The sequence below is a fragment of the Streptomyces sp. SAS_281 genome, assembly GCF_052542855.1.
Map to the genome: position 1 here is coordinate 1 of NZ_JBMNDO010000055.1, position 49,929 is coordinate 49,929.

The window sequence follows — 49,929 nt, forward strand, 5'->3', positions numbered from 1 at the left end:
CGCCGGTTCGGTGAACCGGCGGGCCCAGCCGCGTCTCCTCAGCCCCTGGTGCCGAACCTCAGGACCGTTTTCGACCGGTACTCGTCACCGGGCCGCAGCACGGTGGACGGGTCGCCGGGCCGGTTGGGCGAGTCGGGGAAGTGCTGGGTCTCGAGCGCGATACCGGCACCCGCCCGGTAGCGTGCACCGCCCTTGCCGACGACGGATCCGTCGAGCTGTCCCCCGGTGTAGACCTGGAGGCCGGGTTCGGTGGTCAGCACTTCCAGGGACCGGCCCGTGGCCGGCGCGTACAGGACGGCGGCGGTGCGCGGCGCGTCGTCCCGGCGCGCCGCCAGCACGAAGTTGTGGTCGAACCCGCCTCCCGTGACGGCGAGTTCGTGGCCGGGGTACGCCAGTGCCTCGCCGATCCCGCGCGGTCGGCGCAGGTCGAACGGTGTGCCGGTGACGGGGAGATGGTCGCCGCGCGGGATGAGGTCCTGGCCGACAGGCGTGAAGTGGGTCGCCTCGACGGTCAGTTCGTGGCCGAGGATGTCGCCCGCGCCCTCGCCTCCGAGGTTGAAGTACGCGTGGTTGGTCAGGTTGACCGGGGTGGCGGCGTCGGTGACCGCCGCGTAGGAGAAGGTGAGGTCGCCGTCCCGGTCGATGAGCATGCCGACCGTGACGTCCAGGTTCCCGGGGAAGCCCTGGTCGCCGTCGGGGCTGCGGAGGTGCAGGAGCACCCCGGTCCGCTCGGGGGTGTGCACGCTTTCGGCTTCCCAGACCCGGTGGTCGAACCCGTCCGTCCCGCCGTGCAGGCAGTGGCCGTTCTCCTGGGTCGTCAGCCGGTGGGGCGTGCCGTCCAGGGTGAACCGGCCGTGTGCGATGCGATTGGCGTAGCGGCCTACGGTGGCGCCGAAGTACCGGGCGGCGGTGGCTGTCCGGGCCGGGTCGGCGGGCGCCAGGACGACGTCGGCCATGTCGCCGTTCCGGTCCGGAACCCAGAGGCCGTGGAGGCGGGCACCACGCGTGTGCACCTCCGCCACGAGCCGGCCGGGGAAGCCGAAGGTCCACCGCTGCCCGGAGTACGCGTCGGGGCGGCAGACGGGTGGGCCTCCGGCGAAGAGGGCGGCGGAGGAGGTCGAAGGAGTTCTCTCGGACTGATACACATACGTATTGTGAGCGCTAACTATGTGGGACTCAACCCCCGAATGGCCGCACCTTCGGGACCCCACGCGCGACCCGGCAAACTCATGTGAGCGATAACATTCGATCGTCGGGCCGACATCAGCCCCCAGCCATGCGCCCGTGGCGCACCGGCACGTCGGACGGGGCCGTACGCTCGACGCCTTCGGCGCGGGACGGGCGGCGGTGTTCCTCTGCGACGCGGAGCTGTTTCGGTCGGTGTGCGAACTCGGCGCCCAGGTCGCGCAGTTGGCACCGGTCGCCGGAAGCGTCCGCGAGCCGGCCCCGGTCGGCATCCTGTACGACTGGGAGTCGTGGTGGGCCGCCGGGCAGGACTCCCACCCCGGCTTCCTGCTCGACTACCGGCAGGAGGCCCTGGACTGGTACACCGGCCTCCTCGACGCCGGAATCCGGGCCGACCTGATCACCACCCGCGCCGGCCTGCACCGCCACCGCATGCTGATCGCGCCCGTGCTCCACCTGGTCCCGGCCGGCCCGGGCAGGGCGCTCACGCGCTACGCCGAACAGGGCGGCCATCTCGTCACCACGCACTTCTCCGGCATCGTGGACGAGAACGACCACGTGTGGCTCGGCGGCCACCCGGGCGCCCTGCGCGACCTGCTCGGCATCCGCGTCGAGGAGTTCGGCCCGCTGCTCGCCGGCGAGAGCGCCGAGCTGGACGACGGGACGACCGGGACCCTGTGGACCGACCGGATCACGGTCACCGCCCCGGCGACGGAGGTGCTCGCCGCCTACCGCACCGGTGTGCAGACCGGGCGCCCCGCCGTCACCCGGCACGCGACGGGCGAGGGTTCCGCGGCGTACGTCTCCACCCGGCTCGGCACCACCGGCCTGGCGAAGCTGCTCCCCCGACTGCTGGACGCGGCCGGGGTCGAGGCCGAACTGCCCGCCGCTGTACGTGGGCTGGTCGGGACGACCGTACGCAGGGGCCCGGGCGCCACCTACCGCTTCCTGGTCAACCGGACCGACCGGGCCGTCACCGTCCCCGGCCTCACCGGCGAACTGCTCCTGGGGGACAGCGATGCGGGAGGCGCACTCACGCTGGAGCCGAGAGGGGTCGCCGTGCTGCGCCTACCGGTCGGCTGATCCCCCGTCGCCCGTCGCCCACCAGGTCCGAACCTGCCCGGAATTATGGCCTCCGCCACAGCGTGGATGATCAACTTCTGATGGGATCACCGGATGCTCGGTCTCATCGTCCGCGTTCTGCCCTTCTGGGTGCGCGAACCCCTGTTGATCCTCCTCGGGTCCCTCTTCGGCGCAGGCATGGTGTTCAACGCCGTCACCGAACCCGAGTCCCGGTGGATCATGGCCGGGCTCGGTGCGGCTCTCCTCCTCGTCACCGCGTACCGCGTCCGCACGGTGACCCACGCCTGGCGCGCCCGCGAGAGGGCCGGGCGCGCCCCGGCGCAGCAGCGCCCCGCCGCCGGGCCGGTGGCGCCGAAGCGGAAGGAGCCCAACGCCTGGGCCCAGGTCTTCGTGGCCCTGGCCCTGGTCGGGGCCCTCGCGGGCGCGGTGTGGCTGGCCCCCCGCGTCACGGGGGACGGCACCGCCACCGCCCGGAAGCCCGCCCCCTGCTCGGACAACGAGCCCGGGAAGGAGCTGCCGAAGGCGTACGCCCTGACGCCGGGCGCGGTCACCGGCGACGATCTGTGCAAGGCGCTCAACCGCTCCGACCTGGCGGACCTCCTGGGAACGCCCGGTGAGCAGCCGACGGTGGCGTACGGCAACAGCGGCACCGCGTCCCTGACCGCCGACAAGGTCGCCGAGCCGGAGGCCCGGGTCCAGTTCCCCACGTACACCGTGGAACTCTCCGCCACGTACAACCACCTGACGGTCGCCGACTACGCGAAGGTGCTGGCGCCGCAGACCCTGGACCACATGACGGACAAGGTCCTCGGCCGGCCCGCGGTCTTCACCTCGGACCACCTCATGCAGTTCCGCATCGAGGGCGACGCGTCCGGCGGGCCCGCCACGGAAGGCCCTCTGGCCAGGACTCTGACGGTGGCCCTGGACCGCGAGGACCCCGGCGGCTCCTTCGACTTCACCGTGTGGAGCGCGTCCGGGGCCGTCCTGCCCGACGACGGCGTCATCCTCGGCATCGTGGAGAAGATCCTCCCGACGCTCCCGGGCCAACCCGGCTGAGCTGTACGCCCCAGGGCGCGCGTCCGCCGGCCGGCTGCTGCGGGCCGGTCAGACGGACGGCCCGTCACCCTCCGGCACCGCTTCGAAGTCGCCCGGCCGCCAGCTGCCGTCGAAGGCCGGTTCGGCGGGCCCGTAGATCCGGAAGTAGGCGAACCAGCCCCGGCCCGGGACGGTACGCAGCCGGCGCTCCTCCTGGCCGGCGGGCGGGGTCGGGCCGACGTACAGGTCGACGGTGCCGTCCAGGTCCGGCGCGGGCTTCTCGTACAGGGAGCGCATCGCCGCACGGCCCCGGCCGGTCACCACCTGGGAACGGGTCTCGCTGTCGTAGACGGTCAGGGACCAGAAGAGGCCGGCCGGCACCGGGCCCGGTACGCGCAGCCGGTAGGTACGGGAGCCGTCCAGCCAGGCCCCGTCGGCGTCGCGCGCGGCGAGCCAGTAGAGCGAGCCGGAACCGGCCTTGCGGCGGAACATCGCCGGGGAGGCGACGACGGCCTGGGCGAACCAGCGGTCGCGGGCCTCGGTGTCGAGGTAGTGCTCGTCCTCGAAGTCGCCGTTGGCGGGCTGGAGCCCGACCCACTCCCACCGGCGGTCCTCCCAGACGGAGCGTTCCGGGCGGCGGCCGTCGAACGTGGTGGCGAGGAGCTGGTCGCGGCCGGTGCGGGCGGCCCGGGCCAGGAGCTCGCGCCGCTCGGCGTCCGGGGCGAAGGGCCGTCCCTTGGCGATGCCGAGCTGGGCGAGCAGGCCGTACATCGGGCGGTACTCGTCGCGGGCCGGCTCCGCGTCCACGATCCGGTGCAGCACCTCCCAGTACGCGAGGTTGTCCTCCCACGCGCGGGGCGTGAGGTCGATGTCCTGGTCGCAGACGTCCACGAATCCGTAGGCGTCGGCCCGCTCGGGGTGGTCCAGCGGGTACACCCTCACCTCGCGCAGAGCGGCGAGGGCCGCCTCCGGGCCGTCGACCGGCAGCCGGCGGAGGACCACGTAGACCTTCCAGGTCGGGGCGTGGGCGACCCGGCAGCCCTCGGGCACGTCGCCCTCCCAGCCCGGCGGGCAGATCAGATGGCGCCCGCCGGCGCCCCCGTCCGGACCGGGCAGCCCCATGTCGGCGACCCAGCGGTGGTGGTCGTCCACGAGGGCGACGTACGGGCCCGCCGGTATCTCGATGACCACCGGGCCCCACTCGGCGAGGTCCAGCACCGTTCCGCCGTACGGCGTATCGGAGTTGGGGGTGTAGATGACGTGGCGCGGTGTCGTGTCGAGGACGATGAACGCCTCGTTGTCCCGGGCCCCGGCCGCGCGGGTGCCCTGCATCAGCGCTTCCATCGACACGTCGGGGTAGAAGAACTTGTACGCGACGAGCGCGGCAGCGAAGTCGCCCTCGGCGTAGGCGCGTCGGGTGGTCTCCGGGTCCGGGAATCCGGCGGGAACGGCGGACATGGGGGGGCTCCTGTTCTTGAAGAGGTGTGCCGTGTTTCAGGCCCTGCGGGCGGAGTCGAGGTGGGCGAGAGCCGACTCCGCCGCCTTTGCGCCGCACATGCCGTGGACCCCCGCGCCCGGCGGGGTCGACGCCGAGCAGAGGTACACGCCGGGGACGCCCAGGCTGTACGGGTCGGTGGCGGTCCGGGGGCGCAGCAGGAGCTGGCGGGCGTTGTTGGCGCCGCCCGCGATGTCCCCGCCCACGTAGTTCGGGTTGCAGGCGGTCAGTTGGAGTGCGGTCCGGGAGTGCGTGGCGCGGATGCGGTGGCGGAAGCCCGGGGCGAACCGTTCGATCTGGGCGGTCACCGCCTCGGTGGCGTCTTCGGTGTGGCCGTGCGGGACATGTGCGTACGCGTACAGGGGGTTGAGCCCGTCCTTGGAGCGTGACGGGTCCGCCAGGTACTGCTGGCCGACCAGGGTGAACGGCCGGCGGGGCATGGTGCCGCGTGCGGTGGCGGCTTCGGCGGCCGCGATCTCGGCCGCGCCGCCACCGAGGTGGAGGGTGCCGGCCAGGCGGCAGTCCTCGTTGGTCCAGGGCACGTCCCCCTCGATCGCGTAGTCGACCTTGTGGACGGCGGGCCCGTGGCGGTACCGGGTGAGGGCGCGGCGGACCCGGGCGGGCAGCCGGTCGCCGACGATGCGGGCGGCGGCCCCCGGGGCGGTGTCGAGCAGGACGATGTCCGGGCCGGCGCCCAGCAGTTCGGTCAGGTGGTCGAGGCTCTTGACCGTGACGCCGGTGCGGACGGTGCCGCCCAGGGTGTCCAGCAGCCGGAGCATCGCGGTGGTGATGGCGTAGGTGCCGCCCTCCGCGACGGGCCAGCCGACGGCGTGGCCCGCTGTGGCGAGCAGCATGCCGACGGACCCGCTGAGCGGGGTGTCGAGCCGGCCGAAGGCGTGTGCCGCGACGCCCAGGAACAGGGCTCGGGCCGGTTCGTCCCGCCAGTAGCGGGCCGTCCAGGTCGCCGGCGGCAGCGCACCCGCCCCGAACCGGGCCAGGGCCAGGGGGTGCCGGGGCAGGTGCGGGACCGGCTGGAAGACCTCGTCGGCGATCCGGGGGAAGCGGTCGGTGAGCGGGGCGAAGAGCCGCCGCCACGCCGCTCCGTCGCGGCCGAGGGAGTCCACCGTACGGGCCATGTCGCGGGAGATCACCCCGGCCCGTCCGCTGTCCAGCGGGTGGGCGAGGTCGATCTCGGGCCAGAGCCAGCGCAGCCCGAAGCGCTCCAGCCCGAGCGAGGAGAGGAAGGGTGAGGCCACACCGGTCGGATGGATCGCCGCGCAGTCGTCATGCAGCAGTCCCGGCAGGGTCAGCTCGGAGGTGTGGGTCCCGCCCCCGGGCCGCTCGGCGCCTTCCAGCACCGTGACCGTCAGCCCGGCCCGGGCGAGCCGGATCGCGGCGGCGAGACCGTTGGGGCCGCTGCCCACTACAGCCGCTGTGGCCATGGTGTTCAGACCTCCGTGACCAGGGTGCCGGTGTCCTGCACGGTTCGCACCCATTCCACTTGGACCGGGACGGGGCCGGCGGGCTCGGGCAGCCAGGGCTGGCGCTCGACGCAGTCCGCGACCTTCCAGGTGCCGCGCTCGACCACGCCGAGGGCGGCGTCGATGACCTGGTAGCGCTGGAAGTCCTGGTGGATGGCCTGGGACTCCGCCCAGACGACGGTCAGCTCGCCGGGGGCGAAGTTCACCCGCTTCTGCAAGGCGTTGACGAGGCGGATGTCGTGCAGGTGGCCGTCGCCGAAGTTCCACCCGGTGAGCTGGTTGCAGACGAACTCGGCTTCCCGGACGGTGTAGTGGTCGATGTCCGGCACATGCCGCACGAGGACCGAGAACAGGCCCCGGCCCTGGCTGTGCATCGAGCGCCAGGCCAACGGCATCTGCATGGCGACGGCGGCGGCGTCCTTCTCGTACGCCATCAACATGTTCTGCATCTGCTCGACCTGGATGCGGGCGGGTGCCTTCACCCCGTTCAGGCGCTCCTCGCATCCGGGGGCGAACGCCCAGGTGGCGGAAGCCCAGTTCCCGGCGTACTGGCGCATGGACGGCAGGAACGAGACGAGGTCCGGGCGGAAGTTGCCGAGCACCGGGAAGAACGCGAGGGCGGCGACGATCACCGGGAGCATCCAGCCCTGCGAGAAGTCCAGGACGCCGTACCCGTCCTGGGCCGGGTAGCCGACGAAGAGGAAGACCGCGCCGAAGGCGAACAGCACGTTCCACTCCAGCGGGACCGCCAGCGGGAAGGTGGACAGGATGAAGAGGTGGAAGACCACCATCGCGCCCGCCGCGAGCAAGGTCACCGTGGAGTTCGGCGAGAACAGCAGGACCAGCGGCAGGCCCAGCTCGACGGTGGTGCCGAAGACATGCCCCATGACCCAGGCGAGGCTGGAGGGGCGCAGGTCGCGGGGGAAGTCGCGGTAGTGCAGGCGCCGCAGCCGGACCGACGGGTTGAAGGGCGCGTTGGAGATCATCGGCGGGATGACGTTGGTGAAGTGCTTGCCGAACTTGGAGACACCCGCTCCGAGCCAGACGACGACCATGAGCAGTTTCCAGGCGATGACCATGTCGGTGAAGCCGAGCGACGCCGACAGGACGATCGCGGGCAGGTACTGCTCGCCACGCGAGCCCAGGAATATGAGGCGGTCGCGCAGGCCGCACAGCACCAGCAGGACGGCGACGACGCCGTGGACGAGCGGGGACACCACGCCGCCCGCGCTGCCCGGCACCGCCGCGGTGAGACCGCCGTCGGCCTCGCCCGGCAGGACCAGTCCGACGACGAGGCTCGCCAGCAGGGCCGCGTACAGCAGCACGTCCCCGACGGTCCGCTCGTCCCCGGCGGTGAACGGGACCTTGCCCGGCCACGGGGGCAGCCGGATGGTGCCCGGCCGCAGCCAGTAGCCGACCGGGCCGGTCATCGGCTTGAAGTGCCCGGCCAGCGGACCCCAGGAGCCCGCCAGGCCCAGAGCTTCGAGGAGCACCGTCCACAGGATGAGCTTCTGGTAGAGGACGGGCTCGTCCCACCACGAGGTGAAGTCGGCGAAGGTGCCGACGTCCGAGGTGTAACGGACGACGAGAAGTCCGCCCAGGCAGTAGAGCACCGCCACCTTGAGCACGTAGATCACGGACACGGCACGCGGCGCGCCGAAGCCGTGCTCGACCCAGTGGGCGCTGAGGATCCGGATGCGCTCCAGGAAAGGGCGGGCCAACAGGGCCCTCGGGTCTTCCTGTGGAGGGTCGGGCTTGAGGAATCCCATGGTCAGGCTCCCTTGGGGGACGTGGGGACGGGGGCGGTGAGGAGGGCGCGCAGGGCGGGCTTGTCGATCTTTCCGACAGGGTTCTTCGGGAGGGCGTCCAGGACGTGCAGGGCCACCGGGTTCTTGACCTTCGTCAGGTGGACGGCGCACAGCTCGCGCAGCGCGCCGGTGTCCAGCGGTCTGCCGGGGTACGCGGAGACGTAGGCGACCGGCACCTCTCCGTACACCTCGTGCGGGGCGCCGACGACGGCCGCTTCCCGGACGGCGGGGTGCTGGTGGAGGACGGACTCGATCTCCTTGGGGTACAGGTTCTCGCCGCCCCGGATGATCATGTCCTTGATCCGGTCGACGATCCGGAGGTGGCCCTCCGCATCGAGGACGCCCACGTCACCGGTGTGCAGCCAGCCGCCGCGCAGGGTCTCGGCAGTGGCGTCGGGGCGGCCCAGGTAGCCGCGCATGACGTTCCCGCCCCGGATGACGATCTCGCCGCGCTCCCCGGCGGGCAGCAGCCGGCCGTCCGGTGCCATGACGGCCACCCGCTGTCCGGGGAGGGCGACGCCCACGGTGCCGGGGCGCCGCGGACCGTGCAGCGGGGTGGACGTGGAGGCGCAGCTGCCCTCCGTCAGGCCGTAGCCCTCGACCACCGGGAAGCCGAAGCGGGCCTCGACGGCGGTCAGCAGTTCCTCGGAGGCGGGCGCGGCCCCGCAGACCGCGACCCTCACCGAGGAGGTGTCGGTCTTCGACTCCTCGGGCAGCCCGACGAGATGGGCGTAGATGGTGGGGACGGCGGAGAAGAACGTGGGGCGCAGCCGTTCCACGGCGGCGAGGAAGTCCTTCGGGTGGAACCGGCTGAGGACGGAGAGCCGCCCGCCGGCACGCAGGGTGCTGAGGAAGCTGACGCAGATGGCGTTGACGTGGAAAAGAGGCAGCACCAGCAGGCAGTGGTCGGTCTCGGTGATCTCCAGGGCGGTGGAGATGGACGCGACCATCGCGTCGATGTTGGCGTGGTCGAGGATGACGCCCTTGGGGCGGCCGGTCGAGCCACTGGTGTAGATGAGCAGGGCGACGTCGTCCGGGGCGGTGGCGGGCTCCCGGAGCGTACCGCCCCGGGGAGAGCGGCACAGGTCGTCCACGGCGAGTGCGGGCCTGCCGCCGTCGGGTGAGCCGGGCCCGGAGTTGACGACGAGAGCGGCGCCCGAGTCGGTGATCTGGTAGTCCGCCTCGGCGGCGGTGAACACGGGGTTGACCGGTGTGGCGACGGCACCGAGCCGCCAGGCGGCGGCCAGGCAGACCAGGAGTTCGACGCGATTCGGCAGCATGATCGCGACCACCGTGCCGTGCTCGACGCCGTGGTCGGCGAACTGCTCCGCCACGGCTTCGACGCGGGCGGCGAACTCCGCGTAGCCGAGTTCCTGGTTTTCGTCGCCCACGCACGGTCGCCCGTCGAAGGCGGCCGGCCGGTGCCAGGGCAGGTGGGTCAGGGGCATGGTGCTGAATGCCTTTCGGGACGGGAACACGGGGCCCTGGGCGGGCGGGCCGGTCGTCGGGCGGCGCGTACGGGAAGGATCAGAAGAGCGAGGCGTCCAGGCCGCCGTCGAGGAGGAGGCCCGAGCCGTTGCAGAAGGACGAGCGGTCGCCGGCCAGGAAGAGCACGGCCTCAGCGACCTCCTCGACTGTGCCGAGCCGACCCTGCTTCTGGTCCATGAGCGCGGCGAACCCGCCGGACGGAAGACCGAGTTGCCGCTCGAACGTGTCGACGGATCCGGTCACCAGGCCGGTGCCGACGAAGCCGGGCAGCACCGCGTTGACGCGCACGTTGTGGGCACGCAGTTCGGTGGCGGCGGTCTTGGTGAGGTTGACGACGGCGGCCTTGGACGCGGCGTAGTGGGCGATCAGGGGAGTGCCGGCGGTCGCGGTGACCGAGCCGAGGGTGACGATGCTGCCGCCGCCCGCGGCGATGATCGCGGGGGCCGCGTAGCGGATGGAGAGGAAGACGCCGTCGAGGTTGACCGAGGTGACCTCGCGCCAGGCCGCCAGGTCCATGCCGATGATCGGGGCCGGCGTGGCGACCCCGGCGTTGGGGACCATGACGTGGAGGGCTCCGAACCGTTCCACGGCCGCGTCCACCAGGGCCTTGACCTGCTCCTCCTCGCGTACGTCACAGGCGACGGCCACCGAGCCGGGAATCCGCTCGGACGCCTCCTTGACGGCTGCCTCGTCGATGTCGGAGAGGACGACGTTCGCGCCCGCCTCGGCGAAGCGGCGGGCGATGGCGAAGCCGATGCCGTTGGCGGCGCCGGTGACGACGGCGGTCCGGCCGGCCAGGTCCTGGTGCATGGGAGGGCCCTCCTGCGTGGCGTTCAGTGGTGTGCACCGAAAGCTAGAGGCGGGGATGGGCGAGGTCCCTGTACCGGGAACACAAAGGTTGGCGGGCTCTTCGTGCGCGGGGGTCCGATCGGGGCGCCGGCGTACGGCTCAGGCGGCCTCGGGGGCCAGGACGGCGTCGCCCAGCCACTCGCAGGCGATGAGGGCCAGTTCGAGGTCGAGCCGGTCCTCGCCGAGGGGGCGGCCCCGCTCCTCCAGGGCCCGGTCCACGCGGTACTTCACGGTGTTCTTGTGCAGGTGGGTCCGCTCGGCGGTGGCCACGTAGCTGCCCTTCTCCGTGACGAAGGCCAGCAGCGTGCCCCGCAGCCGGGCCGCCGCCTCCGTGTCGGCGCCCAGCGCCCCGAGGGCGTCGCGGACGAGGCGGCGGGTCGCGCCCAGGTCGGCCGAGAGCATGGCGGCAGCGCGTACACCGGGGTCGGTGTAGGAGGTCACCGCGCGGGCCCGGTCGCCCGCGGCCATGGCCACGCTGCGGGCACGGAGCGCTTCGAGGTGGGACAGCCGGAAGCCGTCGGTGCCCGCCGAGGGCGTGCCGAGCGCGACCCGCAGGCCCGTGCCGGCCGCCGTGACCCGGCGCTGGATCTCGGCCGGGTCGGGGAGTTCGTCGCCGTGCCCGAGCGGGATCCAGCCCCAACTGCCGGCGCCGTCGTTGCGGCCGAGGAGCGGCTGCCCCCTGCTTCCGGCGGCCGTCGCGACCTCCGCGAGCAGGGCCTCGCAGTGGTGCAGCTCCTGGGTGGAGGTCCGCCGGTCGGCTCCCCAGATCACGACACCCAGGTGGCGCCGGCCGAGCGCGTAGCCGAGGGCCGCCTCGGCGGCGGCGGGCTTGACGGGCTCACCGGCGAGCAGCGAGGTGATCATGGCCGCCCGCACGGTGCCCCGGTTGGCGAGATAACGCTCGCGCTCGGCCTCGTAGACGTGGACGACCCGTTCGGAGACGCGGTCGATGTAGCGGAAGGTGATCCGGGTGAACGTCCGGCCGGCGGCGTGGGCGACGGCCGGGTCCGGTTCCTCGGCGGCGATCCAGCCGAAGGCCCGGTCGAGGACGTACTCCTGGGCGAGCCGGTAGGCGCGGATCAGGGCGGTGGACGAGGTGCCGTGCCTGGCGAGCCTGCGGGCGTACTCCTCGGCGGCGGAGGGGGCGGTGAGGTCCTCCTCGGGGATGCCGTACCGCATCACCTCCGTGAGGGTCTCCAGGTTGCTCTCCGTGCTGCCGTAGAGGAGTTCCAGGAGGCGCGGGTCGCTCTGCAGTTCGGTGACCTTGGCGGCCAGTTCGGCCTGGAGCCGCGCGGTCAGCTCGGGCAGGTGCGCCCGCAGGTACTCGGCCAGCGCCACGACGCGTGCCTCGGCGAGCCGCGCGGTCTCGCCGGCGGCTGTGGGGGGCGGGGTCACGGCGTACCTCCGTACGTGCTTGCTTCCCCGCACGGCGCTGCGCGAGGGCGCCCATCCTGACAGAGCGGCCCGCCCGGTCACAATGGCCGAACGGGCTGCACTCGGGGCATCACCGCAGGTGACAGACGTGCGCGGGCCGGTCGGGGCCCTCAGAACAGGCTCGCGGTCAGCCCTCCGTCGATCAGGTAGTGAGCGCCGGTGATGAAGCGGGCGTCGTCCGACGCCAGGAACGCGACCAGTCCGGCGACCTCGTCGGGCGTGCCGGGCCGGCCCTGGCGGGCGTTGATCAGGTCGTGGAAGGGGACCGGCGAGACGGCGTCGATCGGGTCGACCAGGCGGTCGGCCATTTCGGTGGAGACGATCCCGGGGCACACCGCGTTCACGGTGATCCCCGCCTGGCGGAGCTCCATCGCGGCGGACTCGGTGAACCGGAGGACGGCGCCCTTGGAGGCGCAGTACGCGCTGAGCAGAGGACCGCCGGAGACGCCCGCGATGGAGCCGAGGTTGACGATCGCGGCCCTGCCGGAGACGGCCAGAGCCGGGATCGCGGCCTGGGTGACCCGGAAGGTGCCGCCGGCGTTGACGTCCAGGACGCGCATGAACTCCTCGTCCGTCAGCTCCGTGACGGGCTTGGCGATCTCGATGCCCGCGTTGTTCACGAGCAGGTCGAGGCCGCCGAGCGCTGCTACGGCTTCGGCGACGGCGGCCCGGGCGTCGGACGCGGACCGCACGTCGCAGCGGATGCCGATGGTGTCGCCGCCCAGTTCCTTGGCGGTGGTCTTCACCCCCTCCTCGTTCATGTCGGCGAGCGCCACACGGGCCCCGGCCGCGATCAGCCGGGAGGCGATGGCGCGCCCGATCCCCTGTGCTCCGCCGGTGACCAGTGCGCGGCGTCCGGTCAGATCTGTCATGGGGGACCTCCTGGAGGTGGGTGTACAGGTGACGGGTGGCCGCCACGCTAGGGACCGGGAGTCCGGGCCGTCTTGGCGCCCGCGCACGACATTCCGGCGGTCTTTCGTCTCCCCGTACCAGTCCTTGTCCGGGCGCGCCCGGCCTACGTTGCGCCGAGGCGGGCAACGAGGCCCGGCGCCGGGTGTTCCGCACCCCGGTTTCGTCTCCCGGCTGGAGCCGCATCCGTGAACTCACCGATCATCTCGGCATTCCTGCCCGCGGCCGTGGCGCTCGTCATGGTCGGGCTCGGGCTGTCGCTGACCGTCCAGGACTTCGTCAACGTGAAGGCGCACCGGCGGGCGGCCGCGGTCACCATGGCACTGCAACTGGTGGTGCTGCCGGCGCTGTGTTTCGCGCTCGTCGTCGCGCTGCGCGTACCGCCGGTCCTCGCCGCCGGGATGATGCTGTTGTCGGCGTCGCCGGGCGGCACCGTCTCCAGCCTGTTCAGCCATCTCTTCGGCGGGGACGTCGCCCTCAACATCACGCTGACCGCCGTGAATTCGGTGGTCGCGGTCGTCTCGATCCCGGTGGTGACCAACCTGGGCCTGCACTACTTCCACCCGGACCTCGGCGCCGGACAGGTCTCGCTCCAGTTCGGCAAGATGACGGAGGTGTTCGCGATCGTCCTGGTGCCCGTGGCACTGGGCATGGCGCTGCGTCACTTCCGCCCGTCCCTGGCCTCGGTGCTGGACCGCCCGGTACGGATCTGCTCGTCGGCCGTCCTGGTCCTCGCGGTGCTCGGCTCCGCGTGGTCGGAGCGCGCGAACCTCCCCCGCTACATCGCCGACGTCGGCCCGGCCGTGGTGGCGTTCTGCGCGCTGAGCCTCACCCTCGGCTTCGTCGTACCCCGAGCGGTACGGGTGGGGCGCCCGCAGGCCGTCGCCGCGTCCTTCGAGATCGGCGCCCACAACGCGACGCTGGCCATCACCATCGCCGTGAGTGTCCTGGACAGCAGCACCCTGGCCGTGCCGGCGGCGGTGTACGGGCTGCTGATGATCCCGGGTGCGGCCCTCTTCGGGTGGGCGCTGACCCACCGCCGGGAGCCGACACCGGCTCCGGCCGTACAGCGCGGGTGACCGAAAGCCCCACTCGTTCCGATTACTTTGATTTTTTCCGGTATGCCCCGCGCAGTACTGAAGGAGCCCGCCCATGACCTCCTCACCCGAGCACTACGAGCAGCTGGCCGCCCTGCCGTTCAGCGGCGGCAACCCCACCGAGGAGACCGCGCGGACGCTGGCGGACGAACTGTTCTTCCAGCGGGCGGTGCAGACGTACCTGTGGGCGCTGCCGAGCGTCAACGCCTGCGCGATGCGCGACGGACTGGGCGAGACGTTCGGGCGCGGTTACCACGTGATGTCGGTGTTCGAGAAGCGGCTCAAGCCGAGGACCCTCATCACCACCCCGAACTGTGACGTCATCTACGGGATGTGCTTCGCAGACCTCGCGGAGACCGGGCCCCTGGTGGTCGAGGCCCCGCCCGGTATCCAGGGCCTGGTGGACGACTTCTGGCACCGCCCGCTGACCGGCCCGCGCGTCGACGGAGTGCAGTTCCTCGGCGACATCGGGCTGCCGGGTCCCGACCGGGGCAAGGGCGGCCGCTATCTGATCGTCCCCGAGGACCTGGAGCCGGAGGAGCCCGGCGCGTGGGACGACTTCTTCGTCTACCGCAGCCGCACCGACAACATCTACTTCCTGCTGCGCGGCTTCTTCGCCTCGGTGGACGATGTGTCGCCCGGCGTCAGGTCGATCGAGGGCATCCGGCTGCATCCGCTGCGCGGCGAGGCGAAGCCCATGCACTTCGCGCACGCCTCGGACACCCCGGCGGACGCGCTGTACCCGCGCGACTTCGCGTTCTTCGAGACGCTGAACGCGTTCGTGCAGGCGGACCGGACGGACCGGGCCGACCCCTATATGCACGGCGTGCTGGCCGCCCTGGGCATCCGCAAGGGCGAGACGTTCGACCCGGCGCCCCGGCAGCGGGAACTGCTGGACCTGGCGGCGCGGACCGCGTGGAAGACGGCCAAGACGATCGCCACCGGCTTCGACCGGGAGCCCCACGCCCTGTGGTGGGAGGACCGGCAGTGGGTCGCGCACGCCAAGACATCCCAGGACGACTTCTGGCACACCCTCCTTGACGAGGAGTTCCGTACGCGGGCGACCGGCCACACCGATGTGAACGCCAAGGCGCACATGTTCGTCAACCACTACTCGATCAGCACCGGCATGATGAGCTCGGTCGTCGGCTTCGGCGCCAAGTACGCGGCGTCGTACCGCGATCACGCGGGCGATCTCCTCGCCGGTGAACGCACGTACCGCATCGACCTGCCCGCCGATCCGCCCGCCCGGCTCTTCTGGTCGCTCACGCTGTACGACGCCGAGACGGCCGCCGAGGTCGACGCCGAGGGCCAGACGTACTCCTCGCTGAACGGCATGAACGACCTCGCCTTCAACGAGGACGGCTCCCTCACCATCCACGTCGGCCCGGACCGCCCGCAGGAGGCCCGGAACTGGATCAGGACCGTACCCGGCCGCGGCTGGTTCTCCCTGATCCGCTGGTACGGCCCGGAGCAGGCGTTCTTCGACCGGCGCTACAAGCCCGGCGACTTCGTCAGGGCCGAGGGCTGAGCCGGGGCGCCGCCCCTACTCCTCCGGCTCCCAGTCCCGCAGCAGGTCGAGCAGCTTCCCGTCCCCGTCGATGCGCAGGGCCTCCTCCGGAATGCGGTTGTACAGGTAGAGGACCAGGTCACCGGCCGGGCCCCGGGCGGCCACCCCCGCGGTGCCGGCGCCCTCGACGGCGGGCGCGGGGATGCGGGCCGGGCGGGCCCCGTCGCCGTCGACGACGAGGCGCCAGGAGCGGCCCTCGGAGGCGTGGAAGTCGAAGGCGGCCGGCGGATGCGGCCAGGGGCTCGGCGTCGCGACGCAGGTGAACAGGAACTCCTCCACACCGTCGAGCCCCACCTCCTCCGGCAGCGGCTCCGGAACGCCCAGAGCGCTCTGGGCGTCGTACGTGTGCACCGCGCTCTCCTGGACCCGGTGGCGGGCGACTCCCCCGGCGTTCTGCGGCGTGAGGGCCGGCCCCCACCAGGTCCAGCAGCCCCGCTCCGGACCCGCGTCCCGGAGCGTGTCGAGCAGGAGTTCCGTGGACTCGGCGAGCCAGGCCACGAGCGCGTCCGGGTCGCGCGGCGGGACGAGGGCGGCTCGGGCGGCCAGGGCCTCGGCGGGCGGGGCGGCGGCGGGGCCGGCCTTGACGATGTCGGCCCAGTAGCGGTCACCGCCGCCCAGGTGCTGGGCGAGGTCGTACAGATTCCAGCCGGGGCAGCCCGGCACGGGGGCGTCGAAGCCGGGTGCGGAGGCGATCGCGGCGCGGAAGGCCGCCGACCGCTCGTCGACGAGCCGCAGCAGACCGGTGAAGTCATGGGAGGGGGTCACCGGGACTGCCTATCACCGGGATCGACCCACCGGCCACCGGTTTCCGCGCACCCGCCCCCCGCGCGCACACCTGCCCCCACCCCCCGTTTAAAATTTTGCCCAGCCTGCAAAATTGCATAGCATGCATCTTCATGAGCGACGATCCGCCCCTGGGCCTGCGTGAACGCAAGAAGCGCGCCACGCGTGACGCCCTGGCGGGCGTGGCCCTGCGCATGGCCGCCGAACGCGGCTTCGAGCACGTGACCGTGGAAGCGGTCACGGACGCCGTCGGGGTCTCCGTGCGCACGTTCTTCAACTACTTCCCGTGCCTGGAGGACGCGATCACGCGCCCTGTCCAGGAGAACGCCGAGCGGACCCGCCGGGCCGTACTCAACGCCCCCGAGCACCTGACCGCGCTCGAAGCCCTCAGCGAGGCCATCGCCCAGGAGCTCGCCTCCATCGAGGAGGACCACGAGCGCTGGGAGCTCCAGCTGGAGGTGCTGAGGAAGAGCCCTGCCCTCCTCCCCAACTTCCTGGCCGCCCGGGGCGCCGACGAGAACGCCATGGTCGCCGTCGTCGCCGAACGCCTCGGCCAGGACCCCGAGACCGACCTCCACCCCCGGCTCCTCGCGCACGTGGCCCTGGCCGCGGTGCGCGCCGCGGTCGAGGTCTGGGTGGCCACCGGCCGTACACGTACCTTCCAGAGCCTGTACCGCGAGGCGTTCGCCTCACTGGCCGCCGGTCTGAAGGGCTGAGCCGCCCGGCGCTCCCCGCCGGCCCGCTCGTCACCCGCCGCACCACCCACCGCACCACCCTCCGCGCCGCACCACTGGGCGCGGAGCCAGTCACCAGAGAATGAGGAACGTCAGCCGATGACCGCTGCCGTCACACCCGAAACCGGCGCCGCCGGTCCGACCGAGGGGGCCGCGTCAGGCATGACGCGCCGCCAGATACTCCAGGCCATGTCGGGCCTGATGGCCGGCATGTTCGTCGCCATCCTGGCCTCCACGGTCGTCTCCAACGCCCTGCCCCGGATCATCGCCGACCTGCACGGGACCCAGTCCTCGTACACCTGGGTGGTCACGGCCGAGCTCCTCGCCATGACGGCGACCGTGCCGATCTGGGGCAAGCTCTCCGACCTGTACGACAAGAAGCTGCTCATCCAGCTCTCGCTGTCGATGTTCGTCGTCGGCTCGCTCGTCGCGGGCTTCTCGCACAGCGTCGGGCTGCTCATCGTCAGCCGTGTCGTCCAGGGCATCGGCGCGGGCGGTCTCACCGCCCTCGCCCAGGTCGTGATGGCGGCGATCATCCCGCCGCGTGAACTCGGCCGCTACTCCGGCATCTTCGGTGCCGTCTTCGCCGTGGGCACGGTCGCGGGTCCGCTGATCGGCGGGGTCCTCGTGGACACCTCGTGGCTGGGCTGGCGCTGGTGCTTCTTCATCGGGGTGCCGTTCGCGCTGCTCGCGATCGTGCTGCTCCAGCTGACCCTGAAGCTGCCGACGATCCGCCGCGAGGTGAGGATCGACTACGTGGGTGCCGTCCTCATCATGAGCGGTGTCAGCTCGCTGCTGCTGTGGGTGACCCTCGCGGGCAACCGCTTCGACTGGGCGTCCTGGCAGACCGCCGCGCTCGTCTCCGCCGGTGTGATCCTGCTCGCCACCGCGGTGTGGGTCGAGTCCCGGGTCGCGGAACCGATCATCCCGCTGGGCATCTTCCGCAACCGCACCGTGGCACTGACGACGGTGGCGAGCCTGCTTGTCGGTGTCGCCATGTTCGGCGGCACGGTGTTCCTCTCGCAGTACTTCCAGATCTCGCTGGGCAAGTCCCCGACGGCCGCGGGCCTGATGAGCCTGCCGATGATCCTCGGTCTGATGATCTCGACCACCGTGGCAGGGCAGATCATCTCCGCCCGGGGCAAGTGGAAGGGCTTCCTCATCGCGGGCGGCGTCATCATGACCGCGGGCATGGGCCTGCTCTCCACGATCGGCGCCGACTCCTCGTTCGGTCTGCTCAGCGTCTACATGGTGGTCCTCGGCGTCGGCGTCGGCATGCTGATGCAGAACCTCGTGCTGGCCGCCCAGAACGACGTGCCCGCCTCCGAACTCGGCGCGGCCACCTCGGTCCTGTCGTTCTTCCGCAGCCTCGGCGGCGCCATCGGTACGAGCGCGCTGGGCGCGGTCCTCGGCCACCGGGTGACCCAGGAGCTGGAGAAGGGCTTCGGCGGGGCGGGCGGCGGCGCGGCCGGCGGCGGTGTCCCCGAGCTCAGCAAGCTGCCGGAGCCGGCGCGCGTCATCGTGGAGAACGCGTACGGCGTCGCCACCGCCGACGTCTTCCTGATCGGCGCCCCCTTCGCGTTCCTGGCGCTCGTCGCGGTGCTCTTCATCAAGGAGAAGCCACTGCGCACCCAGAGCGGCATGGAGCGCCTGGCGGAGGAGACCGCGGCGGCGTCCCAGCCCGCCGCCCCCGCCGCGCACTGATCGCGGCCGTCCGGGGCCGGACGGCCCCGGACGGCTCGCCGCCGCGCCACCTGTCATGGTGTCGGGATGACGCCCCCCTCCGACAGCCGCGCGGCCGATGCCTTTCCCGAACAGTTCGCCCGCACCGGGCGCTTCTCGCTGGGCGTGCCCCGGCAGTTCACCGTCTCCCCGGGCGGTGAGCGGATCCTGTTCGTCCGGGGCACGTCGGGCGACGACCCGGTGAGCCGGCTCTGGCTGTACGAGGACGGCACGGAGCGGCTGCTCGCCGACCCGCTCGCGCCGGGTTTCGCGGAGGACGCCCCCGGGGAGGTCCCGCCGGAGGAACGGGCCCGGCGGGAACGCGCCCGCGAGACCTCCTCCGGAGTGGTCTCGTACGCCACCGACGCCTCGGTGCGCCTGGCGGCCTTCACCCTCGCGGGCGCCCTGTGGGTCGTCCCCGCCGACGGCTCGGCACCCCGCCGCCTGCCGACGGCCGGGCCCGCCGTCGATCCCCGCCCCTCCCCGGACGGCTCGCTGATCGCGTACGTCTCCGGCGGCGCACTGCGTACGGTGCGGGCGGACGGCACCGGGGACCGCGCGCTCGCCGGACCGGACGGCGCGCACGTCACGTACGGCCTGTCCGACCACGTGTCGCAGGAGTCCATCGGCCGTACGCGCGGCTACTGGTGGTCCCCCCGCGGCGACGCCCTCCTGGTGGCCCGCACCGACACCACCGGCGTCCGGCGCCGCTACCTCACCGACCCCGCGCACCCCGAGCGGCCGCCCCGCGAGCTGGCGTACCCGGCCGCCGGGACCCCCAACGCGAAGGTCTCGCTGCACCTCGTACGACTGTCCGGCGAGCGCACCGCCGTCCGGCTCCCCGGCGCGGCGGGCGACGGGCACCCGGAAGGCGCCTGGACGGACCGGGCGTTCGAGTACGTGGTGGCGGCGGGCTGGGACGACCGGGGTCCCCTGGTCTCCGTGCAGACCCGGGACCAGCGCACCGTGCACGTCCTTGCGGTGGACGAGGCGACCGGCGCCACCAGAACCCTGCACCGCGCCCACGATCCCGCCTGGGTCGCCCTGCGCCCGGGCACTCCGCTGCGCCTGCCGTCCGGCGCGCTCGTCGTACCCGCCCGTCCCGGCGGCGACACCCAGGGCCTGGACATCGGCGGCGCCCCGACGCCGCCGGGCCTGGAGGTGCGCGAGGTGCTCGGCGCGGCGGACGGGCTGGTGTACTTCACGGGCGGCGACGAGCCCACCGAGGTCCACGTCTGGTCGTACGACGCGGCCGAGGGCGGCGGCCCGGCCCGGGTGTCCGGCGCGCCCGGTGTGCACACCGCAGCCGTCGGCGGCCCGGTGGTGGTCCTCGACAGCCGGACGCCGGACGGCCATACGGTGACCGTGCTGCGGGACGGCGCGGCGACGGGCCGGATCGACGTCCTGGCCGAGGAACCGCTCGTCACTCCGCGCCCCCTGGCGCTGAGCCTGGGCGCGCGGGGTCTGCGCAGCCGCCTCTACCTGCCGTCCTGGCACCGGCCCGGCGACGGGCCGCTGCCGGTGCTGCTGAGCCCGTACGCCGGTCACGGCATGCAGGTCGTGCTGAAGGTGCGGGCCTGGTGGACGGCGGTCGCCCAGTGGTTCGCGGAGCAGGGGTTCGCGGTCCTGGTGACGGACGGGCGGGGCACGCCGGGGCGCGGCGAGGCATGGGAGAAGTCGGTGCACGGCGACCGGCTGACGGCCGTGCTGGAGGACCAGATCGACGCCCTGCACGCGGCGGCCGCCGACCGCCCCGAGCTGGACCTGACCCGGGTGGCGATGCGCGGCTGGTCGTTCAGCGGGTACCTCGCGGCAGCGGCGGTGCTCCGGCATCCGGAGGTCTTCCACGCTGCGGTGGCGGGCGCGGCCCCGGCGGACCGGCGGCTCTACGACACCCACTGGGAGGAGCGCTTCCTGGGCCACCCGGACGTGCTGCCGGAGAACTACGACCGCAACTCGCTGTCGGCGGAGGCCGCGTCGCTGACCCGGCCGCTGATGCTGGTGCACGGGCTCGGCGACGACAACGTCACCGTGGCGCACACCCTGCGCCTCTCCTCGGCCCTGCTCGCCGCGGGCCGCCCGCACACGGTGCTGCCGCTGTCCGGGGCCGGTCACCTGGTGAGCCGGGACCGCACGGCGAGCGGGCTGCTGCGGCTGGAACGGGACTTCCTGCGGAACGCGCTGCGGGCCTGACGGCACGCCGTTCATCCCATGGGTTCGTCCAGCTCACCCCATGGGGTCGTCCAGCTCCCGCCCCGCCTCGCGCAGCGCCGCGACCGCCGCGCGAACCGAGGGCCGCCGGTCCGCGTCCGTCCGCCACACGGCGTGGACATGACGGCGCATCCGCTGGCGCACCGGCACCAGCCGTACCCCGTCGGGCACGGGCCCCCGCCCCAGCCGGGGCGCCACGCACACGCCCATCCCGGCGGCGATCAGCGCGAGTTGGGTGTGGTGTTCACCCGCGAGGTGGGCGATGCGCGGTTCGATGCCCTTGGAGCGGAGCGTGAACATCAGCCAGTCGTAGCAGAATTCGCCCTCGGGCCAGGACACCCAGTCGTCGTCCGCGAAGTCCTCCAGGTCCACTTCGGTACGGTCGGCGAGCGGGTGGCTCGCCGGCATCGCGATGTCCGGGGCGTCGTCCAGCAGTTCCGCCCGGGTCAGTCCGCCGGGCACCGGGAGCCGTTTGTTGCTCCAGTCCAGGACCACCGCGAGATCGATGTCGCCCCTGAGTACCGCCCGGATCCCGGCCTCGGGCTCCAGTTCCAGGGTGCGCACCCGCAGTTCGGGGTGGCCGGCGCGAAGGGCGAGCAGCGTCGAGGGGAAGAGGCCGCGCGCGGCCGTGGGGAACGCGCCGAGCCGGATCTCCCCCACGACCTCACCGCGCTGGGCCTCGATGTCGGACTGCGCCAGCTCGACCTGCGAGAGGATGCGGGCCGCGTGGCCGGCGAGCAGCCGGCCCGCGTCGGTGAGCCGCACCCCGCGCCCGTTCCTGGCGAGGAGCTGCTGGCCGACCTCGCGCTCCAGCTTCGCCATCTGCTGCGAGACGGCCGAGGTCGTGACGTGCAGCCCTTCGGCGGCGCCGCTGACCGAACCGAGCCTGGCCAGGGCGTCCAGGGTGCGCAGGCGCTCCAGGTTCAACATGTAAGCGATGCTACGTGAAGCAGCGCACAAAATCTCACTTGTGCTACGAGGTGGTGGCGGCGATCGTTGTCACCATGAGCGCCCCGACCACGCCGAGAGCCACCCCCGAGCCCTCCCCTGCCGTACGCCCCGAACCGCCGGACGCCGACGCCCGGCGGACGGCCCTGGACTGGCGGCTGCGCTTCGCGGCGCTCTCACTGATCTGGGGTTTCAGCTTCCTCCTGATCAAGGTGGGGACCGACGCGTACGCCCCGTTCCAGGTGACCCTGGGACGGCTCCTGTCGGGCACGGCGGTCCTGGCGGTGGTCATGGCGGTGAAGCGGGAGCGGCTGCCGCGGTCCGCCCGGACCTGGGGCCATCTGGCGGTGGCGGCCTTCTTTCTGAACGCCCTGCCGTTCTCCCTGTTCGCCTACGCCGAGCTGTCCATCCCCTCGACTCTGGCGGGCATCTGCAACGCGACCTCACCCCTGTGGGGCATGGCGCTGTCGCTCGTCGCCCTCTCGGAGGACCGGCCGACCCGCCGCCGCGTCGCCGGTCTCGGCCTCGGCTTCCTCGGCGTCCTGACGGTGCTGGGCGCCTGGCAGGGCTTCTCCGGGCTGGACTTCAGCGGCACGGCGATGGCCCTCCTGGCCTCGCTGAGCTACCCGGTCGGCTGGATCTACGTCCGTCGGACGCTGGCCGGCAGCGGCGCGTCGACCCTCGCGCTCACCGGCAGCCAGCTCTTCCTGGGCACGGTGCAACTCGCGGTCGTCACGCCGCTGTTCACCACTGCCCCCGGCGGCTTCCCCGTCCTGCCCACGCTGGCCGTCGTCGCGCTCGGGGCGCTGGGCACGGGGCTGGCGGTGCTGCTCCAGTACGGCTTGGTGAACGAGGTGGGGCCGACCACCGCGCAGATGGTCACCTACTTCATCCCGGTCATCGCCACGGCGGCCGGCGTGGCCGTGCTCGGCGAGCAGCTGAGCTGGAACACCCCCGTCGGCGCGCTCGTCGTCCTGGCCGGAGCCGCGCTCACCCAGAGCCGGCGGCGCACCTGAGGGACCGGCGGCCTCATCCGTGAAGCCGGGGCCGCGCCCATGACGCCGAGGCCTCATCCGTAGCTCAGCGGCCTCGCCGGTCCCGCCGCCCGCGCCACCGCGTCGGCCAGCGCTCCGATGTCGGCGTCGGTGAGCGGGGAGACGGTGATCCGGACCGCCTGGGGCGCGGCGATACGGAACCGGGCCCCGGGCGCCACCGCCCAGCCCGCCTGCAACAGCCGGGCCACCGCGCCCGTCTCGTCGCTCACCGGCACCCAGACGTTCATCCCGCTGCGGCCGTACGCCGGCACACCGCGCTCCGCCAGCGCGCGGACGAGGGCGTCCCGGCGGCGGGCGTAGGACCGGGCCACCGCGCGCGGGTCCACGGCGCCGGCGCTCCAGAGGTGCACCACGGTCCGTTGCAGCAGCCGGCTGACCCAGCCGGGCCCGAGCCGCTGGCGGCCGGCCACGCGGTCGATCGTGACCGCGTCCCCGGTCAGCACCGCTACCCGCAGGTCCGGCCCGTACGCCTTGGCCACCGAGCGGACGAACGCCCACCGGCCCGTGACCCCGGCCAGCGGGTACAGCGGCTGGTCCACGATGGCGTGGCCGTGGTCGTCCTCGATGAGCAGAACGTCCGGGTGCCGGGCGAGGACCGCCCGCAACCGCCCCGCCCGGTCCTCGGAGACCGTGGCCCCGGTCGGGTTCTGCGCCCGGTCCGTGACCACGACGGCCCGCGCACCCGCCTGGAGCGCCGCTTCGAGCGCGTCCGGCAACGGCCCGTCCTCGTCCAGCGCCATCGGCACGGGCCGCATGCCGAGCGCCGGCACCAGGTCCAGGAGTCCGCCCCAGCCGGGGTCCTCGACCGCGACCCGGTCGCCCGGTCTGAGGTGGGCGGAGAGCACCCGCTCGATCGCGTCCAGCGAACCGGAGGCGGCGGCCACCGGTCCGGCGGGCACCCCGTCGGCGTCCATCGCGGCGCGCGCGAGCGCGGCGAGCTCCGGGTCCACGGCCGCCTGCCCGTACAGCCCGGGCTCGCGCGCATACGCCTCGGCGACGGACGCGAACGCCTCGCCCAGGCGCGGGAGCAGCGCCGGATCGGGGCTGCCGTCGCCCAGGTCCCGTACCCCGGGCGGCGCCTCGACCCGCAGCGAACCGCGCGCGGTGCTCGCGGGGCGCGGCCTGATCCGGCTGCCCCGGCGCCCGGCGGTCTCGATCACCCCGCGCTCGCGCAGCGTGCGGTAGGCCGCCGCGACGGTGTTCGGATTCACCTCCAGCCGGGCCGCCAGCTCCCGCATGGGAGGCAGCACATGACCCGGCGGCAGCTCGCCCGAAGCGACCCCGCGTTCGACGCTGGCGGCGATTTCCTGCGCACGCCGCCCACTGATCCGATACTCTCCTAGCACAAACAACAGTATGCACTAGTGCAATGGAGTTCGCAATGCCGGAGACCGCTTCCCAGCAGACCACGTCCCCGGACGCCTCATCCGGCTACGAGCCGACGGGCCGCACCGTCCCCACCCGGTCGCGGGACCGCGCCGCGTACGACCGGGAGACGGTCCACTCGATACTCGACGCCGCCTACCTCTGCCACCTCGGCTTCGTGCGCGACGGCGCACCGGTCGTGCTGCCGACGCTCTTCGGCCGGGTCGGCGAGCGGCTGTACGTGCACGGCTCGACCGGCTCGCGGCCGCTGCGGGCGGCCGGGAGCGGCGAGGGGCTTCCCGTATGCCTGACGGTGACCCATGTCGACGGCCTGGTGCTGGCCCGTTCGGCCTTCCACCACTCGCTCAACTACCGCTCGGTGGTCGTCCACGGGACGGCGTACGAGGTGACCGACCCGGAGGAGCGGCGCGTCGCCCTGGACGCGATCGTGGACCAGGTGGTGCCGGGGCGCTCGAAGGACTCGCGGCCGGCCGACGGCAAGGAGCTGGCCGCCACCGCGGTCATCCGGCTGGACCTGCGCGAGGTCTCCGCCAAGATCCGTACGGGCGGCCCGAACGACGACCCCCGGGACGTCGGCCTGCCGTACTGGGCCGGTGTCGTCCCCGTCGCCCCGGCCTGTGGCATCCCGGTTCCCGCGGACGACCTGAACCCGTCGATCGACGTACCGGCGTACCTGCCCTAGAGACGGGCGTCGGCGCGTTCCCCGGTGACGTCCGGCGCCCCCGAGGCCACCGGCCCGGAGGGCGGCCGGGGCGTGGCCGACTGTGCGATGAGGGCGCCGGCCAGGACGAGCGCGCCGCCGACCAGCTGCGGGGCGGCCAGGTGCTCGCCGAGGAGCACCCAGGCGAGCACGGTCGCGATGACCGCTTCCAGGCAGGCGACGACGCCCGCGACCGCCGGTGACAGCAGGCGTACGGAGATCACCCCGGTGACGTACGCGATGACGGTGGCCAGCAGCACGATCCAGACGAGCAGCAGCCAGGCCGGCACCCGGGCGCCGTCCATGGCCGTGTCGCCGCCGAGCACCGACCACTCCATGCCCCAGGGACGGGCGATGACGGTGAGCACGAGAGCGCCGATGAGCAGTCCGTACGCGATGACGCCGACCGGGTGCGGGGGTTCGGGCCCGCCCGGGGACGCCTCCCCGCCGCCCTGGTCGGAGAGGACGAAGTAGCCGACCTGGCAGCAGGCCGCGCCGAGCGCGAGGAGCAGCCCGACCGCGTCGAAGCCGAGTCCGGCCCACACCTCGACCACGCAGGCGAGGCCACCGACCGCGAGCACGACCCCGAGGGCCGCCGCCCGCGTGACCGGTCGCCGCTGCACGAAGCGCACCCAGCCGAGGACGAGCGCCGGGGCCAGGTACTCCACCAGCAGCGCGACGCCCACCGGGATCCGGGAGATGGCCGCGAAGTAGCAGGCCTGCACGCCCGCGACGGCGAGCAGCCCGAAGCCGAGCAGGAGCACGGGCCGGCCGCGCACCAGCGCCCGGTGGCGCCAGGCCACCGGCAGCATGACGAGCGCGGCGCCCGCCACCCGCAGCCAGACCACGTGGAGCGGGGCGAGCCCCGCCTCGATCAGCGGCTTGGCCGCCACTCCGGAACCGCCGAATGCGAAGGCCGAGGCGAGGGCGAGTCCCAGGCCGGCGCTTCTCCCCTGAGACGCGTGCATCGGCACATCATGACAGCCGCGGTCAGGAGCGTCACTCCGGTGACGCCTGACGCGCACGGCGCTCCGCGGGACGGGGCAACCGACCTCCCGCCCTTGCACGTCCCACAAGGACGGAGCGGTTGTTCGCGGTGCGGCGGGAGGGGGCCGGGTGAGCTGGCTGGTGTCCCTGCCGGCGCTCGACGGGCGCGAGTACGTCTACCGGGTCCACGCGCCGCTGGATGCCCTGCCCGCGGATCTGTTCTGGTGCGCGTTCCACTGCCACGACGACGGACCGCACCCCCGCGCGTCCGACCGCTTCGACGCGGCGCGGATCTGGCCCGTCACGACGGACGCGTAGACGGCGAGGAGCCCGGCGGCCCGGGCCGCCGGGCTCCGTCACACCGGCCCACGGCGGGCTCAGTGCTCGTCGGCGAGGATGAGGTACAGCTTCTTGCGGGCCTCATTGATGACGGCGACCGCCTTGTCGCGCTGGTCGGCCGAGCCGGTCTTCCAGACCTGACCGAACGCCTCCATCAGACCGAACGCGGCCTGCCTGACCTCGTTCATGCTCTCCCAGTCGACGCCGCGTCCGGCCTCTTCCCAGGGCGCCTCGGGCCCGGTCTCGGCCTCGGTGCGGCCGGTGTCGGTGAGCGTGAACAGCTTCTTGCCGCCCTCGCTCGCACTGGTGATCAGCCCCTCGTCCTCCAGCAGCTGGAGGGTCGGGTACACCGAGCCGGGGCTGGGCCGCCAGGCCCCTCCGCTGCGCTCGCCGATCTCCTGGATCATCTCGTACCCGTGCATCGGCCGGTCCTTGAGCAGCGCCAGGATCGAGGCGCGCACATCACCGCGCCGCGCCCTGCCCCTGCCGCCGCCACGGCCCCGTCCGCCCCCGAAGGGCCCACCGCCGAACGGCGGCCCGAACGGCCCGAATGCCGCCCGCTGCCCCTCGAAACCACCACGGCGACCCTCGGGGCCGTGCGGGCCGCGCCCGTGACCATGCCCATGTTCATGTCCATGCTCGAATCCATGTGAACGCATGACGCACTCCTCTACTCACATTGATCTCTTACCTATCGCTGTACTGTCGCGATGCTTCAACGATATATCGGAACAGATCGCATGACAACCCTGGGCCGGTCCTGCCGGCCTGTGCCGGTGAACGTTGATCGATTGCCTGCAGGATGATCGATGGCTGTCTGCGGCGGTGCGGGATGACCACGTGCGGATTCGTGTCAGCCAAGGACAACCGTCAGTGGCTCCGTCGTCTCGCGAGGGCAGGGCTCGTTAGGATCTCCTGATCATGGACGTGATGATGGGGAACGAGATGATCGCCATCCCGCCGGGGCAGGTGACGCTGTCGGACCGGCGGACACAGCGCAGTTGGCCGGTCGAGCTTGCGCCCTACCAGCTCGCGGCATACCCGGTCACCCAGGCGTTGTACGCACAGATCACAGGCCAGCGGCCGAGTACCGCCCCTGGGGACCAGCTGCCCGTCGAGTGCGTCTCCTGGTGGGACGCGGCGCGGTTCTGCAACGCACTGTCCCAGTGCACCGGCCTCACGCCCGCGTACCACTTCCGCGCCGGGGCCGAAGACATCGAGTGGGACGCGTCCGCCGACGGGTATCGACTGCCGACCGAAGCCGAGTGGGAGCACGCCTGCCGTGCCGGGACGACCGGGCCGCACTACGGGGATCTCGACGAGATCGGCTGGTACCGCGGTAACTCGCACGAGCGCATCCACGAGGTGGGCGGCAAACGCCCCAACTCGTGGGGGCTTTACGACATGCTCGGCAACGTCTGGGACTGGTGCTGGGATGTCTACGACGCCGAGGTCTATGGCGCCTACCGGGTGCTCCGTGGCGGTGGTTGGTTCGATGAGCACTGGAGTTGCCGGGCCTCCGCGCGGCGCCGCAGCCACCCGGCTTTCCAGGTCGACGACGTGGGATTCCGGGTCGCGCGTTCCGTCATGAGCTGATCCACGTCGTGTGCAGCCCGGCCCGTGCGGGCTCGCTCGGGCGTTAGCGTGATCCTCATGACGGCTGAGGACGAGGCGCTGACCGGCGGCATCGCGAACGCGGGGGCGATCTTCCGCCGAGGGGAGTTGGTGGAGCGACCGGCACCGCGCAACGCGCGCCCTGCATGCCTGTCTCCTTGCGCTGAAGGAGCACGGCTTCGACGCGGCGCCGGCGCCTGTCGCTCTCACCGCGGATGGCCGTGAGCAGCTGACTTTCATCCGTGGCGATGCGGCTCTGCCGCCGTTCCCGGACTGGGCGATGACGAGTTCTGCCCTCGAATCGGTGGGGAGCCTGCTCCGGCGTCTGCATGAGACCAGCGCGGCTGTCGCGGTCGACACCCGTGCCGAGTGGCCCCCGGACCTCGCCGACCCGGAGGGGGGAACGATGTTGTGCCACAACGATGTGTGCCCAGAAAACGTCGTCTTCCGCGACGGTCGTGCCGCGGCCCTGATCGATTTCGACTTGGCGGCCCCGGGTCGTGCCCTCTGGGATATCGCCATGACCGCCCGCTACTGGGTGCCCATGCTTGATCCCGAGTCCGCAGCCGCTTTCTATCCCCCCGGGCTGGATGCGGCCGCACGGCTGCGGATTCTTGCCGACAGCTATGGCCTCTCGGCGGGGGACCGCGCCGCGTTGCCCGGCGTCATCGAGCAGGCCACGGAGGTCTGCCGGGCCTTCGTCGCCCGTCGCGTGGCCGGCGGAGACCCCGTCCATCTCCAGGCGTTGGCCGAGCGCGGTGGATGGGAACGCTGGGACCGCATGCGGACCTGGCTGGTGGACCACCGTCAGACGTTCGAGGCTGTCCTGCTGAACTGACCGGCCTGGACGTTCGAGGACAGACTCACGAGAGCATCGCCTTGCGTTGGCGGTATGCCTGCCGACGGCAACGCCGCGAGCACGTCCGGCGCTGTGACCTGCTGCGCCCTTCGGGCAGGGGGCCCGAACAGACCGTGCAGGGCGGCCTTCCAGTGACTCGTTGCGGGGCGGGGCGAGGGCGTCAGCCCTCGCAAGGGCAGCCTCTTCGGACACACCGGCAGGTCCCCCACCACGTCCCCCGTTGACTTGTCACGAGTCAGGCCCTCGGTGACGGCGCATAGTGGTGGGCAAGGTGGGTGGCGAGCTCGCTGAGACGAGCCCTGGCTTCGGTGGGGCCGTGCACGGTGATGGCGCTCCCGAACGGCAGCAGTGCTCGCACGTCCTCCAGTTGCAGGAAGCGGATCGTCACCTTGTGGCCGGTGGCGGATTCGTCATGGCCGTCCCGGACGAGTCGTTGGCCGAAGATCCGTTGCGCTCGCTCGATCTGGGTCCGGTCGATGGTGGCGCTGACCTCTATCGCGTGGTTGTGTTCCCACTGAGCAACGAGCGCTGCGGCGACGGCGGCCAGGGTCCGGCTCTCGTGGATCCGTCGTGGCTGGTCGACTTCTTCCCACGTCGTGATCCGTTCGAGTCGGTACATCCGTGGCACTCGGGCACGGTCGGCGACGAGGTACCAGATGCCGGCCTTGGCGAACAGCCCGTAGGGATCCACGACCAGGTCGCGAGGGCACGGCTCGCGTGAGCTGTCGTACTCGATCCGTAGCCGGCGGCCTCGCCGCACTGGGCCGATCAGCGAAGCCGGAGTCGTGCCGGAGGGGTGCGCCTGGGTCCAGGGGCGGCTGTCCACGTGCACTACGTCGGTGAGCGGCAGGAGTTCATGAACTCGACGTGACTGTGCAGCGGCGATCTTGGAGAGCGCCCGCTGGCCTTCGACCGATGCGTCGAGCTCCGCACGTTGCTTCTCGTCCAGTCCGGTGAGCGACAGATGATCACGCTCGCCCGGCGTGAGTCGCGTGAGGTCGAGCCCGGGCAGCATGGTCACGCCTCCGAGGCGACCCCGTTGCGCGGTCACCGGCAGACCGGCGTCGCGGAGCCAGTTCAGGTCCCGGGTGATGGTTCGAAGGGACACCCCGAGCGCCGAGGCAAGTTCCTGTGTGGTCATGGCATCTCTCGATGCGAGGAGCAGCATCAGGGAGAAGAAGCGGTCTGGCGTCACCCACCAATTTTCCCAGGAATTGCGACACGACGCGGCGCATATCCCGCTCAAGCTGATGGGTGCGTACCAACGACCTGCGAGAAGGAACCATGACCACATCCGTCCTGTCCATCGTCTACGTGAACGACGCTGCCGCCGCAGCTCGTTTCTACGGCGACCTCCTCGATTTGAGCCCCTCGTTCGAAACTCCGGGCTACATCACCTTCGACCTCGGGCCCGGCGCTGACCTCGCTCTGTGGTCCGGCCAGTCCGAGGATCTGTCACCGGACATCCCGCGCACCAGTGAGGTGTGCCTGGGCATCCACGGGGGTGGGCCCGGCGAGATCGACGCGATCTTCAAGCAGTGGCAGTCCAAGGGCGTCACGATCCTGCGCGAGCCTCACGATCTGGGGTTCGGGCTGACCTTCCTCGCAGCTGATCCTGACGGGAACCGTATCCGCGTGGCACCGCGGGGCTGAAAGACCGCAATGCGGCAGGCGCGCGACAGATATCGCGCCTGCCGTCGTCCGAGTTCGAGAGGACGACGAGTGCCACGCGAGGCGCCCCTGAGCACCGAGGGCCGTAGGCGGCTCGTGAAGCGGTGCCAGACATCTCCCGCCGCCCACGTCGCCGCTTCTCCGCCAACCGGTAGAGCGTGGCCCTGGACGGCCACGAAGCCACCGCCCGTCCGTCCTCGGCTTCGTCCTCCTCCTCGGCCTGTTCGAGGATCTCCTTCGTCCTCCGGATCAGGCAGGGGCTGTCCGGGTCGGGGTGTGGACCTGCCGCCAGGTCCTCACGCCGCACCGGCAGCCGGCCGCTCCGGCGGGTCGTCTTCCCCGAAGGCCCGGACCGGTACGTTCCGGGCGGGGCTCCCTGGGCTCCGGGGACGTGGGGTACGTCCGGGGCGCCTCCCTCAACCTGCACGAACCCGGCGCCGTCCGCGCCCTGCTCGACGTGGCCACCGCCCGCGGATGGCAGCCGGACGACCGGCGTCGGACAGAGGTGGACGGCCGGCCCCTGCTGGAGCCGGCGGCGGCCCTCCGCGCGACGCGACCCCGCCCTACCGCCCCCGCAGCCCCAGCAGGTACACCGCCGTCACCGCCACGCCCCGGTCCCCGTCCTCCGCCAGTTCCCCGAGCGCCCGGGTCGCCGTCGGGCCCGGGATGTCCGCCAGCGCCTGGGTGAGGCGGCGGCGGGCGGACGCGTCGAGGGCTGTGTCGGCGAGGCGGCCGACGAGCGCGGAGGCGATCCGCTCGGCCGTCTCCGGACCGGCGGCCAGCACACCCAGCGCGTCGGCCGCGTCCACGTCCCGCACCGCGTACGCGACCATGTCGATGAGCGTCGGGACCGCCTCGGCCACCCCGCGCGCACCGAGCGCCGGCGCCGCGTACTGGCGTACCGCGACGTCGGGATGGGCGAGGGCGTCGCGCAGCAGGGCGTTCGCCGCCTCGCCCGGAATCCCGGCGACCGCCCGCACAGCGCGGGCGCGCACCGCCGCGACGGGCGAGTCCAGGCCCTCCGCCAGCAGGTCGAGCCTGTCGCCCGTCCGCGCCAGCGCCCACCGCAGCGCGCCGGCCACGCTCGGATCCCGCTCGCTCAGCACCGCCTCGACCAGGGCCTCCGCCGGCACGGGCGCGTCGCCCGCCGAGGACAGCGCCGCCCGCTGCCGGGCCCCCGGACTGGCGGAGCCCAGCGCCTGGAGAAGGGCGACGGTACGCAGGACACCCTCCCAGTCCCCCGGCTCGGCGGCGCCGATCCGGCTGAGCCGGGTCAGCAGCTCCGTCTCGCTCGCGATCCGTTCCCGGGTCCGCCGAGCAAGGTCGTCCACCAACCCGGCCGGGCTGAACCCGGGGTCGTCCAGAGCGCGCCCCACCTCGCGCAACGAGAGGCCGAGGGACCGCAGGCTCTCGATGTGGAAGATGCGCCGGACGTCCTCGCCGGAGTACTCCCGGTATCCGACGTCGTTGCGCCCCGTGGGCCGCACCAGACCCAGCGACTCGTAGTGCCGGAGCATGCGCGCGCTGACCCCGGACCGCCGCGCCACCTCACCGATCAGCACCGTCCATCACCCCTCCTGACCGTACGCCCCGAGGGCCACCCTCCGCTTCGCCTCCTCGATCGCGGGGTCGAACCCGGCGTCCGGGTCACGCCGCAGCTCCTCGGTGGCGAGCGCGTGCTCGCGGACCCGGGGCTCGGGGTGCGCGGCGGCGGCGTCCAGCGCCGGTGCGGCCGCCGCGCCGAGGGCGATCAGCGCCCGGCTGAGGCTCAGCCGCGTCTCGCGTCCGCCGCGCCCGAGCTGCCCGGCCAGCACGACGGCGAGCGCGGGCGCCTCGTCCTCGGGCACGAGGAGGACCGCGGTGCGCCAGGCGGCGCGCGCCACCTCCTCGTCGGTGTCGGTGAGCAGCGCCCGGGTGATCGCCGGCCAGGCCCGCCGGTCCCCGGTCTTGGACAGCGTGTGCAGGGCCTGGCCGCGGGCCTGCGGGCGCTCCGACCGGAGCTCGCCGACGAGCCGGGGGACCGTCAGGTCCCGCGGGTGCCGGGTGAGCGCCCAGGTCAGCATCTCCCGTACGGAGAACTCCGGTTCGGTCGCGCACCGCTCCACGAGCCGGTCCACCAGCCGCGCGTCCGGCGCCGATCCGACCGCCAGCGCGGTCCGCAACCGCACCGACGCGTCACCGTGCTCCAGCCCGCGCAGCGCGCGTGTGACGGCCGTATCCTCGTTCGCCGTGGTCATCGGACCACCTCCTCGCGGCCGAGTGAACCCCTTGTCACCGTGACAAGGTCAAGCCCGGCGCGGTTTCGGGGCCACTGTTCCGCGATTGGCCTTGGTTCCCGGCCGGGGCGGAGCTCTACGGTCGGCCCATGAGGATTCGCACCGTAGACGCGTTCACCGCCCGCCCCTTCACCGGCAACCCCGCCGGCGTCCTGCTGTTCGGCCCCGAGGGCTTCCCCGGGGACGCGTTCCTCCAGCAGGTCGCCGCCGAGCTGAACCTCTCCGAGACCGCGTTCGCCCATCCACTGCCGCCGGGCGGCGAGGCGGACTGGGCGCTGCGGTGGTTCACGCCGGTCACCGAGGTGGACATGTGCGGCCACGCCACCCTCGCCACGGCCCATGTCCTGCACACCACGGGCGCCGCCACGGGCACGGTCCGCTTCGCCGCCCGGTGCGGCACGCTGACGTCGACCGCCCACCCGGACGGCTCGCTCACGCTCGACTTCCCGACCGCCCCGCTGACCCCCGAGCCGGCCCCGGACGGGCTGGCGGAGGCTCTCGGCGCGGAGCCGCTGTCGGTGCACGACACCGGTGCGCAGGTCGGGGACCTTCTGGTGGAGCTGAGGGACGAGGCGGCGGTACGGGCACTGGCCCCGGACTTCGCGGCGCTGGCCGCCCTCTCGCGGCGCGGCGTCATCGCCACGGCCGCCGCGGCGCCGGTGCGGGCGTACGACTACGTCTCCCGCGGATTCTTCCCGGCCGTGGGCATCGACGAGGACCCGGTGACCGGCAGCGCGCACACCGCCCTGGCCCCGTTCTGGTCGGCCCGGCTCGGCCGCGACCGGCTGACCGGGCTTCAGGTCTCCGCCCGCTCCGGTCTCGTACACACCTCGCTGCGCGGTGCGCGCACCCTGCTGACGGGCCGCGCGGTCACGGTGCTGGACGGCGAACTCCTCGTCGGCCCGTGACACCGGGGCTCACGGCGTGGGCAGCCACCCCACCTTCCCGGCGAGCAGCGCGTAACCGACGAACGCGCCGATGTCCAGCAGCGCGTGGGCCGCGACGAGAGGGCCCACCCGCTGCCAGCGCCGGTAGAGCAGCACGAAGACGACGCCCATCACCATGTTGCCGATGAACCCGCCGATGCCCTGGTAGAGGTGGTACGAGCCGCGCAGCACCGAGCTCGCCAGCAGTGCGGCCATCGGCGTCCAGCCCAGCTGCCCCAGCCGGCGCAGCAGGTATCCGACGACGATCACTTCCTCCAGTACGGCGTTCTGGAGGGCCGACAGGATGAGCACGGGGAACTTCCACCACACGTCGGGCAGTGACTCGGGCACGACGGTGAGGTTGAAGCCGGCCGCCCTGGCCACCAGGTAGAAGGCCAGCCCGGCGCTGCCGATGCCCGCCGCGACGGCCGCGCCCCGTGCCACGTCCTGTCCGGGCCGGGTGCGGTCGAAGCCGAGGACCCGCAGTCCGGTCCCTTCCCGGATGAGCAGATGCGCCACCAGCGCGACGGGCACCAGCGCGGTCGCGACGCCGAAGAGCTGCCAGGCGAGATCCAGCCAAGGGCGGCCCGGGGCGGCCGAGCTGTTGAGGGTTGCCGCCTGGTCCTTCAAACCCCCTGGTTTCGTCAGCGATCCGACAAAGCTGATAAGGGCGGACACGCCGCTCGCCCCCAGCGAGAGCGCCAGCACCAGCACCGTCTCGGACCGGAGAATCCGTTGTGACACGGCCTCCTGGGGAAAAGAATCAGCCACGCGCCCCGCCTCCACCTGTACACCTGCCCTCAGTTGTGCATTCGCGTCCCACGCCCTTCGCCGCCCCGCTAGGGTCTCGAATGCAGGTACGAAGATCATGCGCGACTGGCCGGGGGACGAGCGCCATTGCCGATGGCGTGGTCCCCCTTTTCCTTGTACATCCTCAAGGAGGGGCACCACCGACATGGGACGTCACAGCTTGCCCGATGACCGGCCGGCGGCCGGAGGCGGGGACCGTCCACCGCGCCGCCGCCGGAACGTGGCCATCGCCACCGTGCTCGTCCTCGCCGTGGCGGGGGGAGCGGCGGTCGCCGTGCAGGGCGGTCTGCTCCCGTTCTCCACGTCGTGCGAGGAGAGCGCCGTCCATCTGTCGATGGCGGCCTCCCCGGACATCGCTCCCGCCGTACGTGCCATCGCCGACCGGGCGCGTACGGACGAGGTGCGCTCGGACGGGCGCTGCGTCGACGTGGACGTGGTGGCCCGTGACTCGTACAAGGTCGCGGACGCGCTCGCGAGCGGAGGCCGCCCCGACTACCAGATATGGCTCCCCGACTCGGACCTGTGGCTGACCAGGGCCAAGGGCGCCGGGGACGGCACCCCCATCACCCCCGGCGGCTCCGTCGCCACCTCACCGGTCGCGCTCGCCGCCGTCCCCCGGGCCGCCAAGAGCCTCGGCTGGCCGAAGAAGACCTACACCTGGGCCGAGTTGACGGGCGCGGCCATGGAGTCCGACCGGGTACGTCTCGGCTCCGCCGACCCCGCGCGCTCGGCGACCGGACTGCTGGCCCTCAACAGCATCGGCGTCTCCGCCGGGAAGCAGGGCGGCGACAGCGACACCCGGGTCGCGGCCACCGCGAAGCTGCTCGCCCAGCGGATGTCCGACGGGGACACCCAGGTGGTGGCGACCCTGCCGCAGGACGGCTCGGGCGCCGAGGCGGGCAATCCGGCGCGCAACCAGGCGGTGCTCCTCTCCGAACAGGCCGCCTTCGCCCACAACGCCGAGTCGGCGGCCGACGGCAAGCTGGACCTGTTCTACCCCGAGGACGGCACCCCCCTGCTCAACTACCCGCTCACGATGGTGGACGAGCGCCACCAGTCCACGGACGAGAGCCGGGCGGCGCTGCGGTTCATGATCCTGCTGTCCGAGGAGAGCTCCGTGCGCACCTTTCGCGAGCACGGCTTCCGGACCACGTACGGAACGGCGGACGAGAAGCTGGTCGCGGCGGCGGGCGGCCGGTCGCCGCAGACCTACGACGCCACGCAGCCGCCCGCCCCGACGGACGAGGCGCTCCAGGAGACGCTCGGCATGTGGACGATCACCGTACAGAGTGCGCGGCTCACCACCGTGGTCGACGCCTCCGGCTCCATGGCCGCGACGGTGCCGGGCCGCGACCAGTCCCGGATGGACGTCACCAAGGCATCGCTGGTCCAGGCGCTCGACCAGTTCACCCCGAACGACGAGATCGGGCTCTGGGAGTTCGCGACCACGCTCGACGGGGCCAAGGACTACCGGCAGCTGGTGACGACCGCCAGGCTCGGCGACCCCGTGAAGGGGGGCGGTACCCACCGGGAGAAGCTCGCCGCCGCGTTCGCCGCGCTGCAACCGGTGCCGGACGGCGCCACCGGTCTGTACGACACCGCGCTGGCCGCGTACAAGGAGGCGCAGCGCACGTATGTGAAGGGCAAGTTCAACGCGGTGGTGATCCTCACGGACGGGTCCAACCAGGACGAGCGGTCCATCTCGCGCTCCGCCCTCGTGGAGGAGCTGAAGTCCATCGCCGACCCGACGCGCCCGGTCCCGCTGCTGGCCATCGCCGTCGGGCCCGAGGCGGACCGCGCGGAGCTGGAGGAGATCGCCGAGGTCACCGGGGGCGGGGGCTACCAGGTGAACGACCCGGCCGAGATCCAGGCGGTGATCCTCCAGGCGGTGATGACGGCGGCCCAGGGCGCCCGTGCGGCCGCGGAGTAGGGGCAGACGGCCGGCCGGCCCGGCGGCGGACCGGCCCCCCGTCACGGCCCCGGGACGCCCACCGGCCAGGTGTGCACCGGGTCACCGCCCTGCATCAGCTCGCCGTAGCGCCGGGTCATCGCGGCGAGGGCGGCGCCCCGGTCCAGGCCCGCCTCGCGTCCCCGGTGGTAGGTGTCCGCCTGCCAGGACGCGCCGTTCGTCCGCCGCTTGCACCGCTCCTCGATGATGCCGAGGTAGTGGTCCCGGTCCGCCGGCTCGATGTTCCAGCCGTCGAGCCCGGCGGCGGCGAGCGGCAGCAGCTCGTCGCGCACCAGCTTCGTCACGGGCACCCGCGTCAGCCCACCGGAGCGGCCGGGCCGGGGCCACAGCAGCTCGGCCTCGATGCCGTGGCGGCACGCGGTCTCGAAGTTCTCGGCGGCGGCGGAGAACGGCATCCGGGTCCACACCGGACGCGACTCCCCCGCCAGCGCCCGCACCAGGCCGTAGTAGAGCGCGGTGTTGGCGATGACGTCGGCGACCGTCGGGCCCGCGGGCAGCACCCGGTTCTCCACACGCAGGTGCGGAACGCCGTCGGCGATCCCGTACACCGGGCGGTTCCACCGGTAGACCGTGCCGTTGTGGAGGACCAGCTCCTTCAGCTGGGGCACCCCGCCGTCGGCGAGGACGCGCAGGGGCTCCTCCTCGTCGCAGATGGGCAGGAGCGGCGGGAAGTACCGCAGGTTCTCCTCGAAGAGCTCCTCCACCGAGCCGATCCACTTCTCCCCGAACCAGGTCCTGGGCCGCACGCCCTGGTTGCGCAGTTCGGGCGGCCGGGTGTCCGTCGCCTGCTCGAACAGCGGCGGCCGCGACTCCCGCCACACCTCGCGGCCGAAGAGGAACGGCGAGTTGGCGCCCAGGGCGACCTGTACGGCGGCGACGGTCTGCGCCGCGTTCCACACGTCGGCGAAGCGTTCCGGAGTGACCTGGAGATGCAGTTGCAGCGAGGTGCAGGCCGCCTCCGGGGTGATCGATCCGGCGGTGGCGACCAGCCGCTCGACGCCTTCGATATCGAGCGAGAAACTCTCCCCGCGCGCCGCCAGCATTTGATCGTTCAGGAGGGCGTAGCGGTCGACGTCGGAGAGATTGGACCGGACCATGTCGTCGCGGCCGAGCGTCGGCAGGATTCCGATCATCATGATCCCGGCATCGACTTCACCGGCCTTGCGGTCGGCATATCCGAGCCCGGTCCTCAGCTCTTCGGCCAACTGATCCAGAACACGCCCCGACAGATGATGGGGGACTATGTTCACCTCAAGATTGAACATCCCCAGTTCCGTCTGGAAATCGTGACTCGCGATGCGCTCCAGCACCTGCCCATTCAACATCTTCGGCATGGCGTCGGCGCCCGTGAGATTGAGTTCGATCTCCATGCCCATGAGGTTGCGCGGCCGCTCGAACCGCCGCTCGGCGAGGAGTCCGGACAGCGCCTCCAGGCACTGTTGCAGTTTCTTCCGGTACCTCTGCCGGTCGGACAGGTCAAAGGCGCCCGCGACGACCTTCTCCCCCATCGAAGTGTCCTCCTCATGTGGCCGGCACGCGGCCCGGGCCGCCCGCATCACGATCGATAATGCCCGCAGGACGTGATCCGTAACGCCCCGCGGACGGCGCACACACGCTAATCTGTGCGCGGGGGCCCCGGGCACATTCACTCGGCATGACGCAGCGGGCGGTTTCCCCGTACGGCGGGTCCGTAAAGCCCCGACGGGTTTCGGCCGACCGCAGCGCGGGAAAAACCCGAGGCGGCGGCTGCGCCGCTCGCGCCGAATCAGCATGATCTCCGCATAATAAAGTCCGGATACCGCCTTGTCGGCAATAGCCGTGGCGGCTAGTGGAAACACCGCGTGAACACGTGTCGTATAAACTCCGCGGACGAGGCAGAGAGTTGACGCACCGGCTCAGTCACCGGCCTCCTCTGGCCCCGCACGCCGACAACGCCGTCCGCACCCGCCCGCGCACCACCGTGTCTCCGAAGTGAGAGGCGACCCAATATGCCGCTGCATGTTCCCCCGGCCCCCGCGCCCGCGCTGCGCAGCGTCCTCGCGGCGCTCGGTTCACCGACCGCCGTCCGCGAGGCCCGCACGCCCGCCCTGCGGTCCGCACAGGGACCTCTGAGCCCCGAACACCCGCTGCCCGTCCATGTGCTGGGCGTCGCCCCGGGCGACCTCGCACCCGCCACCCGGCTCGCCGCCTGGCGCTTCCAGATCCGCAGCACGGACCGGGCGGTGGCGGCGGCGGACACCATGCTCACCGCGGACGGCTGGACCTTCTCGCACTTCTTCGAGGGCCCGTACATCGCATCGACGGAGCTGGCGCTGCGCCAGGCGGAGGGCATGAGCGGTCCCTACCAGCCGAGGCTGCTGTCCATCCCCGACCTGTACATGCTGGCCCTGTGGCTGCACGGCGACCCCACGGCGGACGCCTCCTGCGGGGCGCCCGCGCCGGACGACGTGCTCGTGCCGCTGTCCCCGGCGCCTCCCGGCTTCGCCGCCCACCGGCCGCACCGGGCCGCCGACCTGCTGCCGGTGATCACCACCCGCATCACGCCCGGCCCGGGACCGCTGCTGGGCTCGCCGGCCCCGGCCTGAGACCGGCGGCCGCCCCCTCCGCGTGCTGTGCCCCGTCGCCCCTTCCGGCGGCGGGGCACAGCACGCGGACGCGTGTACGACCCCCGCCCATCCGGACTAGTCCCATCCGGCCACCCCGAACCACCCGAAGTGACAGTGCAGTTGAGCTGCACCGTCCGGGCGGGTGACGCGTCATGGGCGGAGTGGAAGCGCTGCGGCGAAATCCCTGCGGATTGTCGCCGGTAGGGCAACACTGGGATGCGACCGATCGATACGGGGGCGGTCATGAACACCTCTTCACACCGCAGGCCACTCAACTCGACGCAGCGAAAGAACCCCTCCATGTGCCAGCACCAGCCACCCTGCCCGACAGCCGACTCAGCCGACCGGGAGGCCGCCCGCCAGGTGGCACACCACCCGGAGCAGGGCTGGAGCCTGCTGTGCAACGGCGTCCTGCTCTTCGAGGACACCGGTGAGCTGCTTCCGGACGGGCAGATCATCGCCCCGCACAGGCCCCTGGCGGCGAGCCGGGTGGTCAAGGCCGCCTGACCGGCCGGGTACGGAAAAGGGGCCGGCCCGGAGTGTCTCCGCACCGGCCCCGACGCGTGTCCGCGTCACACCGCTCCGATCACCTGATCAGTTGTCGTACTCGTCCAGGGGCGGGCACGAGCAGACGAGGTTGCGGTCACCGAACGCCCCGTCGATGCGGCGCACCGGCGGCCAGTACTTGTCGGCGGCCGAGACACCGGCCGGGAACACCGCCTCCTCGCGGCTGTACGCGTGCTCCCACTCCCCGCCGAGCGCGGCGGCGGTGTGCGGGGCGTTGGCGAGCGGGTTGTCGTCCGCGCTCCACTCCCCCGACGCCACCTTCTCGATCTCGGCACGGATCGCGATCATCGTGTCGCAGAAGCGGTCCAGCTCAGCGAGGTCCTCGCTCTCGGTCGGCTCGATCATCAGCGTGCCGGCGACCGGGAACGACATGGTCGGCGAGTGGAAGCCGTAGTCGATGAGCCGCTTGGCGACGTCGTCGATGCTGACGCCGGTCGCCTTGGAGATCGGCCGGAGATCCACGATGCACTCGTGCGCCACCAGACCGGCCGGGCCGTTGTACAGGATCGGGTAGTGCGGTTCGAGACGCTTGGCGATGTAGTTGGCCGCGAGTACGGCGACCTGCGTCGCGCGCTTCAGCCCCTCGCCACCCATCAGGCGTACGTACGCCCACGAGATGGGGAGGATGCCGGCGGAGCCCCAGGGGGCCGCCGAGATCGGTCCCACGCCGGTCTCAGGGCCCGCCGCGGGCTGGAGCGGGTGGTTGGGCAGGTACGGCGCCAGGTGCGCGCGCACACCGACCGGACCGACGCCCGGGCCGCCACCGCCGTGCGGGATGCAGAAGGTCTTGTGCAGGTTGAGGTGCGAGACGTCGCCGCCGAACCGGCCGGGCTTGGCCAGGCCGACCAGGGCGTTGAGGTTGGCGCCGTCGACGTAGACCTGGCCGCCGGCGTCGTGCACCTCGGCGCAGATGTCGGCGACGTGCTCCTCGAAGACACCGTGCGTCGACGGGTAGGTGATCATGAGCACGGCCAGCTCGTCGCGGTACTGCGCGATCTTGGCGCGCAGGTCCTCGATGTCGACCTCGCCGTCGTCGGCGGTCTTGACGACGACCACCTTCATGCCGGCCATCACGGCGCTCGCGGCGTTGGTGCCGTGCGCGGAGGACGGGATCAGGCAGACGGTCCGGTTCTCGTCGCCGTTGGCGCGGTGGTACGCGCGGACGGCCAGCAGCCCCGCGAACTCGCCCTGCGAGCCGGCGTTCGGCTGGATGGACACCGCGTCGTAACCGGTGACCTCGGCCAGCCGCTCCTCCAGCTCGCGGATGAGCGTCAGGAAGCCCTGCGCCTGCTCGGCGGGCGCGAACGGGTGCAGCGCGCCGAACTCGGGCCAGGTGATCGACTCCATCTCGGCGGTCGCGTTCAGCTTCATGGTGCAGGAGCCGAGCGGGATCATGCCTCGGTCCAGCGCGTAGTCGCGGTCGGCGAGCTTGCGCAGGTAGCGCAGCATCGCGGTCTCGGACCGGTGCTGATGGAAGACCGGGTGGGTGAGGATCGTGTCGGTGCGCAGCAGCGCCTCGGGCAGCGCGTCCTCGGTCGTGGCGTCCAGCGCCTCGACGTCCCCGTCGGCACCGAAGGCGGCCCAGACGGCGGCGACCTGGGTGCGGGTCGTGGTCTCGTCGCAGGCCACCGAGACGGTGTCGGCGTCGACCAGGCGCAGGTTGACCCCGCGCTCCCGGGCATCCGCGACGACCTCGCCCGCCCTGCCGGGGACGCGGACGGTGAGCGTGTCGAAGTGGGAGCCGGTCAGCACGTCGATCCCGGCGGCGCGCAGGCCCTCGGCGAGGATCGCGGCGTAGCGGTGGGTGCGCCGGGCGATCGTGCGCAGCCCCTCGGGGCCGTGGTAGACGGCGTACATGCCGGCCATGACGGCGAGCAGCACCTGGGCGGTGCAGATGTTGCTGGTGGCCTTCTCGCGGCGGATGTGCTGCTCGCGGGTCTGGAGGGCCAGGCGGTACGCCTTGTTGCCGTCGGCGTCCACGGAAACGCCGACCAGGCGGCCGGGCAGGCTGCGGGCGAACTTGTCGCGGACCGCCATGTAGCCGGCGTGCGGGCCGCCGAAGCCCATCGGGACGCCGAAGCGCTGCGTGGTGCCGACGGCGATGTCGGCGCCCAGCTCGCCGGGCGAGGTGAGCAGCGTGAGGGCCAGCAGGTCGGCGGCGACGGTGACGACGGCGCCCAGCTCGTGCGCCTGGTCGATCACGGGCTTGAGGTCCCGGACGGCCCCGGAGGCTCCCGGGTACTGGAGGAGCACACCGAAGACGCCGCGCTCGGCGACCTCGGCCGGGATGCCGTCGCTGAGGTCGGCGACGACGACCTCGACGCCGGTCGGCTCGGCGCGGGTCTCGATGACCGCGACGGACTGCGGCAGGGTGTCGGCGTCGACCAGGAAGACACCGTTCTTCACCTTGCCGACGCGCCGGGCGAGCGCCATGGCCTCCGCGGCGGCGGTGCCCTCGTCGAGCAGCGAGGCGCCGGAGGTGGGCAGGCCGGTCAGCTCGGCGACCATCGTCTGGAAGTTCAGGAGGGCTTCGAGGCGGCCCTGGGAGATCTCGGGCTGGTACGGCGTGTAGGCCGTGTACCAGGCGGGGTTCTCCATGACGTTGCGCAGGATCACCGGCGGGGTGAACGTGCCGTAGTAGCCGAGCCCGATCATCGGGGCGAGGACCTGGTTGCGGTCGGCGAGCCGGCGGAGTTCGGCCAGCACCTCGGCCTCGGTCCGGGCCTCCGGGAGGGCCAGCGCCTCGGTGCTCTTGATCACGTCGGGCACGGCGGCCGCGGTCAGCTCGTCCAGCGAGCCGTAGCCGACCTGGGCGAGCATCTTCGCCTGCGCCTCGGCGTCGGGGCCGATGTGGCGCTGCTCGAAGGGGATGCCCTGTTCCAGCTGCGTGAGCGGGGTGCGACGGGGGGTCATGGTGGAGGCCTCCTGGTCTGTCACGACCTGCGAGGGGCACCGCGGCGCCGGGTGCCCTGACGGCCTCCCCCTCTGTCATCTCAACCTGAGAGCTTCACCGGCACCACGCGGGCGCCGGCTTTCACCGTCGGTGAGGGAGAAGCTCCGTACGGCCCATCGGCCGCGCGCAACCCGCCCTGCTTTCCAGAGTGACCTCGTCCGTGCGGTACGGGGGCCTGAGAGATTCCGGGGAGGATTTGCTCCTTCGGCGTCCTCCGGATCGGCTCCGGACGACTCTCCCGCACGGGGTCAGCAGCCATGGCCAGCCTACCAGCGGGGTACACGACGAGAATTCTCGAGTGGCCAAGACCACGGAACTGCATTTCTGTAGTCCCTGTGGACCAGCCGCGACCCGTGTGGGAGGGACCGTGCAGACCGATATCGACCCGCGCAGCCTGATCGGCCGCAAGGCTTTCGACCGCAGGGGCACCAAGATCGGGACCGTGGACGAGGTGTACCTCGACGACGCGACCGGCGTCCCCGAATGGGCGGCCGTGCGCACCGGGCTCTTCAGCCGGGACGCCTTCGTCCCCCTGGAGCCCAGTGAATTCGTGGACGACGCCCTGCACGTCCCCTTCGAGCGGGCGCTCATCAAGGACGCCCCCGACTTCGGCGTGGGCCGCCACCTCTCCCCCGAGCAGGAGCTCCAGCTCTACCGTCACTACGGACTGGACGCGGCCCCCGGCGCACCGGCCCCGGACCGCGACTTCGGCCGGCTGGCGGGCCAGGAGGAGTAGTCCGGCGGGTCCGGGACGAGCGGCAGGGGGTCGGCGGCCCGCAGCGCGGGATCGTCCACGCGGAACGTACGCACCCGGCCGGGTGCCGTGGCGCCCGGTTCCTCGAACCGCACGGTCACCCGGCCGACCCCGCTCCCCTGCACCCAGCCGTGGCCGTGGACCTCGTGGAGCACGTCGTGCCCGGCCGGCCAGCGGCGCGCGGCCCGCTGCTCGGCGGTCCCCTCCTCCGCCCCCGGCGCGTCGTCCGCCGTGCCCGCGCGGGCCTCGGCGTCCTCCCGCGGCCCGGAGGCGTCGTCCTCCGGGAGGGCAGCCTCCCGCGCACCGGCGGCCTGGGCGAACAGGTCCTCCTGGGTGTAGTCGGCGAGCCCCGTGACGCCGACGCCGAGCAGCCGCACCCCGCCGGTGGTGTCCACGGCCTCCAGGAGCCGGGCGGCGGCCTCGCGGACGACCGCGGGGTCGTCCGTGGGCCCGCGCAGCGTCTCGGAGCGGGTCAGCGTGGAGAAGTCGTACCGGCGCACCTTGAGGACCACCGTGCGCCCCGAGCGCCCTGCGCCCCGCAGGCGCTGGACGCACCGGTCGGCCAGCCGTTCCACCTCGGTGCGCACCCGGACGCGGTCGTGCAGGTCCATGTCGAAGGTGTCCTCGACGGATACGGATTTCGCGTCGCGCTCCGCGACCACGGGCCGGTCGTCGAAGCCGGAGGCCATCCGGTGCAGCGCGGCGCCGTGCGCCTTGCCGAGCAGCCGGACCAGCTCCGCCTCGCCCGCCTCGGCGAGGTCGTCGACCGTCGTCATGCCGGCCCGGCGAAGATGGTCCGCCGTGGCGGGGCCGACGCCGGGCAGGGTGCGCACCGTCATGGGCGCGAGGTGCGCGCGTTCGGTGCCGGGCTCGATCAGGCGTATCCCGTCGGGCTTGGCCTCCTCGGAAGCGATCTTGGCGAGCATCTTGGAGCCCGCGAGCCCGACGGAACCGGTCAGTCCGGTGACCGCCCGGATGGCCTCGCGCAGTTCCCTGCCGATCTCCAGGGCGGAGGCCGTGTCGTCGGCCGTGCCGCCCGCTTCGAGGTCCACGAACGCCTCGTCCAGGCTGAGCGGTTCCACCAGCGGTGAGAGCCGGCCGAGCAGCTCCATGACCTGGTCGCTCACGGTCCGGTACAGCGTGAAGCGCGGGACCAGATAGGCGGCGTTCGGAGCGAGCCGTCTGGCCTGCGCCGTCGGCATCGCCGAGTGCACCCCGAAGCGCCGCGCCTCGTACGAGGCGGTCGCGACGACCCCGCGCGGCCCCAGCCCGCCCACCACGACCGGTTTGCCGCGCAGGCTGGGCTTCGCCGCCTGCTCCGCGGAGGCGTAGAAGGCATCCATGTCCAGGTGCAGGATGGTCGGCGAGGCTCTCACACCAGCCGATGCTGCCCTACGGCACTGACAATCGCCGTGTCGGCCCGGCCCGGGCGCCCGCGGTTCCCGCCCCGGGGCGGGCTTGTCAGGGGCTCAGACAGCCCGGTTGCGGCGGCGGGCGAGCTCGTCGGCCGGGTTGTGCCCGATCAGCGTCTCACCGGTGTCCACGCGCTCCCCGTGCAGCTGCGACAGGGCCGCGTCCACATCCCGCCAGACCACTCCGACGGCGATCCCGAAGACGCCCTGGCCGCCCTGGAGCAGGTCGACCACCTCGGCGGGCGAGGAGCACTCGTAGACCGTGGCCCCGTCGCTCATCAGCGTCATCCGCTCCAGATCCTGGAAACCGCGGGCCCGCAGGTGCTGGACCGTGGTCCGGATGTTCTGGAGCGCCACTCCGGTGTCGAGGAAGCGCTTCACGATCTTCAGCAGGACGACGTCCCGGAAGCTGTAGAGCCGCTGGGTGCCCGACCCGTACGCCGGACGGACGCTCGGCTCCACGAGACCGGTGCGCGCCCAGTAGTCCAGCTGCCGGTACGTGATCCCCGCCGCCGCGCACGCCGTGGGCCCGCGATAGCCGATGTCGTCGACCGATGCCACGCCGCCCCCCGCCACCGCAGCCGGCGCGGCCGACTGCCTGATGGTCCGGTCGGCCGTACTCCCTTGCTGCGGATACGGCGCACCCGCTGCCGTACCGTCGCCGCTGCTTCTCACGCCGACCTCCGTCCTTGACCTGCCCACTCGAAGGTAGGCAGTCACCCGGGGTGCGTCAACGATCGCCACACTCGGCACGCCGAGTGATAATCACCCTGAGGGTGGTTTCGCGTGACCGTTGACGGGGAAAGGCTCACCGGATGTGCCGGTGGCCGCCCCCGTAGACGTCACTGGCTGTTGTTCGTCCCGAAGTCCTCCGGAGAGATCTGGTCGAGGAACTCGCGGAACTTCTCCACCTCGTCCTCCTGCTCGTCGGGGATCGCGATCCCCGCGTCGTCCAGCACCCCGTCACTGCCGTAGATCGGCGTGCCGGTACGCAGCGCCAGGGCTATGGCGTCGGAAGGCCGCGCGCTCACCTCGGCACCGCCGGCGAAGACCAGCTCCGCGTAGAAAACCCCTTCGCGCAGGTCCGTGATCCGGACCTCGGTGAGCTCCTGGCCGACGGCCTCGAGCACATCCTTGAAGAGATCATGGGTCAGCGGCCTGGCCGGAGCCATGCCCTGCTGGGCGAAGGCGATCGCGGTCGCCTCGCCAGGACCGATCCAAATAGGGAGATACCGGTCGCCTCCCACTTCACGCAGGAGCACGATCGGTTGGTTGGAGGGCATTTCCACCCGGACACCCACAACGTCGAGCTCGTTCACACAGCAACCCTAGGACGTGCCCGGCAGGTTTGGGTAGTCGGGCTGGTCCGCCTTCAGTGCAGCCGTACCTGCAGAGCGGTCTGCACGAGCGCGGAGTGCAGCCGTACGGACAGCTCCGCCAGCTCCTTCGCGGTCGCCTCCGCATGCGCCCTGGTCTGCGGATTCCGGTGCCGGCGCAGCGGCGCGACCATCTGCTCGATGAGCCCGGCCTCCCGGTCGGCGGCGGCCCGTACGGCCCTCAGGTGACGAGGTTCCAGACCGAATCGGCCCAGTTCCGCCACAAGCCTGGCGACGGTGACCATCTCGGCGTCGTACCCGCCGTCCGCCGAGGGCACGACCAGGCCGTACGACTCCCAGTCGTCCAGGTCGCTCTCGGTGACCTCGGCGGCGACCAGGAGCTCGGCGCGGCCGATACGGGCGGCCGTGGCCCGGCCCGGCAGCCCGGCGGGCTCGCCGTCCGCCTGCCGCGGCTCCCCGTCGGGCGACGGCAGGGCCACCTGCTCGCCGCGGGCGAGGGCGTCCAGATGTTCGCGGATGACCTTCAGCGGCAGGTAGTGGTCCCGCTGCATGCGGAGCACCTGGGCGAGCCGCTCGACGTCCGCCGCGACGAACTTCCGGTAGCCGGAAGGGGTCCGCTGCGGTTCGACAAGCCCTTCGGCCTCCAGAAAGCGGATCTTGGAGATGGTGACCTCGGGGAACTCCTCCTGCAGTTGCAGGAGCACCGTGCCGATGCTCATCGGCCGGCCGTCGGCGGGGGTGCCGTGTCGGGCACCGCCGCTCGGTGTTCTCAGCATGGACCTTCCTGGGGTTCCCCCCGGACGGCGTCCGGGGGCGGGTCAGATGCCCCGCTGGTTCGCGTAGAAGACCAGCCGGTACTTGCCGATCTGCACTTCGTCGCCGTTGGACAGGGCGACGGAGTCGATCCGCTCACGGTTGACATAGGTGCCGTTGAGGCTGCCGACGTCCCCGACCGTGAAGCTGCCGTCGGCATTCCGCCGGAACTCCACATGCCGGCGGGAGACCGTCACGTCGTCCAGGAAGATGTCGCTCTGCGGGTGGCGGCCGGCCGTGGTCAGCTCGCCGTCCAGCAGGAACCGGCTGCCGCTGTTCGGACCGCGCCGCACCACCAGGAGCGCCGAGCCGAGCGGCAGGGCGTCGACGGCGGCCTGCGCCTCGGGCGACAGCGACGGCACGGCGGTCTGGCCGGTGGCCTCCGCCTCGTACGCCTCGAGGCCCGAGATCGAGATGGTCGACGTCGTCTCCGAGGCGCGCTCCGGGATCCCGCCCCGCAGCGGCGCACCGCAGTTGGAGCAGAAACGACTGGCCTCGGCGTTGCGGTGGCCGCACCTCGTACACACCGGCATGGACGAAGCCTCCTGGCTCGGGGCTCCGAAACCTATGCGGCCGGGACCGGCAGGGTCAACGGACGACGCGCCGGGACCGCCCGGGTAGTCACCCCCCTGGCCCGCCACCTGGTCGCGGAAGAGCGGGCGCTCCGCGCCCTGCTCGTCGGGCTGACCATGGCGCGGCGCGCGGTGACGTGCGGCCTCATCGCGGGCGCTCTTGCCGAACAACTTCCCAAACAACTTCACGGGCGATTCCCCTTGACCGAAACAGACCCGCCCGTGGGGCAGGACGAACCCTGAATGAACACACCTGCCGACCCGGACATCTTCACAACGTCCGTATCCACTCGACAGTTTCCACCACGCGCCACGATTACGATGCGGCGACCCCCCGCAACCGTCCGCTCGTGTTCCCCGACGCCCGGGCGCCCGGGAATCACTGGCCCGACGACCGAGCGTAGTCAGGCCGCTCCGCCGGTCGCAAGGCGTCCACGACAATGTCGTCGGCGCGGGCCACATGCACCGTGGCCTGCTCCTTCTCCAGCGTCTGCACGACACCCCCGGGGATGTTCAGCGCCGGTTCCAGATCCTGCGGCTTGCCGATGACCTTGAAGACGTACGGGGAGGTGATCTTGCGCCCGTCCACCTTGACGGAGCCCGCGTCACCGGAGAAGTACGTATTGGCCACCACACGGACCCCGTTGACCTCGACGGCCTCGGCGCCGGCCGCCCTGAGCTCCTGCAGGGCGTCGAGCAGCATGTCGGGCCGCACGGCGCCCCCGACGTCGTTGACCGTCATGGTGATCCCTGGACCGTGGGCCGCCACGGTCCCGGCGAGCACGCCGAGTTGCCGCTCCTTCTCGACCGTCTGCTTCCGGGCCTCCTCGGCCTGGTCGGAGCTGTTCTCCAGCTCCGTGCGCTGGGCGTCGAGGCGCTGCTTCTCGTCCTCCAGCCGCTGAGTGCGGTCGTCCACCTCGTCCAGGATGCGCACCAGGTCCTCCTGGCGCGCGCCGCGCAGGGCGTTGCTGTCGCTGTTGGACCGCACCTGGATGGCGAGCCCGAGCCCGAGGCCGAACAGCAGGAGGGCGACGATGAGTTGGGCGCGGGTCACCCGGGGCGGCCAGAGACCGGCGATCAGCCGCTGACGCCCGGTGACCTCGTGAGGGGCGTCCGTCGGGTGCTCCCCGCCGTCGTTGAATGCGTCGTTGCTCATCGGCATCAGGCCCGGAAGACGTGCCGGCGGATCGCCGCGGCATTGGAGAAGATGCGGATGCCCAGGACGACCACCACGCCCGTGGAGAGCTGGGCGCCGACGCCCAGCTTGTCACCCAGGAAGACGATGAGGGCCGCCACGACCACGTTCGAGAGGAACGAGACCACGAAGACCTTGTCGACGAAGATGCCGTCGAGCATGGCCCTCAGTCCGCCGAACACCGCGTCGAGCGCGGCGACGACGGCGATGGGGAGATAGGGCTCGACCACCGCCGGAACTTCGGGCCGGACCAACAGTCCGACCACGACTCCCACGACGAGGCCCAGTACGGCGATCACGATGTGCCCTTCCCTGTGTCTGCGGCCTTGTATGGCTGTGCTGTCCGTACGATCAGGCTCGGGGCGGCCGGCAGGCTCAGCTTCTCCTGGACGGAGATGCTGGTCCGGATGTCGAAGGTGTCCTTCAGCGCTTGCAGGTACTGGCCGTCGGCACTCTCCCGGAAGGCCGCGCCCAGCTTCTTGCCGTCCCCCACCGCGAGCACCGAGTACGGGGGCACGAGCGGTTTGTTGTCGACCAGTATGGCGTCGCCCGCGGCCCGGATCGCCGACAGGTCCGTCAGCCGCTGCCCGTTGATGGCGATGGCTTCCGCGCCGGACTCCCACAGCCCGTTCACGACGCGCTGCATGTCCCGGTCCCGGACCCGTCCGGTGTCGGAGAAGCCACTCGTCTCACGGGGCCCGCCACCGCCCTGGTCGGTGTCCTCGGCGTCGTCCACGACGACCTTGACCCCCGGCCCGTGCACGGGTGTGGCACCGGAGAGCAGCGCCACCAGCTCGCCCTGGTCTCCCCCGTGCTCCTGGAGAGCCTTGCGCTGCCGGCTGCTCACGTCGTCGCGGACCTGCTCCACCTGGGATTCCAGGGTGTCGGCCGCCGCCGTCTCGGCGTCGATACGGTCGATCAGCTCCTGCTTCTCCTTGGCCAGGACCGGCGCGGTCACCCGCGCCTGGGCGGCTCCGAGCGTGACGACCAGCGCGGCGAGGACCAGGCAGGCGGCGAGGCCGAGTTTCGCCTTGAGCGTGCGGGGCATGCCCGCACGCCCCTCCGCCGCTCGCCGTGCCGCCGCTTCGGCGTAGCCGTCGTCCAGGCTGTGCTCCATCACGTTCGTCAGCAGCAACATGGACGCGTCGGGGCGCTTGGACGGCGGGGCCGTGCTCCGACCGGGGGGCTGCTGCGACATGCCGCACATCGTCGCATGTCGCGGCGGCTTACGCCGAATGGCCCCACCGATGACCGCTCGGCCGCGGGGACAGGCGGTGCGTCCACCCGTCCCCGCGG

Annotated in this window: 43 protein-coding genes, 2 pseudogenes and 1 riboswitch; of the genes and pseudogenes, 18 read left to right on the top strand and 27 right to left on the bottom strand. The window is 72.3% G+C overall.

Going from position 1 to position 49,929, the window contains the following annotated elements; translation table 11 throughout:
• Window positions 1–38: 38 nt before the first annotated feature.
• Window positions 39–1,145, bottom strand: a complete 1,107-nt coding sequence (locus tag ACN6LM_RS21250; protein ID WP_445066951.1) for an aldose epimerase family protein — start codon at window positions 1,143–1,145, stop codon at window positions 39–41.
• Between the two features lie 214 nt (window positions 1,146–1,359).
• Here ACN6LM_RS21250 and ACN6LM_RS21255 point away from each other — a divergent pair.
• Together ACN6LM_RS21255 and ACN6LM_RS21260 are read left to right on the top strand one after the other, a co-directional pair.
• Window positions 1,360–2,268, top strand: a pseudogene (locus tag ACN6LM_RS21255) (beta-galactosidase); the annotation flags it as partial.
• 93 nt (window positions 2,269–2,361) lie between these two features.
• A complete protein-coding gene (locus ACN6LM_RS21260) occupies window positions 2,362–3,324 on the top strand; it encodes a DUF6215 domain-containing protein (RefSeq protein ID WP_445066952.1) in 963 nt (320 codons plus the stop codon).
• 48 nt (window positions 3,325–3,372) lie between these two features.
• Here ACN6LM_RS21260 and ACN6LM_RS21265 read toward each other — a convergent pair whose 3' ends face one another.
• The 7 genes from ACN6LM_RS21265 to ACN6LM_RS21295 form a co-directional block, all read right to left on the bottom strand.
• Entirely contained in the window at window positions 3,373–4,761 is a 1,389-nt protein-coding gene (locus tag ACN6LM_RS21265) for a DUF1254 domain-containing protein (RefSeq protein ID WP_445066953.1), read from the bottom strand.
• Window positions 4,762–4,797: 36 nt separating this feature from the next.
• Window positions 4,798–6,240, bottom strand: coding sequence for a phytoene desaturase family protein (locus ACN6LM_RS21270; RefSeq protein WP_445066954.1), 1,443 nt, complete (start codon window positions 6,238–6,240; stop codon window positions 4,798–4,800).
• Between the two features lie 5 nt (window positions 6,241–6,245).
• The gene (locus tag ACN6LM_RS21275; protein WP_445066955.1) at window positions 6,246–8,048 is read right to left on the bottom strand and encodes a DUF3556 domain-containing protein; all 1,803 of its coding nucleotides are present in this window, start codon (window positions 8,046–8,048) and stop codon (window positions 6,246–6,248) included.
• A 2-nt stretch (window positions 8,049–8,050) separates the two neighbouring features.
• Window positions 8,051–9,535 carry a class I adenylate-forming enzyme family protein gene (locus ACN6LM_RS21280; RefSeq protein ID WP_445066956.1) on the bottom strand — a complete coding sequence of 495 codons (1,485 nt, stop codon included), beginning with the start codon at window positions 9,533–9,535 and terminating at the stop codon, window positions 8,051–8,053.
• A 79-nt stretch (window positions 9,536–9,614) separates the two neighbouring features.
• Window positions 9,615–10,385, bottom strand: coding sequence for a glucose 1-dehydrogenase (locus tag ACN6LM_RS21285; RefSeq protein ID WP_445066957.1), 771 nt, complete (start codon window positions 10,383–10,385; stop codon window positions 9,615–9,617).
• 138 nt (window positions 10,386–10,523) lie between these two features.
• Complete coding sequence (locus tag ACN6LM_RS21290; RefSeq protein ID WP_445066958.1) at window positions 10,524–11,819, bottom strand: PucR family transcriptional regulator; 1,296 nt, start codon at window positions 11,817–11,819, stop codon at window positions 10,524–10,526.
• A gap of 149 nt (window positions 11,820–11,968) precedes the next feature.
• Window positions 11,969–12,730 (bottom strand): SDR family NAD(P)-dependent oxidoreductase, encoded by a 762-nt coding sequence (locus ACN6LM_RS21295; RefSeq protein ID WP_445066959.1) that lies wholly within the window; start codon window positions 12,728–12,730, stop codon window positions 11,969–11,971.
• A 225-nt stretch (window positions 12,731–12,955) separates the two neighbouring features.
• Between ACN6LM_RS21295 and ACN6LM_RS21300 the strand changes: the two genes are divergently transcribed.
• Both ACN6LM_RS21300 and ACN6LM_RS21305 read left to right on the top strand, forming a co-directional pair.
• Window positions 12,956–13,846 (top strand): bile acid:sodium symporter family protein, encoded by an 891-nt coding sequence (locus ACN6LM_RS21300; protein WP_445066960.1) that lies wholly within the window; start codon window positions 12,956–12,958, stop codon window positions 13,844–13,846.
• 73 nt (window positions 13,847–13,919) lie between these two features.
• Window positions 13,920–15,395, top strand: coding sequence for a DUF1254 domain-containing protein (locus ACN6LM_RS21305; protein WP_445066961.1), 1,476 nt, complete (start codon window positions 13,920–13,922; stop codon window positions 15,393–15,395).
• 15 nt (window positions 15,396–15,410) lie between these two features.
• Here ACN6LM_RS21305 and ACN6LM_RS21310 read toward each other — a convergent pair whose 3' ends face one another.
• Entirely contained in the window at window positions 15,411–16,199 is a 789-nt protein-coding gene (locus tag ACN6LM_RS21310) for a maleylpyruvate isomerase family mycothiol-dependent enzyme (protein ID WP_445066962.1), read from the bottom strand.
• A gap of 131 nt (window positions 16,200–16,330) precedes the next feature.
• Here ACN6LM_RS21310 and ACN6LM_RS21315 point away from each other — a divergent pair, with 131 nt between their 5' ends.
• The 3 genes from ACN6LM_RS21315 to ACN6LM_RS21325 all read left to right on the top strand — a co-directional run bounded on the left by ACN6LM_RS21315 (window position 16,331) and on the right by ACN6LM_RS21325 (window position 20,866).
• On the top strand, window positions 16,331–16,933 hold the full coding sequence (locus ACN6LM_RS21315) for an acyl-CoA-like ligand-binding transcription factor (protein ID WP_445066963.1): 603 nt from the start codon (window positions 16,331–16,333) through the stop codon (window positions 16,931–16,933).
• Between the two features lie 180 nt (window positions 16,934–17,113).
• Window positions 17,114–18,655: an MDR family MFS transporter gene (locus ACN6LM_RS21320; protein WP_458576027.1), complete on the top strand. Its 1,542-nt coding sequence runs from the start codon at window positions 17,114–17,116 to the stop codon at window positions 18,653–18,655.
• Window positions 18,656–18,721: 66 nt separating this feature from the next.
• Window positions 18,722–20,866 carry a prolyl oligopeptidase family serine peptidase gene (locus ACN6LM_RS21325; RefSeq protein ID WP_445066965.1) on the top strand — a complete coding sequence of 715 codons (2,145 nt, stop codon included), beginning with the start codon at window positions 18,722–18,724 and terminating at the stop codon, window positions 20,864–20,866.
• Between the two features lie 33 nt (window positions 20,867–20,899).
• On the opposite strand, the gene ACN6LM_RS21330 is transcribed toward ACN6LM_RS21325, so the two are convergent.
• Entirely contained in the window at window positions 20,900–21,814 is a 915-nt protein-coding gene (locus ACN6LM_RS21330; RefSeq protein WP_445066966.1) for a LysR family transcriptional regulator, read from the bottom strand.
• A 74-nt stretch (window positions 21,815–21,888) separates the two neighbouring features.
• Between ACN6LM_RS21330 and ACN6LM_RS21335 the strand changes: the two genes are divergently transcribed.
• A complete protein-coding gene (locus ACN6LM_RS21335) occupies window positions 21,889–22,848 on the top strand; it encodes a DMT family transporter (protein ID WP_445066967.1) in 960 nt (319 codons plus the stop codon).
• 53 nt (window positions 22,849–22,901) lie between these two features.
• Here the strand turns inward: ACN6LM_RS21335 and ACN6LM_RS21340 are convergent, their stop codons facing one another.
• Entirely contained in the window at window positions 22,902–24,233 is a 1,332-nt protein-coding gene (locus ACN6LM_RS21340) for an aminotransferase class I/II-fold pyridoxal phosphate-dependent enzyme (RefSeq protein ID WP_445066968.1), read from the bottom strand.
• Window positions 24,234–24,268: 35 nt separating this feature from the next.
• Between ACN6LM_RS21340 and ACN6LM_RS21345 the strand changes: the two genes are divergently transcribed.
• Entirely contained in the window at window positions 24,269–24,955 is a 687-nt protein-coding gene (locus ACN6LM_RS21345; protein WP_445066969.1) for a pyridoxamine 5'-phosphate oxidase family protein, read from the top strand.
• Here ACN6LM_RS21345 and ACN6LM_RS21350 read toward each other — a convergent pair.
• Window positions 24,952–25,941, bottom strand: coding sequence for an EamA family transporter (locus tag ACN6LM_RS21350; RefSeq protein WP_445066970.1), 990 nt, complete (start codon window positions 25,939–25,941; stop codon window positions 24,952–24,954). The two genes, ACN6LM_RS21345 and ACN6LM_RS21350, sit on opposite strands and share 4 nt — an antisense overlap.
• Before the next feature lie 148 nt (window positions 25,942–26,089).
• On the opposite strand from ACN6LM_RS21350, the gene ACN6LM_RS21355 reads away from it, so the two are divergent.
• Window positions 26,090–26,278 carry a hypothetical protein gene (locus ACN6LM_RS21355; RefSeq protein ID WP_445066971.1) on the top strand — a complete coding sequence of 63 codons (189 nt, stop codon included), beginning with the start codon at window positions 26,090–26,092 and terminating at the stop codon, window positions 26,276–26,278.
• A 59-nt stretch (window positions 26,279–26,337) separates the two neighbouring features.
• Here the strand turns inward: ACN6LM_RS21355 and ACN6LM_RS21360 are convergent, their stop codons facing one another.
• Window positions 26,338–26,958 (bottom strand): PadR family transcriptional regulator, encoded by a 621-nt coding sequence (locus tag ACN6LM_RS21360; RefSeq protein ID WP_445066972.1) that lies wholly within the window; start codon window positions 26,956–26,958, stop codon window positions 26,338–26,340.
• 262 nt (window positions 26,959–27,220) lie between these two features.
• Here ACN6LM_RS21360 and ACN6LM_RS21365 point away from each other — a divergent pair, with 262 nt between their 5' ends.
• Both ACN6LM_RS21365 and ACN6LM_RS21370 read left to right on the top strand, forming a co-directional pair.
• The gene (locus tag ACN6LM_RS21365) at window positions 27,221–27,895 is read left to right on the top strand and encodes a formylglycine-generating enzyme family protein (protein WP_445066973.1); all 675 of its coding nucleotides are present in this window, start codon (window positions 27,221–27,223) and stop codon (window positions 27,893–27,895) included.
• 57 nt (window positions 27,896–27,952) lie between these two features.
• Window positions 27,953–28,751: pseudogene (locus tag ACN6LM_RS21370) on the top strand (aminoglycoside phosphotransferase family protein).
• 256 nt (window positions 28,752–29,007) lie between these two features.
• Here the strand turns inward: ACN6LM_RS21370 and ACN6LM_RS21375 are convergent.
• Complete coding sequence (locus ACN6LM_RS21375) at window positions 29,008–29,967, bottom strand: helix-turn-helix transcriptional regulator (RefSeq protein ID WP_445066974.1); 960 nt, start codon at window positions 29,965–29,967, stop codon at window positions 29,008–29,010.
• 89 nt (window positions 29,968–30,056) lie between these two features.
• Here ACN6LM_RS21375 and ACN6LM_RS21380 point away from each other — a divergent pair, with 89 nt between their 5' ends.
• The gene (locus ACN6LM_RS21380) at window positions 30,057–30,425 is read left to right on the top strand and encodes a VOC family protein (RefSeq protein ID WP_445066975.1); all 369 of its coding nucleotides are present in this window, start codon (window positions 30,057–30,059) and stop codon (window positions 30,423–30,425) included.
• A 581-nt stretch (window positions 30,426–31,006) separates the two neighbouring features.
• Here the strand turns inward: ACN6LM_RS21380 and ACN6LM_RS21385 are convergent.
• A complete protein-coding gene (locus ACN6LM_RS21385) occupies window positions 31,007–32,005 on the bottom strand; it encodes a MerR family transcriptional regulator (RefSeq protein WP_445066976.1) in 999 nt (332 codons plus the stop codon).
• A gap of 6 nt (window positions 32,006–32,011) precedes the next feature.
• Complete coding sequence (locus ACN6LM_RS21390) at window positions 32,012–32,680, bottom strand: HEAT repeat domain-containing protein (RefSeq protein WP_445066977.1); 669 nt, start codon at window positions 32,678–32,680, stop codon at window positions 32,012–32,014.
• Between the two features lie 128 nt (window positions 32,681–32,808).
• Between ACN6LM_RS21390 and ACN6LM_RS21395 the strand changes: the two genes are divergently transcribed.
• Window positions 32,809–33,627 (top strand): PhzF family phenazine biosynthesis protein, encoded by an 819-nt coding sequence (locus ACN6LM_RS21395; protein ID WP_445066978.1) that lies wholly within the window; start codon window positions 32,809–32,811, stop codon window positions 33,625–33,627.
• Window positions 33,628–33,636: 9 nt separating this feature from the next.
• Here the strand turns inward: ACN6LM_RS21395 and ACN6LM_RS21400 are convergent, their stop codons facing one another.
• The gene (locus tag ACN6LM_RS21400; protein WP_445066979.1) at window positions 33,637–34,416 is read right to left on the bottom strand and encodes a CPBP family intramembrane glutamic endopeptidase; all 780 of its coding nucleotides are present in this window, start codon (window positions 34,414–34,416) and stop codon (window positions 33,637–33,639) included.
• A gap of 184 nt (window positions 34,417–34,600) precedes the next feature.
• On the opposite strand from ACN6LM_RS21400, the gene ACN6LM_RS21405 reads away from it, so the two are divergent.
• A complete protein-coding gene (locus ACN6LM_RS21405; RefSeq protein WP_445066980.1) occupies window positions 34,601–36,385 on the top strand; it encodes a VWA domain-containing protein in 1,785 nt (594 codons plus the stop codon).
• 41 nt (window positions 36,386–36,426) lie between these two features.
• On the opposite strand, the gene ACN6LM_RS21410 is transcribed toward ACN6LM_RS21405, so the two are convergent.
• The gene (locus tag ACN6LM_RS21410) at window positions 36,427–37,932 is read right to left on the bottom strand and encodes a glutamate-cysteine ligase family protein (RefSeq protein WP_445066981.1); all 1,506 of its coding nucleotides are present in this window, start codon (window positions 37,930–37,932) and stop codon (window positions 36,427–36,429) included.
• 480 nt (window positions 37,933–38,412) lie between these two features.
• On the opposite strand from ACN6LM_RS21410, the gene ACN6LM_RS21415 reads away from it, so the two are divergent.
• Together ACN6LM_RS21415 and ACN6LM_RS21420 are read left to right on the top strand one after the other, a co-directional pair.
• A complete protein-coding gene (locus ACN6LM_RS21415; RefSeq protein ID WP_445066982.1) occupies window positions 38,413–39,009 on the top strand; it encodes a hypothetical protein in 597 nt (198 codons plus the stop codon).
• Between the two features lie 321 nt (window positions 39,010–39,330).
• A complete protein-coding gene (locus ACN6LM_RS21420) occupies window positions 39,331–39,537 on the top strand; it encodes a DUF5999 family protein (RefSeq protein WP_073969024.1) in 207 nt (68 codons plus the stop codon).
• Between the two features lie 87 nt (window positions 39,538–39,624).
• Here the strand turns inward: ACN6LM_RS21420 and gcvP are convergent, their stop codons facing one another.
• Window positions 39,625–42,510: an aminomethyl-transferring glycine dehydrogenase gene (gcvP, locus tag ACN6LM_RS21425; protein ID WP_445066983.1), complete on the bottom strand. Its 2,886-nt coding sequence runs from the start codon at window positions 42,508–42,510 to the stop codon at window positions 39,625–39,627.
• A gap of 193 nt (window positions 42,511–42,703) precedes the next feature.
• A riboswitch (glycine riboswitch) is annotated at window positions 42,704–42,801 on the bottom strand.
• 116 nt (window positions 42,802–42,917) lie between these two features.
• Here gcvP and ACN6LM_RS21430 point away from each other — a divergent pair.
• A complete protein-coding gene (locus ACN6LM_RS21430; protein WP_445066984.1) occupies window positions 42,918–43,286 on the top strand; it encodes a PRC-barrel domain-containing protein in 369 nt (122 codons plus the stop codon).
• On the opposite strand, the gene ACN6LM_RS21435 is transcribed toward ACN6LM_RS21430, so the two are convergent.
• The 8 genes from ACN6LM_RS21435 to ACN6LM_RS21470 form a co-directional block, all read right to left on the bottom strand.
• Complete coding sequence (locus ACN6LM_RS21435) at window positions 43,211–44,680, bottom strand: DNA polymerase IV (protein ID WP_445066985.1); 1,470 nt, start codon at window positions 44,678–44,680, stop codon at window positions 43,211–43,213. The genes ACN6LM_RS21430 and ACN6LM_RS21435 overlap by 76 nt on opposite strands.
• A 93-nt stretch (window positions 44,681–44,773) precedes the next feature.
• A complete protein-coding gene (locus ACN6LM_RS21440) occupies window positions 44,774–45,391 on the bottom strand; it encodes a MerR family transcriptional regulator (RefSeq protein WP_445066986.1) in 618 nt (205 codons plus the stop codon).
• A gap of 167 nt (window positions 45,392–45,558) precedes the next feature.
• Entirely contained in the window at window positions 45,559–46,035 is a 477-nt protein-coding gene (locus tag ACN6LM_RS21445; protein ID WP_164403789.1) for a bifunctional nuclease domain-containing protein, read from the bottom strand.
• A gap of 53 nt (window positions 46,036–46,088) precedes the next feature.
• On the bottom strand, window positions 46,089–46,829 hold the full coding sequence (gene ftsR, locus ACN6LM_RS21450; protein WP_445066987.1) for a transcriptional regulator FtsR: 741 nt from the start codon (window positions 46,827–46,829) through the stop codon (window positions 46,089–46,091).
• A 42-nt stretch (window positions 46,830–46,871) separates the two neighbouring features.
• Window positions 46,872–47,735: an FHA domain-containing protein gene (locus ACN6LM_RS21455; RefSeq protein ID WP_445066990.1), complete on the bottom strand. Its 864-nt coding sequence runs from the start codon at window positions 47,733–47,735 to the stop codon at window positions 46,872–46,874.
• A gap of 82 nt (window positions 47,736–47,817) precedes the next feature.
• The gene (locus ACN6LM_RS21460; RefSeq protein WP_445066988.1) at window positions 47,818–48,594 is read right to left on the bottom strand and encodes a DUF881 domain-containing protein; all 777 of its coding nucleotides are present in this window, start codon (window positions 48,592–48,594) and stop codon (window positions 47,818–47,820) included.
• Window positions 48,595–48,599: 5 nt separating this feature from the next.
• Window positions 48,600–48,932, bottom strand: a complete 333-nt coding sequence (locus ACN6LM_RS21465; protein ID WP_003970459.1) for a small basic family protein — start codon at window positions 48,930–48,932, stop codon at window positions 48,600–48,602.
• Window positions 48,929–49,831 (bottom strand): DUF881 domain-containing protein, encoded by a 903-nt coding sequence (locus ACN6LM_RS21470; RefSeq protein WP_445066989.1) that lies wholly within the window; start codon window positions 49,829–49,831, stop codon window positions 48,929–48,931. Before ACN6LM_RS21470 ends, ACN6LM_RS21465 begins: the two co-directional genes overlap by 4 nt.
• Window positions 49,832–49,929 lie beyond the last annotated feature (98 nt).

Bases quoted from the DNA above. Each gene is read 5' to 3' on its own strand.
- ACN6LM_RS21260 (WP_445066952.1), top strand. From the start codon at position 2,362: ATGCTCGGTCTCATCGTCCGCGTTCTGCCCTTCTGGGTGCGCGAACCC.
- ACN6LM_RS21265 (WP_445066953.1), bottom strand. From the start codon at position 4,761: ATGTCCGCCGTTCCCGCCGGATTCCCGGACCCGGAGACCACCCGACGC.
- ACN6LM_RS21270 (WP_445066954.1), bottom strand. From the start codon at position 6,240: ATGGCCACAGCGGCTGTAGTGGGCAGCGGCCCCAACGGTCTCGCCGCC.
- ACN6LM_RS21275 (WP_445066955.1), bottom strand. From the start codon at position 8,048: ATGGGATTCCTCAAGCCCGACCCTCCACAGGAAGACCCGAGGGCCCTG.
- ACN6LM_RS21280 (WP_445066956.1), bottom strand. From the start codon at position 9,535: ATGCCCCTGACCCACCTGCCCTGGCACCGGCCGGCCGCCTTCGACGGG.
- ACN6LM_RS21285 (WP_445066957.1), bottom strand. From the start codon at position 10,385: ATGCACCAGGACCTGGCCGGCCGGACCGCCGTCGTCACCGGCGCCGCC.
- ACN6LM_RS21295 (WP_445066959.1), bottom strand. From the start codon at position 12,730: ATGACAGATCTGACCGGACGCCGCGCACTGGTCACCGGCGGAGCACAG.
- ACN6LM_RS21305 (WP_445066961.1), top strand. From the start codon at position 13,920: ATGACCTCCTCACCCGAGCACTACGAGCAGCTGGCCGCCCTGCCGTTC.
- ACN6LM_RS21315 (WP_445066963.1), top strand. From the start codon at position 16,331: ATGAGCGACGATCCGCCCCTGGGCCTGCGTGAACGCAAGAAGCGCGCC.
- ACN6LM_RS21320 (WP_458576027.1), top strand. From the start codon at position 17,114: ATGACGCGCCGCCAGATACTCCAGGCCATGTCGGGCCTGATGGCCGGC.
- ACN6LM_RS21325 (WP_445066965.1), top strand. From the start codon at position 18,722: ATGACGCCCCCCTCCGACAGCCGCGCGGCCGATGCCTTTCCCGAACAG.
- ACN6LM_RS21330 (WP_445066966.1), bottom strand. From the start codon at position 21,814: ATGTTGAACCTGGAGCGCCTGCGCACCCTGGACGCCCTGGCCAGGCTC.
- ACN6LM_RS21335 (WP_445066967.1), top strand. From the start codon at position 21,889: ATGAGCGCCCCGACCACGCCGAGAGCCACCCCCGAGCCCTCCCCTGCC.
- ACN6LM_RS21345 (WP_445066969.1), top strand. From the start codon at position 24,269: ATGCCGGAGACCGCTTCCCAGCAGACCACGTCCCCGGACGCCTCATCC.
- ACN6LM_RS21350 (WP_445066970.1), bottom strand. From the start codon at position 25,941: ATGCACGCGTCTCAGGGGAGAAGCGCCGGCCTGGGACTCGCCCTCGCC.
- ACN6LM_RS21360 (WP_445066972.1), bottom strand. From the start codon at position 26,958: ATGCGTTCACATGGATTCGAGCATGGACATGAACATGGGCATGGTCAC.
- ACN6LM_RS21365 (WP_445066973.1), top strand. From the start codon at position 27,221: ATGGACGTGATGATGGGGAACGAGATGATCGCCATCCCGCCGGGGCAG.
- ACN6LM_RS21380 (WP_445066975.1), top strand. From the start codon at position 30,057: ATGACCACATCCGTCCTGTCCATCGTCTACGTGAACGACGCTGCCGCC.
- ACN6LM_RS21390 (WP_445066977.1), bottom strand. From the start codon at position 32,680: ATGACCACGGCGAACGAGGATACGGCCGTCACACGCGCGCTGCGCGGG.
- ACN6LM_RS21395 (WP_445066978.1), top strand. From the start codon at position 32,809: ATGAGGATTCGCACCGTAGACGCGTTCACCGCCCGCCCCTTCACCGGC.
- ACN6LM_RS21405 (WP_445066980.1), top strand. From the start codon at position 34,601: ATGGGACGTCACAGCTTGCCCGATGACCGGCCGGCGGCCGGAGGCGGG.
- ACN6LM_RS21410 (WP_445066981.1), bottom strand. From the start codon at position 37,932: ATGGGGGAGAAGGTCGTCGCGGGCGCCTTTGACCTGTCCGACCGGCAG.
- ACN6LM_RS21415 (WP_445066982.1), top strand. From the start codon at position 38,413: ATGCCGCTGCATGTTCCCCCGGCCCCCGCGCCCGCGCTGCGCAGCGTC.
- ACN6LM_RS21420 (WP_073969024.1), top strand. From the start codon at position 39,331: ATGTGCCAGCACCAGCCACCCTGCCCGACAGCCGACTCAGCCGACCGG.
- gcvP (WP_445066983.1), bottom strand. From the start codon at position 42,510: ATGACCCCCCGTCGCACCCCGCTCACGCAGCTGGAACAGGGCATCCCC.
- ftsR (WP_445066987.1), bottom strand. From the start codon at position 46,829: ATGCTGAGAACACCGAGCGGCGGTGCCCGACACGGCACCCCCGCCGAC.
- ACN6LM_RS21460 (WP_445066988.1), bottom strand. From the start codon at position 48,594: ATGAGCAACGACGCATTCAACGACGGCGGGGAGCACCCGACGGACGCC.
- ACN6LM_RS21470 (WP_445066989.1), bottom strand. From the start codon at position 49,831: ATGTCGCAGCAGCCCCCCGGTCGGAGCACGGCCCCGCCGTCCAAGCGC.